41 protein-coding genes and 2 pseudogenes (1 of these 43 running past the window's edge) are annotated in these 57,671 nt (G+C 43.1%); 19 read left to right on the forward strand and 24 right to left on the reverse strand.

Annotation, left to right across the window (positions count from 1 at the left end; all coding sequences use genetic code 11):
• Positions 1–244: 244 nt before the first annotated feature.
• The 3 genes from ABD036_RS15195 to ABD036_RS15205 all read right to left on the reverse strand — a co-directional run bounded on the left by ABD036_RS15195 (position 245) and on the right by ABD036_RS15205 (position 2,469).
• A complete protein-coding gene (locus ABD036_RS15195) occupies positions 245–1,234 on the reverse strand; it encodes a DUF262 domain-containing protein (RefSeq protein ID WP_343861421.1) in 990 nt (329 codons plus the stop codon).
• Positions 1,235–1,837 (reverse strand): hypothetical protein, encoded by a 603-nt coding sequence (locus ABD036_RS15200; RefSeq protein ID WP_343861423.1) that lies wholly within the window; start codon positions 1,835–1,837, stop codon positions 1,235–1,237.
• 293 nt (positions 1,838–2,130) lie between these two features.
• Positions 2,131–2,469: a hypothetical protein gene (locus tag ABD036_RS15205; RefSeq protein WP_343861424.1), complete on the reverse strand. Its 339-nt coding sequence runs from the start codon at positions 2,467–2,469 to the stop codon at positions 2,131–2,133.
• Between the two features lie 667 nt (positions 2,470–3,136).
• Between ABD036_RS15205 and ABD036_RS15210 the strand changes: the two genes are divergently transcribed.
• The 10 genes from ABD036_RS15210 to ABD036_RS15255 all read left to right on the forward strand — a co-directional run bounded on the left by ABD036_RS15210 (position 3,137) and on the right by ABD036_RS15255 (position 11,437).
• Positions 3,137–3,682 carry a hypothetical protein gene (locus ABD036_RS15210; RefSeq protein ID WP_343861426.1) on the forward strand — a complete coding sequence of 182 codons (546 nt, stop codon included), beginning with the start codon at positions 3,137–3,139 and terminating at the stop codon, positions 3,680–3,682.
• Between the two features lie 131 nt (positions 3,683–3,813).
• Positions 3,814–4,446, forward strand: coding sequence for a recombinase family protein (locus ABD036_RS15215; RefSeq protein WP_343861428.1), 633 nt, complete (start codon positions 3,814–3,816; stop codon positions 4,444–4,446).
• 41 nt (positions 4,447–4,487) lie between these two features.
• Positions 4,488–4,652, forward strand: a complete 165-nt coding sequence (locus ABD036_RS15220) for a hypothetical protein (RefSeq protein ID WP_343861430.1) — start codon at positions 4,488–4,490, stop codon at positions 4,650–4,652.
• Positions 4,653–4,664: 12 nt separating this feature from the next.
• A complete protein-coding gene (locus tag ABD036_RS15225) occupies positions 4,665–4,880 on the forward strand; it encodes a hypothetical protein (protein ID WP_343861432.1) in 216 nt (71 codons plus the stop codon).
• Positions 4,881–5,126: 246 nt separating this feature from the next.
• Positions 5,127–6,071: a hypothetical protein gene (locus tag ABD036_RS15230; protein WP_343861434.1), complete on the forward strand. Its 945-nt coding sequence runs from the start codon at positions 5,127–5,129 to the stop codon at positions 6,069–6,071.
• Positions 6,072–6,285: 214 nt separating this feature from the next.
• Complete coding sequence (locus tag ABD036_RS15235) at positions 6,286–7,734, forward strand: VapE domain-containing protein (protein WP_343861436.1); 1,449 nt, start codon at positions 6,286–6,288, stop codon at positions 7,732–7,734.
• A gap of 213 nt (positions 7,735–7,947) precedes the next feature.
• The gene (locus ABD036_RS15240) at positions 7,948–8,259 is read left to right on the forward strand and encodes a hypothetical protein (protein WP_343861438.1); all 312 of its coding nucleotides are present in this window, start codon (positions 7,948–7,950) and stop codon (positions 8,257–8,259) included.
• 2 nt (positions 8,260–8,261) lie between these two features.
• Positions 8,262–9,434: a tyrosine-type recombinase/integrase gene (locus ABD036_RS15245; protein ID WP_343861440.1), complete on the forward strand. Its 1,173-nt coding sequence runs from the start codon at positions 8,262–8,264 to the stop codon at positions 9,432–9,434.
• Positions 9,435–10,368: 934 nt separating this feature from the next.
• Complete coding sequence (locus ABD036_RS15250) at positions 10,369–10,878, forward strand: hypothetical protein (RefSeq protein ID WP_343861442.1); 510 nt, start codon at positions 10,369–10,371, stop codon at positions 10,876–10,878.
• The gene (locus ABD036_RS15255; RefSeq protein WP_343861444.1) at positions 10,871–11,437 is read left to right on the forward strand and encodes a hypothetical protein; all 567 of its coding nucleotides are present in this window, start codon (positions 10,871–10,873) and stop codon (positions 11,435–11,437) included. The genes ABD036_RS15250 and ABD036_RS15255 overlap by 8 nt, the downstream gene beginning before the upstream one ends.
• Positions 11,438–11,995: 558 nt before the next feature.
• Here the strand turns inward: ABD036_RS15255 and ABD036_RS15260 are convergent.
• The 5 genes and pseudogenes from ABD036_RS15260 to ABD036_RS15280 all read right to left on the reverse strand — a co-directional run bounded on the left by ABD036_RS15260 (position 11,996) and on the right by ABD036_RS15280 (position 17,593).
• Positions 11,996–12,721, reverse strand: coding sequence for a hypothetical protein (locus ABD036_RS15260; RefSeq protein ID WP_343861445.1), 726 nt, complete (start codon positions 12,719–12,721; stop codon positions 11,996–11,998).
• A 1,875-nt stretch (positions 12,722–14,596) separates the two neighbouring features.
• Complete coding sequence (locus ABD036_RS15265) at positions 14,597–15,628, reverse strand: FG-GAP repeat domain-containing protein (RefSeq protein WP_343861447.1); 1,032 nt, start codon at positions 15,626–15,628, stop codon at positions 14,597–14,599.
• A gap of 566 nt (positions 15,629–16,194) precedes the next feature.
• Positions 16,195–16,344: pseudogene (locus ABD036_RS15270) on the reverse strand (TIGR03915 family putative DNA repair protein); the annotation flags it as partial.
• Positions 16,313–16,555 (reverse strand): annotated as a pseudogene (locus ABD036_RS15275) (transposase); the annotation flags it as partial. The pseudogenes ABD036_RS15270 and ABD036_RS15275, both read right to left, overlap by 32 nt.
• Before the next feature lie 504 nt (positions 16,556–17,059).
• Positions 17,060–17,593 carry a PEP-CTERM sorting domain-containing protein gene (locus tag ABD036_RS15280; protein WP_343861449.1) on the reverse strand — a complete coding sequence of 178 codons (534 nt, stop codon included), beginning with the start codon at positions 17,591–17,593 and terminating at the stop codon, positions 17,060–17,062.
• Between the two features lie 722 nt (positions 17,594–18,315).
• Between ABD036_RS15280 and ABD036_RS15285 the strand changes: the two genes are divergently transcribed.
• Positions 18,316–19,134, forward strand: a complete 819-nt coding sequence (locus tag ABD036_RS15285) for a class I SAM-dependent methyltransferase (RefSeq protein ID WP_343861451.1) — start codon at positions 18,316–18,318, stop codon at positions 19,132–19,134.
• A gap of 418 nt (positions 19,135–19,552) precedes the next feature.
• On the opposite strand, the gene ABD036_RS15290 is transcribed toward ABD036_RS15285, so the two are convergent.
• The 5 genes from ABD036_RS15290 to ABD036_RS15310 form a co-directional block, all read right to left on the reverse strand.
• Entirely contained in the window at positions 19,553–22,888 is a 3,336-nt protein-coding gene (locus tag ABD036_RS15290) for a S8 family serine peptidase (protein ID WP_343861452.1), read from the reverse strand.
• A 565-nt stretch (positions 22,889–23,453) separates the two neighbouring features.
• Positions 23,454–26,531, reverse strand: coding sequence for an immunoglobulin-like domain-containing protein (locus tag ABD036_RS15295; protein WP_343861454.1), 3,078 nt, complete (start codon positions 26,529–26,531; stop codon positions 23,454–23,456).
• Positions 26,532–27,189: 658 nt separating this feature from the next.
• A complete protein-coding gene (locus ABD036_RS15300; RefSeq protein ID WP_343861456.1) occupies positions 27,190–29,043 on the reverse strand; it encodes a CocE/NonD family hydrolase in 1,854 nt (617 codons plus the stop codon).
• Positions 29,044–29,298: 255 nt separating this feature from the next.
• Positions 29,299–29,805 (reverse strand): type IV pilin protein, encoded by a 507-nt coding sequence (locus ABD036_RS15305; RefSeq protein ID WP_343861458.1) that lies wholly within the window; start codon positions 29,803–29,805, stop codon positions 29,299–29,301.
• A gap of 439 nt (positions 29,806–30,244) precedes the next feature.
• Positions 30,245–30,874, reverse strand: coding sequence for a PEP-CTERM sorting domain-containing protein (locus tag ABD036_RS15310; protein ID WP_343861460.1), 630 nt, complete (start codon positions 30,872–30,874; stop codon positions 30,245–30,247).
• Between the two features lie 891 nt (positions 30,875–31,765).
• On the opposite strand from ABD036_RS15310, the gene ABD036_RS15315 reads away from it, so the two are divergent.
• The gene (locus tag ABD036_RS15315) at positions 31,766–32,353 is read left to right on the forward strand and encodes a PEP-CTERM sorting domain-containing protein (RefSeq protein ID WP_343861462.1); all 588 of its coding nucleotides are present in this window, start codon (positions 31,766–31,768) and stop codon (positions 32,351–32,353) included.
• A 179-nt stretch (positions 32,354–32,532) separates the two neighbouring features.
• Here ABD036_RS15315 and ABD036_RS15320 read toward each other — a convergent pair whose 3' ends face one another.
• The gene (locus ABD036_RS15320) at positions 32,533–33,060 is read right to left on the reverse strand and encodes a PepSY domain-containing protein (protein ID WP_343861464.1); all 528 of its coding nucleotides are present in this window, start codon (positions 33,058–33,060) and stop codon (positions 32,533–32,535) included.
• A gap of 3 nt (positions 33,061–33,063) precedes the next feature.
• Entirely contained in the window at positions 33,064–36,339 is a 3,276-nt protein-coding gene (locus tag ABD036_RS15325) for a VPS10 domain-containing protein (RefSeq protein WP_343861466.1), read from the reverse strand.
• A gap of 432 nt (positions 36,340–36,771) precedes the next feature.
• Between ABD036_RS15325 and ABD036_RS15330 the strand changes: the two genes are divergently transcribed.
• Positions 36,772–38,955 carry a carbohydrate-binding module family 20 domain-containing protein gene (locus ABD036_RS15330; RefSeq protein WP_343861468.1) on the forward strand — a complete coding sequence of 728 codons (2,184 nt, stop codon included), beginning with the start codon at positions 36,772–36,774 and terminating at the stop codon, positions 38,953–38,955.
• Between the two features lie 781 nt (positions 38,956–39,736).
• On the opposite strand, the gene ABD036_RS15335 is transcribed toward ABD036_RS15330, so the two are convergent.
• The 3 genes from ABD036_RS15335 to ABD036_RS15345 form a co-directional block, all read right to left on the reverse strand.
• Positions 39,737–41,143, reverse strand: coding sequence for an endonuclease (locus ABD036_RS15335; protein ID WP_343861469.1), 1,407 nt, complete (start codon positions 41,141–41,143; stop codon positions 39,737–39,739).
• Between the two features lie 868 nt (positions 41,144–42,011).
• A complete protein-coding gene (locus ABD036_RS15340) occupies positions 42,012–42,455 on the reverse strand; it encodes a DUF2721 domain-containing protein (protein ID WP_343861470.1) in 444 nt (147 codons plus the stop codon).
• A 232-nt stretch (positions 42,456–42,687) separates the two neighbouring features.
• Positions 42,688–43,533, reverse strand: a complete 846-nt coding sequence (locus tag ABD036_RS15345) for a substrate-binding periplasmic protein (protein WP_343861473.1) — start codon at positions 43,531–43,533, stop codon at positions 42,688–42,690.
• 177 nt (positions 43,534–43,710) lie between these two features.
• Between ABD036_RS15345 and ABD036_RS15350 the strand changes: the two genes are divergently transcribed.
• Both ABD036_RS15350 and ABD036_RS15355 read left to right on the forward strand, forming a co-directional pair.
• Positions 43,711–45,123: a TonB-dependent receptor gene (locus ABD036_RS15350; RefSeq protein ID WP_343861475.1), complete on the forward strand. Its 1,413-nt coding sequence runs from the start codon at positions 43,711–43,713 to the stop codon at positions 45,121–45,123.
• 459 nt (positions 45,124–45,582) lie between these two features.
• Positions 45,583–45,993, forward strand: coding sequence for a hypothetical protein (locus ABD036_RS15355; RefSeq protein WP_343861477.1), 411 nt, complete (start codon positions 45,583–45,585; stop codon positions 45,991–45,993).
• 35 nt (positions 45,994–46,028) lie between these two features.
• On the opposite strand, the gene ABD036_RS15360 is transcribed toward ABD036_RS15355, so the two are convergent.
• On the reverse strand, positions 46,029–47,156 hold the full coding sequence (locus ABD036_RS15360; RefSeq protein WP_343861479.1) for a M14 family metallopeptidase: 1,128 nt from the start codon (positions 47,154–47,156) through the stop codon (positions 46,029–46,031).
• Between the two features lie 161 nt (positions 47,157–47,317).
• On the opposite strand from ABD036_RS15360, the gene ABD036_RS15365 reads away from it, so the two are divergent.
• Entirely contained in the window at positions 47,318–48,763 is a 1,446-nt protein-coding gene (locus ABD036_RS15365) for a cryptochrome/photolyase family protein (protein WP_343861481.1), read from the forward strand.
• A gap of 24 nt (positions 48,764–48,787) precedes the next feature.
• The gene (locus tag ABD036_RS15370) at positions 48,788–50,329 is read left to right on the forward strand and encodes a cryptochrome/photolyase family protein (RefSeq protein WP_343861483.1); all 1,542 of its coding nucleotides are present in this window, start codon (positions 48,788–48,790) and stop codon (positions 50,327–50,329) included.
• 353 nt (positions 50,330–50,682) lie between these two features.
• On the opposite strand, the gene ABD036_RS15375 is transcribed toward ABD036_RS15370, so the two are convergent.
• The 3 genes from ABD036_RS15375 to ABD036_RS15385 form a co-directional block, all read right to left on the reverse strand.
• Positions 50,683–52,947 carry a YgiQ family radical SAM protein gene (locus tag ABD036_RS15375; protein WP_343861485.1) on the reverse strand — a complete coding sequence of 755 codons (2,265 nt, stop codon included), beginning with the start codon at positions 52,945–52,947 and terminating at the stop codon, positions 50,683–50,685.
• Positions 52,948–53,089: 142 nt separating this feature from the next.
• Positions 53,090–53,722 carry a flavin reductase family protein gene (locus ABD036_RS15380; RefSeq protein ID WP_343861487.1) on the reverse strand — a complete coding sequence of 211 codons (633 nt, stop codon included), beginning with the start codon at positions 53,720–53,722 and terminating at the stop codon, positions 53,090–53,092.
• A gap of 36 nt (positions 53,723–53,758) precedes the next feature.
• The gene (locus ABD036_RS15385) at positions 53,759–53,950 is read right to left on the reverse strand and encodes a zinc ribbon domain-containing protein (protein ID WP_343861489.1); all 192 of its coding nucleotides are present in this window, start codon (positions 53,948–53,950) and stop codon (positions 53,759–53,761) included.
• A gap of 180 nt (positions 53,951–54,130) precedes the next feature.
• Between ABD036_RS15385 and ABD036_RS15390 the strand changes: the two genes are divergently transcribed.
• Both ABD036_RS15390 and ABD036_RS15395 read left to right on the forward strand, forming a co-directional pair.
• Positions 54,131–56,269 carry an exonuclease domain-containing protein gene (locus tag ABD036_RS15390; protein WP_343861491.1) on the forward strand — a complete coding sequence of 713 codons (2,139 nt, stop codon included), beginning with the start codon at positions 54,131–54,133 and terminating at the stop codon, positions 56,267–56,269.
• A gap of 37 nt (positions 56,270–56,306) precedes the next feature.
• On the forward strand, positions 56,307–56,564 hold the full coding sequence (locus ABD036_RS15395) for a TIGR03643 family protein (RefSeq protein ID WP_343861493.1): 258 nt from the start codon (positions 56,307–56,309) through the stop codon (positions 56,562–56,564).
• Positions 56,565–56,657: 93 nt separating this feature from the next.
• On the opposite strand, the gene yjjX is transcribed toward ABD036_RS15395, so the two are convergent.
• Entirely contained in the window at positions 56,658–57,224 is a 567-nt protein-coding gene (yjjX, locus tag ABD036_RS15400) for an inosine/xanthosine triphosphatase (RefSeq protein WP_343861495.1), read from the reverse strand.
• A 111-nt stretch (positions 57,225–57,335) separates the two neighbouring features.
• On the reverse strand, positions 57,336–57,671 hold the end of the coding sequence (locus tag ABD036_RS15405; protein ID WP_343861497.1) for an ABC transporter transmembrane domain-containing protein. It continues 1,422 nt past the right edge of the window; the window shows 336 of its 1,758 coding nt (coding positions 1,423–1,758); its start codon lies beyond the right edge, outside the window; the stop codon is at positions 57,336–57,338.

Genomic DNA, 57,671 nt, shown 5'->3' on the forward strand with positions numbered 1-57,671 from the left:
CAAAAAATGGTCGATGCCGATCCATAACTGGCGTCAGGCCATGGTTCGATTTATCATTGAGTTCGGGGATCGCCTCGAAAAGCACATTAACTAAATGGCAGTTACACAGAATCTGTTACAGGCTCCTAATATTTGATTATTGGTTTTCTGACGCTTTGTTAGTGGCAATAAATTATCTGGCTAAAATTAGCGAGGAACGGGTAAAAGCCAGCTATTTATTCTCCGTTTGAGCAACTTTTTAGAACTACTTTAGGCAGTCTTCAACTAAGTATTCAGACCTAATAACCCTAGCAGATCTAGAGTGAGTTGCTTGATACATACAGGAATAATATTTAGCATAATCCGAGTCTGTATTTTTCTTGGCATCCATAACATTTTCTTCTAAAGCTGCTAGTTTGTCGAAAAAATCATCAGGAATATTATCTACGTATTTTGCAACTTCACATACAAGAGTGAAAAAATTAGACTTTCTAAACCACATAGAGTCATTAGGAATGTTTAAGTCACTTATAATTGCAAATGCTTTAATCAATAATGAGATCATATGGTCTTTGGCTGGGTATTTATCATTATTTTGTGCAACTAGTGTTTCTACCATCTTATCTTGAGCGAAATAGCCTTGGTTCTCTATAGTTGCCATCACAAGTAAAATAAAATGAAGATCTGCCATACGAGTAAATTCAGACTCTCTAAACACACCAAATTTAGACAATTCAATATTATCTAGGACAAATTTTGCCGCTTGGATAAATTCACCATCATATATTGCATTTTGAATTTCAATATTATCTAGTTTAAATTTAGTTAAGTTGATTCTTCTAAATATCTCTCTTGTTGTATCCTCATCTATCTCGCCAAGATCACGCATAACAATTTGATAGCCAAGAAAGGATTTTTTTCGTGCTTCAGGCAATGAATCATAAGAAGGTATTAATTTTAAAGGTTCTTTAAACTCATTATCTATATAGTTTTTTATTGTAGTTAATCTTTGTTGGCCATCGATTACACTTTTAACAGTAAGCATTTTTGCTACATTAATTTCGCCATCACAAGTATAAACTTCAGGAAAAGGAAAGCCTTTTAAAATAGTTTCTATAAACTGTTCTTGATGCTCATGAGTCCAAACAAACTTTCTTTGGAAGTCTGGTTGTAAAGTTAACTCGCCTCGCTCAATTGTTTTATAAACGACCGCAATTGATGGATTTGTTACTGATGGTTTGATTTGTTGTGTCATTTAATCTTCTACCTCTAATGACTTTTTTACAGATTCCAATCCGCTAAAAGTATATTCTTCTAAATACCTATATGACTTAAATACGCCTGCATTCACTTTATAATTTCCAACTTCTGAACGCCCATCTGAAATAGAGGTAAAAAAGTCAAACCACCTCTCTCTTATATCACCAATATCAAATGAATTAGGTAATAAATCGGGTCTAAACCACCCAATTGCAACGTATTCTAAAAATCGATGATATTTGTTTATCTCTCTTTTTGATACTGCAATTCTAGATTCACGCAATTGCATTTGATAGCAGCGTATTCTTTCCATCATTTGATAGAATAAATCACTTGAAACGATTGCTACATCTATGTCGGAATCGTAACTGAACTCAGTTCTTTTATGCGGGCTAAATCCTAACTTTCCTGAACCGGTAATAAATATTTCGTGAAACCCTATTTCAAAGTGTGCTGCAATACGCTTCCTAAATTCATAGAAATCAGTCTCTCTGCCTGAAAATACAAATGGTGTTCCATGTAATATTTCTTTTCGAGCAAAATCTTGTAAGCTTGCGTCATTTTCAACTCGCTTTAAATTTTCTAAAAATACTTCCATTTATATCCTTTGAGCTAAGACGATTCTTGCATGTAGTTCTGACTAGGATGTAGAAAAACTCTCAACTTAAAATTAACTATAAAAATTAGCCTAATCTGACCTTAAAAAAGCTTTGCTACGTGAAATCTTGATAGGTTTCACTATTGAACAGCAATTACATTTAAGGCAGAACACGATAATTTTTTTGGCTCCGACCTTTTACTTCAGCCTCAACGCCTTTATAACGGGCAGTCCTTTGGCGAAGCCACGCTTTGGGCTTTCCGGCCAGGAAGTGGCGTTCGGTGATAAGCTTGTTAGAACTTACTACGAAGTTTAAGCTCTTCAATTAGTTCGACCGAACCAGTGTACGGGTTGCTTAAGGGGTTGCTGCTACAATAATTATCCATCCATGCCGCTACACCTTCTATGTCTGAAGATCCAAACACTCCATTTCCGCCTGTACTTGAATCAATGTAATGATTATAAGCACTGATAAAACCAAGAACCCAGTTTAAATCAACTGCATAGGTACCATTACGTCTTTCCTTTAACCAGTTCCCGCAGCTGCTTGCACCGCTTCCTTTAATCGGGGCCGCCATGGCACCTAATGATAATGTAATCAAAATAATTAAACTGACTATGGTTTTATACACTTTCAACTCCTTATAGTTCTAACGATTCATGTTCACGCCCCAGTGCTTTTTGCTGGAGTCGTGTAACAGGTTGTTAAGTGCTGGCAACACGACTGATAAAGTAGAATTCACAGTGGCACGCATATGCTTTCACTAACGACCCCAACATATCTCTATTGATATCATAAGCTTACATTATTTTTTAGCTGTTTTACTAATGATTTTCTCGCGTATTACTGAGACTTCTAAGCAATAGCGAGCATTTTTTAAGTTTAATTCTGACTTTTCAATTACTTAGTTTATTTCAAACCAAGAAGAGAGTATTTATTTAGAATTCATAGTAATTCCACAGCATCAACATAGTGGATGAAAGTCGGCTTTTTTCGTTCTGCGGATCGTCACTATGCATTAATCAATGTTCCGCTAATTCGCTTAAACCGGAGCATTTCAGAATTTCAGTTTTCCGCGCCCCTCCCATAATGAAACCATCCGATACCACACAATACGTCGAAATGAACGGTGACTAAACAAGGCAGCCTCTATACTCCTGAACTTCACGGAAATCGAAGAGTAATTTCACATCCTACCCTCCTTTAACAGTTTATGCCTTCCCGCCCCTTGCGGCTCTATGGGTATCTTATATGAATAAGCAGATTGGCTGCTGTTCATAACCTAGAAGGTACTACTCATGACAGAATCTAATATATCAATCCCTACTCCGGCAAAAATCAACATCTTGAAAATCGCCACCTGTGGCAAAGTATCTACACCCACTGAACACACCCTAACCTACAACATTGGCTATGACACCGATCCAAAAACCCTTCTTGTTCGAATCACCGACAATGACACCGGAGGCCTGTTTTCAAACGAATGGATTAGCCTCGATGATATTGTCACCGCCATCGAAAAACGCCCTACTCCCGACACAAGCTTCAACGCGAAGATATTTAGCTCACTGTTCAAATCACAAAGTGCCAACAACGCCGGATTTCTAGTCGCTGCACTTAAAGCCGAAAATATACTGGTGCCTTTCAAGGAATCAAAACGCTTGCATGATATAGGCGACATCAAAACCTTTGAAAGCAAGATGCAGAAGCTAATCAAGGAAAAGGTCAGTTTGCATGATGTAGTAGCTGAACGTGATGCCGCCAAAGCAAAAGTACGTGCCGAAAATGAACGCAAACTTGCGGCACTCAAAGCGAAAAAAGCCGCCCAACCTATCTCGAAGTAACCCCCTCATAGCGCCTTAAATCGGCTTTTCACATTACACAAAAGGTCCCTTTAGCGATATGCAACTTTCTCTTGTAGGCATAGTTGCGCCCGCTATTTGCTTTTGCTGATCGGATCATTGGAGAAAAAATTATGCAACATGAACAACCAAGATATGTCGCTTACTATCGAGTGAGCACACAAAAACAAGGCCGTTCAGGTTTGGGTCTTGATGCCCAAAAGCAAGCGGTGACCGATTACCTGCAACAGTTTGGCGGCGTGTTAGTGGCCGAATATATGGAGGTCGAAAGTGGTAAGCGTATTGATCGGCCTGAATTTACCAAGGCCGCTGATTATGCCGAACTGGCCAATGCGACTTTGTTGGTGGCCAAGCTCGATAGGCTGTCTAGGGATCTGCACTTCGTCACCAGTTTGCAAAAGCGTGGTATACGTTTCAAATTGTGTGACTTGCCCGAGATTGACAACCTCACCATACACATACTGGCCGCAATGGCCGAGCATGAAGCAAGGATGATTTCGGTCAGAACCAAACAGGCCATGACGGAGGCAAAACGTAGGGGTGTGGTGATGGGCAATCCACAGCTTTCACTTTTACGTAATCGGGACGTCACAGCCGCCAATCAACGCAGAGTGTCGGAGCAACAACTATGGCAATCTAAAATCGTCAAAGTGATACAACATTTGGTGGAGATGGAGCAACTCGATACGTGTCAGGCCATTGCAGATGCATTGAATGCTAGAGGGCTGACGACGCAACGAGGCTAAGCATTCACAGTACCAACGGTCAGTAAACTCAGGAGGTCGATATGGTAACGACCATTACTGCCATCATCATTGCAAGCTCAATCATAATGGCCTTAAACGGCAAAGAATTGCTGTGTCTAGTCGTTATCGTGGCACTCTTCTCAATCCCGCAACTGCTGATATTGGTTGTCATAACTTCAGCCATCTATACCTTTCTACGCAAATAAGGACCTATCACTATGAATAAAAGCCGAGAATTGTCGGAGGTATCTGTGCGTCTGGAGCAAACCTTTACTAGCTGTAAAGATGAGACCATGACACTACAGGAGCAGTACGATTTGTATGAGTCCATCGCTATTCAGATATTGGACAGTGAGTTTGACGAGTATGAAGAAGACTTATTGGAAGAGTATTTGGTGACGTTTTTAAAGCAAAAGAGAATGGAGTTGTTGTAAACTCTGGCTCAACCTGAGGTGGGGTGGGTGGGGTAGCAAACCGGCAAAATCCAAAAAAGTGACTCAGTCAAAATGACTCAGCAGTCTGTTCGCTGAAAACTTTTTTGAAACTTGCCTCCCCCCCACCCCACTACATTGTTTTGTAGTTTTTGGAAGGTAGAGCTTCTCTACACAGGGTTGACAGGCAATTAAAACCTAAGTAAACATGTTGTAGGGAAGCAGGATTTATCAAGGCATACAAATAACATGAATGGAATTTCTTTAAAGGACTTACGCTGGTTTACCACTTTCACCAACGAGTTTTATGATAGTAAGGCCGTTTCAATCTGGCAGGCTGTCCTCTTCATTTTGCCCTATTTCGATGATGATGCTTCGGTTAACTACTTTGAAGATATACAGCGGATGGAACTTGAGGTTTACGAAGACCTGATTGAAAGGCTAAATAAGAAGGGACAACCTTTGCTAAGGAATGATGCGTCACCAAATTATGAGCACTCTTACACTGAGTGGGATGATATGGGAAATCTATTGCTATCGGAAGAGCAGATAAATGAAGTACTGCCGGAGTTAAATCGAAGCCGTTTATTGGTGATAGAGGATATTGATGAAGCAGATAATATTTATCAGCAACTCAAAATAGAAATCAGAAACTCACGCCAAAATCGCCCCACAAAAATCGAGCTTGTCGAAGATACATTGAGAGACGACCTCGAACGAGTGCTGATAAAAAAGACTTCGCTTGATGCTGTCTTTTCTGTTGGGATGTCGAACGAAATGGAGGAACAAGTTGTTAGTGAAGTGGACAAACCTGCTACCTGGGAAGACGTTGCAGTTTCTATTCATATGCGAGAAGTAAAGAGTGCAGGGACTGACTACACTGACGGCGAAAGCGAATTTTACATTGTATTCAAAGCAAAACAAAAAATACTGTGTCAAGGAACGCTCAAAAGCTTAAAATTTCAAGGTAAAAAAAAACCTAAACCAAATCAATTGTTTCACTTACTAACGTCCTTCGGAGAGTCTGCAAGCCGGCAAAATCCCCCTTACACAGCGAAAAGCTATCCTGTGACAATTTCAAAACTCAGAAATTTACTGAAAGAACACACCGGAATTCCTAACGACCCTTTTAAGGCCAAAGAGGAAAACAGGCCTCACACTGCAAGATTTAAAGTTAAAGTTCTAATGGATTAAACAATGAATATTGTTCGGACTTTCGACGAAACTATTGTTGCATATATGAACCGTATAAAAATGACATTACCGTTAACACGTCGAGCTACGACAATTAAAAATAAATATTACTGATATATTTCAATAACCTACCTCAATCCACGTAACCAGTAATTTCTCCTATATAAGAGCGCAAAAAAATTGCGTCTCTGTATTAAATATAATGGAGAAAACAGTGACTACAAACAAACCACTGCAAGATAATGTTGCTCGCTTAGCGCCATCGTCAAAGTACATCAAACCTCAAGCTCAACCTGATGATAATGGTAAAAAGGAAATAATCGCTAAAAAACCAAGCCTTGCCCCAAAACCTGAAGTCAAAGAAAAGCCAAATGTATCAACTTCTAAGCGCATTGCAGCAGACAAAGCGCCAGAACAAATAAATCTGTTAACGTTTCCCCTGCTAAACGATGCTGGCAAACCGTTTGGCACGATAGAGAACATTGAACATTTGCTCAAGTTCTACGGTGTGACCGTCGCCTACGACGTGATTACAAAAGACATCACTATTTCTATACCGGGCTTAAAATCTAGTCGCGACAATTATAGAAATGTAGCAGAAGCGGAACTGGCAAACTTAGCGGTGCTTAACGGCATTTATTCTGCAAATTTTGAGCGTTTTGTCACGGCGATTGCCAGCAGAAACCAAGTAAACCCAGTCATGCAATGGGTTGAATCCAAACCATGGGATAAGCAAGATAGAATAGGTGAACTTTGCGCGACCATTACGGTAGCCGACGATTTTTCAAATGACTTTAAAGATTTGCTGATAACCAAGTGGTTGCTCAGTGCTATAGCAGCCGCTGTGATGCCAAATGGTTTCAGTAGCCGGGGAGTACTCACCTTACAGGGCAGCCAAGGCATTGGTAAAACGCGCTGGATAGCAAGGCTTATCGACGACGAGAAACTAGCAAGCCATTGTATCTTGCTTGACCATCATATGGACGCCAACAACAAAGATTCGCTTATAAATGCCTGTCGACACTGGATAGTTGAATTCGGGGAACTCGATTCATCTTTTAGAAAAGATGTGTCTCGCCTCAAAGGTTTCATCACCAATAAGGAGGATAAAATTCGCGTACCTTATGCAAGACGCGAGTCATTGTTTCCTAGACGTTCCGTATTTGCCGCAACGGTTAATGAAGACGAGTTCTTGGTAGATCCCACCGGAAATACCCGATGGTTTTGCCTGCCATGCACTGATATTAACCATAATCACGACATCGACATGCAACAGGTATGGGCTCAAGTCTATGAACAGATGTTTAAAGGTAAAGATTCACCGCAATGGTGGCTCACTGATCAAGAGCAAGACATTTTAGAAGCATTAAATTCTCGTCATTCGAAACGCAATGTAGTTGAAGATTTGCTCGAAAGTGAACTGCTTTTTGATGCGCCTAAGAAAGATTGGGTTCGCCTCTCGGCAAGCGACCTTTTGAAGGTCGTCGGTATCCAGAATCCCACTAACCCTCAAGCTAGAGAATGCGGCAATTTTTTACGACAGCGAATAGGGCAACCTTCCCGCTCACAAGGCTACGTGCGCTGGTTAGTGCCACCAATTAGTGAGACTTTGCAGCAGCAAGAAAAACCTATTCACGGCGATGACGACGACTCGAAATATTAGTTGTTAATTGAAGTGGGTGGCGTAGCAGATTCTCAAAATTTATTATTTTTAGGTAGTTGGCAAGCCAGCTAAGTCCGGAATGAAAGATGGCTATTTTGCTACCCCACCCAACCCACTTACACCTTTAATACATCATGCATGGATTTGGCAGAGGAATTTAGTTTTTTACAATCACTTTGCCGTTAACTCTAAATTTAAAATCAGGAAAATATTATGCAAAATCATGAGGATAACATCATTAACTACATCGAAGGTAGTGACCATACAGACGACGATAAGGCCATTTTCTTTGACTATCTTACAAAGCTATATAGCCATTGTCATGAAGACTGTGGCAGCGATTCACCAAAGACCCTCAAACAACTATTTCCAATAGAAACATGGGAAAACATTGACGGGCACAACAGAAACACATTGGGAAAACATGTTCGCCATCTCGTTAAGCTGGATGGTTTACCGCTGACCGAAGTTGGCAAAACCAGTGAGAATCATTGTCTTTATATAATCAACAAACAAGGAGAATAATTATGCCTATTCTTCAGCTCACTCAGGCAAAGGTTAATGACCTTCCTGGGTGCCCTGTCGGCAAAGCACGAATAGAGCTGTGCGACACTGCCGTCAAGGGACTATACGTCGAGGTCAGGGTTACCAGCACCATTGGCACCTATTATCTGCGCTACAAGGATATAGACGGTAAAACTTGTCACCGGAAACTGGGTAGCACAATGGAAGTACAACTGGTCGATGCAAAGGAACGTGCATTGCAATTAAAAGCTGAGATACGCATGGGTAAAGACCCTAAAGAAGAGACATTAAAGCGCAAGGCAATACCTATCTTCTCTGAGTTCTTTGAAGTTACCTATCTGCCTCATGCTAAGCAACATAAGCGAACTTGGAGTAATGATGAACAAATGTATAAGACTCACCTCAAGGGCGAATTCGGCCACTTGAAACTCACTGCAATCAAGCGTGAAGCAGTTCAAAAATTCCATTCAGGATTAAAACAACAGGGTCTGACCGGAAGTACCTGTGACCACTACCTAAAGTTGATGCGTCATTGCCTTAACCTCGCCGTAGATTGGGACATAATCGAAAGTAACCAATTGGCTAGGGTAAAGCTCTTTAGGGAATGCAATCAGATTGAGCGCTACATGAATGATGTTGAGTTAGCCGGACTGCTTAAGGTACTGCACACCGATGAGAACAGGTCAGTAAGCAACCTTGCGTTATTCCTATTAGCTACTGGTGCACGTAACAATGAAGCCAGACAAGCTAAATGGGATGACATTGATGTGGAAAGCCGTTTATGGCAAATCCCTGCGGTTAACTCGAAGTCTAAGAAGGTACGCAATGTACCGTTGAATGATGCCGCACTTGATGTACTGGCCAAGGTGAACACGCAAGATGAGTTTGAATATGTGTTCGTTAATCCTAAAACCGGTAAGCCTTATGCTTGCGTTAAAAAGACTTGGCATCGATTAAGAGCTGCCGCTGGCCTTCCTAAGTTACGACTGCATGATCTGCGTCATCAATATGCGTCTATGTTAGTTAATGTGGGAAGGAGCCTTTACGAAGTACAGCAGATATTGGGCCATTCAGATCCGAAAGTAACAACCCGCTACGCTCACTTGGCACCCAGTACTCTGCAGCACGCGGCCAACTCGGTGTCACTTCGACTGGGCCGCCCCTCGATCACCTGAGGGCACAATCTGGAACCATAACGGATCACCACGGGATTTTTAGGGGCCAAGGATGGCTAACCCACTGACCGGATTTGGCGATCGAGAGCGGAGCACTGTAACGCACTTTAGCAAGGAGGTTTTAGCACCTGTGTAACGTGGATGGGTAAGAGCACTAGATCTGCTAGCGCTCCCCTTTTACGTGCAAAAATTCAACCGTGTAGATTTTACTTTTGGCTGGGATTTGTAGGCATTTTGACTAGACGCTCACTCATCCCGTTAAATTATGATAGGTGGCCCAAAAGCATGCTGGCATCTTCAACTGACGGTCGGCTTCCTCACCTGCTCCCTTATAACGCATGCAAATGTGGCCAAATTTGGCTGCACTCGCTCACTTCAGCATTTTGCTGGGGGGGGTGGGGTCGCAGTTTTTTCCAAATTTTTTTGCCAGCGACCGAGGCAGATAGCTAAAGTTATGGCAAGTTGGAAATCTGAAATTATCCAGTTTGAGCGAGGAACTGCCATACAGTTTTTGCCAAGTAAAGGTAACCTTGTTGTCGCTAGTCGAGTACTTTTCTTCGGAGGAAAATTACGAGTACCGGACAAAAGGAATATCTGATTCGAGAAGCAGTGATTAATGTTCAGTAAACATAGATATTTCGCTACTTCCACAAACAATATAAAGTAATGGTAATAATTATTTATTAATCAAATTTCGATACTAAAGCTACTACAAGACGAGATGTTCGAGGGATTTAGTTGAGACAATTTTTTCATTTTAAAGAAAGTAATAGAATGAAAAAGAATCCTGCGTCAAGCTTTCACCACACTTTATAAATAGTCGGAATGACAGATATAAAAATAAGCAAATCATTGGCGCAATGGTAACTTTTCGTTTCTTGGCTTATATTAAGCTTATCAACCATGAAATAAACACCACATGCGGGGTGAAATAATGGATTGTTATTTTTGCTATAGTGGAGCGCAACCAAGACCACAAAGCGTCATTACGCGACCACTTGGCGTGTGCAGAATATGCCATTGTGCCGCATGTTATGGGCATGGTATAAGAGACAGAAGAAACGCTTGGTGGATATGCATCGCATGTGATATTAACCTACTTAGCCTCCGAGATCCGCTTCATAATTACGAATCCGATGAAGATCTTACCTTCGCGCAACCAGACGACACACCTAGAACAGCATCGCCCTATAAAAATCTGGACAGCTTTTTGTTCCATCGACCTGCGTGGAAGGAATACCAAAGAGAATTCGAAGATTTGCAAAACGAGAATACAACCATATACAAATATATTCCCCAAAAAATTTGGGAAACCCAATCTAACGAAATGCAACTCAAGCTAGCCGCTGCATTGTATATTGCAAAACTCTCAAAACTTTCACCTGAGGACTGGCCAGCAATCTTTCAACGACAAAAAAGTACGGGAACCCCCATAAATGGATAAGCATGATGACGCAAATCAAGCGCCAGAAGAAGCAGCCTCAACAACACCTGAGAACGACTCAATAGATAATAATCATCCTTCTTCCAACAAAAATTGGGAAGTGCGTTACGATGCTGATGTTGCCCACCACAGGGCACGTATACCTTATACCCCAGATGTAATAATTAACAACACCGGTTATATTTCCATTCAAATTGGTGATAAAAAAGATGTCTATAAGACATACAGTAAACAAGGAACCCGTGGGACACAAATTAGTATCAACGACGAGTATTTTAAAGTCAATAGAAGCGGTAAGGTTCTGGTACAGCCTATTAGCGAAAGTCAATTTCGAACGTTTCTAATTTTTCATACTTTCGATGGAAAAATCTGCTTGGCATTGCTCCTAGCTGGAGTGGTAGGATTTGGCATCCAATTTTTCTTCTTCATGGGCACCAAGTTTCCACAACATGCAATTGAAGTATCGACAGAAGTTGCATTTTCCGCACTCACGGCCAGTATATTTCTTAAAGTGATGGGATTTAGTTTGTTATTTCTACAAGCTATCAAGAAGCTCTAAGTAAAATTGTTGCTTAACTACAAATATGACAACAAGCTTAAAAAATGGCAGCGACTGTCGCAGTTTAGTGGCACCACAAATTGGACAATTTTAATATCGTCTATCGGTCTGAAGCTCGCTAAGAAATAATATTCTTAATGTCACTTGCCACCAATTTTTTCCATAAACTGACTGACTCTTTTTGGCACAAACTGCTAATTGACCTTTTTCAAAGCCAAGTCACTACCGTTAATCTCTGGAAAGAGCAATCTCCTGCTGTTGACATGCACCAATAGTCAGTTTAACGATCCTGAACCAAACTAAATTAACACCTGTTTCATAGATCAGATATACGTTTTATTCTTCTTATACTCTCTCGCTCTAAAGCGATTTTTAAAAGCTTATTAGCCATGCTAAAAATTGCTTCATATCTTAGTCATTGAACTGAACGAGTGTCTTGACATAATCATAAGAATCACAGACAACCACACGTTCCTTTCCAAGAAGTTTTTTAATGTGCTTATTCATAGAACCGTGTAGTTTAGTGAAGTTGAGCTTTTGCCCTGATTAAAACATGATTTATTCTTTGTTAACTAGCGTTCGACAATTACTAAACGCACGATATCTAAGCAAAATCAGGAGTGTAAGTACGAAACCAAAAAGGTAATGTGGTTCATCAATAGGGGTTATGGCCACGTCGGTAATAGTGCCAATAATTGTACTTCGAAGATCTAAATCGTAATTTACAATATTTAGATACCAGAATCCAATCCTCCAATCGTTCTGAATATTATTAAGGTTGAAGCCATCGTCTATGGTGGTGCTCTTAGAAAAGAATAAATTCATCGTAAAACGGTAATGAATGTTGTCTGAGAAACCAACCTCTTTAATATGTATATCATCATAGGGGTTTTCATGGAAATTATGGTCGTTGCTGTCATAAGCATGAAGATTTGAGTTACGTTCCGTTAATCCTTGGCTATATGAAACTTGCTTTGTACCTAAGTTCAAATTAACGTTATTAATCACGTTCCGGTAAATCATTAAGTATGCAGCTCCCGATGGTAAGGTGGTATCTTCATACGTCGCATACGGCAACGCCTCATGATCCCAATCTATTTCGAGAGTGCCAACATCAATACCGTTTAAATCGTAGGGTCCACAATCTCTGGTAGGTAGACCGATATCTAAGTGGTGGCAACTATTGTTGTATATATCAGATGTTAGCTTAAGTAATACTGCTTGTGAGTTGGCGGAGGCAATGGCAAACAAAAGTAGAAAAAGTGAGCGTATAAGCGGGTTCATAGAATTCCTTTCATATATTAAATGTGGGCAGTGCGTTTATATACTTAGATTGTTTCTTATCAACAATAACATGAAGTGGGTTATTTCTCGAGATAATCGATTGTTTTGGCTTCTACAAACCTTCGCCATGCATTGAGATTTGGGTAGTTGTTGTTTGGTGAGTCGACTAAAAGGTATTAAACAAACTACTGGGCAAGCTCTTGAGGCTCAGTGAGAGCAACGTTTCAATGGAGTCTTTTTCGACAACGGGATATAAGTTTGATAACTCAGACCCATTTATAGTTTTGCCCGCAAAGACCGCAATTATTGACAGTAGACATGCCGCCAAAAGGCGCCCTTAGAGCCTCTCATTAAAATGGTTGAACAGAGATCGGAGGCGGTCTAACGAAACTGAATAATTCATGACGATATCCTATGCGCTGCCTAACAGTAAAATTGTTGCCTAGCACACATAAATTTTGGCATCGAGTAGCGTTTATCATTACTTTCACTCTATTTTTACGCAAACAGGTGTTCGAATATTTGTAGTTCATTATTGCAATAATTACACGTACATATCATAACATCAATCCAGCGTCCGTTATTGGCACCAAACAGCCGTACAGCTGCCATATTTGAACGAGATTCCATCCTGATCTAACCTTAGATCATCTGCTGCTAACCGCTTAACTTGAAACTTTGCAGCTACCATCTTTTCACTTTTACAGAATTTCAGCTTGTCAGTTTTATGCTACCCCTCCCCCCCACGAAAAAGCAGATCTTTCAAATTTCAGTTCGGAAAAAGTTCGGAGTTCGGTAAGGTTAACTTGTTAACTTTCTTGGACTTACACGGTGACGACAACATCAACAACCTGAAAAGTTCGGTATAGTTTCGGTTATTCACTCACGAGTTTGATGAACAGGAAAAAGCGATACTTTTCTTGAGCTTAAAGCGTAATTTTTAGACTCTCTCCTTGCCTCATAATCGGCAGGTCCCCTGTTCAAGTCAGGGTCGGGCCACCATTTTTTCCATACAAATCATCTAGTTACTCCAGACCCACCGATTTATATATTTTTGGTCTAGGCGTTTTTATAGCAATCTGCGTGTCACCACACTTTTTCTGTATTGCTCTTTGTGGAGTTTTTGTTCCTGACCATGTTCGACGTGTGCCGACTGTGAAAGTTTTGCAGAGAGAGTACCTGTGGGTGCGGTGATTCCAAACACGAGAAACTGGTTGCTTTTAGCTGTAAGCGAAGGGGATTTTGCCCATCCTGTAAAGAAAAAAGTTTAGTTATAGTGGACACTATTTTTGCATGCTATGTCTTTCTCTTGAATAAAACTACCCAAACGATATTTGACTTATAGACAAAAAACATAAAAGGAAGCCAATAAAACAAAAATATGCCTAGATTGGATAAGTAAGTGTTATCTACAAAACAATTAGCTATAAAGCTGGTTCCGAATAAACTACAAAAGTACTGTCCAGCAAACCAGACCAAAAATTTCTTCTGACATTGAAATTATAAAGCTGCCATTAAATAATCCCAATACTGATAAACTTGCTAACGTTGCAAGCGTTAGAAAAAGAACGCTACAATTAAATACCCTACTCTTAATTTCATAGCGCACCTTCCCCTTGAAACGTGTTAATAAGTGCACTCACCGAAGACAGTGAGAATATCATTCGCCTTATAACTAGGGCTACCATTAATAAATACAGAAAAGTTGATTGTAATTTTAATTGGGACCTTCCCAGCCTATCTAAGGAGAATCATTTGCACCGCAGCCTTCCATTTGTGGGAGACCGCTATAATCGAGTTTGTTCATAGGTTGTGCCAATCTAAATTTGTTTTAAATATTTACAATGATTCTCGTTTCAATAAGTCCGTATTAATTTAGTTTGTTGTGTAATACGTGTCTTGCCCGCCGTCAAATCCAGTAGCAATCATTGCCGCTTTGCGATTACAAAAGTACAAATCAGGTTTTCCATCGCCATCGAAGTCTTCCGCTATTATGTCGAAAACGTTGCCAGATCCAGGCATGGATTGACCAGTAAAGGTACCACTCGCATCATTCAAATATAATAGATTACTACCAATATTTTCTGATATGTAGGTAGTTGCCGACACCAAGTCAAGATCACCATCAAGATCTAGATCGACTAAGTCAGAGTCTGCGTGTTGGCCGCCCATGGATGGCAATTCTCCTTGGGTGAAGTGTCCTGTGCCGTCGTTAATTAATACATAGTTTGCATCTGAAAAAGATTCAAAAAAAGCTACATTGGATACAATAATGTCAAGATCACCATCACCATCAATGTCCCCCGTTTCTATATCTCTTGTTTCAGCTGATATATCCGGTAGACGGGTGGCACTTTCATCGCTAAACGTCCCATCTCCATTGTTAATAAACACTTTGTTCTGGTTCTCGTTGCCAATTAATAGGTCCAGATCGCCGTCGTTATCAATATCGGCGGCTTCAACATCTTGGGTGATCTCAGTTGAAAATATTATGTTGTCAGTTTGTTCAATAAAGTTGGCATTTCCATCATTAAGTAGCAATCGATTGGTACCATCATTGCCTATCACGATATCAAGGTGTCCATCGTTATTCGCATCCAGTGTAGTAACCGCATTAGACCTTCCGCCGACAGGGATACGATTACTGACATCGGTAAAACTACCACCATTATTCAAATAGAATTCGTTAGTAATATCATCTTCGGTAACAAACAAAATGTCTTTATCGCCGTCACCGTCGAAATCGGCAGCGACAACATCTTCACTATCGTGATTCCGAGCTGCAAATGGTTTGCTTGACGTAAAAACGCCGTTGTTATTGGTCAATAAAATATTTCTTCCCAATTCAATCGCCAGTACTAAATCCATGTCACCATCGCCATCGATATCTACTGCTTCCCCATCCATACAACTGCCAGCGAGCCCACTGGGCAAACTATCTGTTTGGTCGTTAAAGGTAATCCCTGGAGAGGGGGTCGGTGATGGAGAAGGGGGGGGAGTTACTTCTGAAGAAGATCCTCCGCCACCGCATGATACGGAGCATGCAATGAGCGTAGCGAGTAATGAATATTTGAAAAACTTGCGGGATCTAGTAAATTCGAGTTCAGTTCCAATATAGTTTGAGCGCATAAAGTACACCATCCTTCGTAGTTATGCATTTATCCTATCAACATCAACAATAATTAGCAAAATCATAACTATGCTCGCTCTCTAGATCTTAATAATTTTTTGCATCCACCTAGGAATTAACGTCATCTATGTTTTTTTTTGACTAGTAGGTATTTGCCGTCAGGAGTGGCGCTTACATAGATATCCCATTTATCGGAATTGACATTGTCACCCATGTTAATCGCAGGTTCCTAAAATTCATCAGTTTGGATGAAACTAATCTGAAGGTTGGAGTCCCCGAAGCCGCCTTCCTGTCGGAGCTTTGTAAAATGTAAATTATCTGCAAGTTTTTCTTCCCATCGAGATTAGCGATTATTCCCATCGATTATCGTTTTGCGAGCTCTAGCATCCGATTTTCTTATCATATCTGCAATCAGTGCCGTTTCAGGTATATTCTTCCAGTACCTTTTGGGCACTGAGCTTAACATCGCGTTCTTTTTGATACGGGCGTAATTGAGATTTCAATTTCAGTATTTCACTTTTAGCTGCGAGGAGCTCTGCGTCATGTTTAGTCGAGTTATTTGGTTTAATAGCATTCACCCACTTGTAGATACTGTGCGCAGACACGCCCAATCGTTGTGAGACCTCTTGAACAGAATGTCGACCATCAATGACTTGTCTTACTGCTTCATCTTTAAATTCTGGTGTGTAACGTTGATTACTCATATATTTCCCCTGTGCTCAAATAATAGACGATGTTTGTCTATCAGACTGGGGGAAGTCCACTTTTCTATTTTTAGGTCTCACCCACTTTTGTTTAAAAAACACCCTGTGTGGCTATTTTGCGCTCAGCAACCCACTGCGTAATTTTCAATCCGGCCCATGACTGGCTTGCTCGACCTACGAAATTTTGGCGGAAGGTGCAGTTGAGGAGGACTCACGGTCGATTTTGCGCTGGGTTTGGTGATGAAAAGCCGTCAATGAACGTTGGTGGGCTACATGGCGGTTATCAAACGCTACGCAACCAAACGTATCAACGTAGTCTAAAAACTAACGATTGCATTAAATCACGTTGTAAAAGGCGAAAAGCCCAGATTTGTCAGGTTTTGCACCTAATAAGTTGACCGAGTAAAGCGACCAAAACCCAGGTTCTTAAAGTGGGAATCGCTAGAAACAAAAAAGCACCAAACATTATGAATGGTGCTTTCTAGAATCTTAACTAAAAAGCGACTAAGACTTTTTAAATCTGCGTGATGCTAAGCCCATTAAACCTAAGCCAAGAATAGCAAGTGTTGATGGCTCTGGAACGATAGTTGCCCTTACCAACGCTCCAAATGTGTCACGCGTATAATTATATTGATTATTGAATATGTTTATAGAGTTCTCATGAGTATAAATAAAGCCACCGTCGTCGTTACTATTATTGACACCATCATCCCATTTTATCCACAAATAGCCGTTACCTGGCGAGCCCGCTGTTGCGAAAGCAGCTTCACGCGACAGACCAATTGGATACTCTGCTATAATTGAATCGAAAAGTGCTGTCGCTACACTAAATGTTTCTAATACAAACCCTTGATCGATTATGTCAACTGTGCGCAGATTAAAAAACTTGTCAACATCCCAATATGTCAACCCTGTATCTGTATTTGTGAACCCATCGTTAAGGTCTACTATCGTTGCTTCAATGATTGCGGCATTTGTCAATTGACTTACCGATAAAACCAATCCAGCAACCGCCATTTTTAAAAATTTAAAATTCATTTGATATTCCCCTTAATATCTTCACAACCCATTTGGAAGATAACTACAAATGTGATAGTGCATCACATGCTTAGACGCAGGCAAGATGTAGACCAACACACAAATATTAAGTTAAATCAGATAGATAGCGCAAACTAAAACTAGACTAAGAAAAAGTCTTGTAAGAAAACTTGACAATTCACTTCAATGAAAAAGGTACTTCCTAGCTTATTGTTATGGGGGTTCGTCGCAGCGCAGTTAAAACCTAGCTGGTGAACATTGAAAGGGGGAGCAGGTTCAGGCTGCAATTATTGGGGGGCATAGCAAAAGTCTAGAACTGCGGGGTGAAGAACTGCGGGGTCAGAGCCGATGAAATGTATTGCCAGTCTGGCGTCAGGCAGGAAAGAGCGTTCAGAAGACATAGGCAATGCCGACAGGAAATTTTAGTTTGCTTTGTTATTAATTTACATGGATGTGCTGTTAATTGCTGCCTCCTTTTACTCAGTTTTTAAATGCTAATAAAAGCCTTCTATTAGAAGGCTTTTATGTTTATGAAATTTGCTTTGACTACGACACCTTTAATTCAGCCAATTAGCCGCGCTTGTCGCTAAATAGTTTATCTAGTATCAAATAAACTATTTGCAGTGAACACTCTGATTTAATCGCTTAGTATTAAGGAATAATCCAGCCAAGGTGTTGGTTTTTGGGCTGCTAGCTTGTATTGCTTCTTTAAGCACAATAGCATGTACTTTGAACACAATAATCAACCAGAGCGGATTATAAGCATGGAGATGTTGCAGCAGGCCACTAACGCAGTTGAAGACTTTCTTAATAACGTTGAAATTGACGAGTGGCAACGCGGCTATTACGTTGATCACAAACAACGCTACCTAGCGGACTTAAAGCTAATTTTAGACAATGTGACAGATAACACCTTACTGGAAGTAGGAGCGGCGCCTGGGCATATGACTGCGCTCATGAAAGCTTGTGGTATTAATGTCACTGGTGTTGATTTAAATCCTGAGCGTGTGAGCAATATCATTACTGCCTTTGATATGGATATACGTCAGTGTGATGTTGAGCGTGAGCCCCTCCCCTTTGAAGATGAAACGTTTGATTTTATTGTGTTCAACGAGATATTTGAACATTTGCGCATTGATCCTCCCTTTGTGTTATGTGAGCTAAACCGAATTTTGCAGCCCGGTGGAAAGTTGATGCTGACTACTCCCAATCTTTATTCGCTGCCCTCAATAGCGCGCTTTTTGACTGGGCGAAGTATTGCCGATCCCGTGATTGAATATAGTAAACTCCGAAATATGGGGCATATGGGGCATGTTAGGGAATACTCAGCACATGAAGTTAGTCGCTGCTTGTTTGCTAGTGGCTTTTCACCCTGTTATGTGAACTATCGGTTTCACGCTAATTATAGCGGTAAGAAAAAAGCCTTGTTATCGACCATGTACCGCTTAGTGCCTTCGCGTTTTTACCGTGAAATAGTGGTGATGGCAGAGAAAACATCACATGTCCCGCGCTTAACACCGGTTGTTCCTTTAATAAATTAGTCTTGAATACCACCCAGCGTATTTAGTTTCAATGCAAGAATCGTCCAAATTTGTATTTTATTACAATAGCTTGGTACCGTTTGAGTGGCCGCTATTTGTCAAACCCAACCTGGTTGGAGCCTGTGGGGGCAGAGCCGATGAAACCTCTGCTTTGCATTAATTTCAATCGATCATTACGTTATTGGCGAATGGCAGTAACGGCACAAACTGCTATTTGATGCCCAGCAAAGCCCAAGCTACTGACGTCACCCTCTGGAATGAGCGAAGCTGCCGGTTGAAAACTGTCACGGCAATTGCTGGTTTACTGTGTTGCATCCAACGATTGAACTCACAGCCAACGGAAGACGGTTACTAAGTCAGTCGGAACTGTCGAAAAAAAAGCCGGACTTAAGTCCGGCTTTTTTGAGGCTAGGTCGGGTTATTTGACTAAGTAAGTTCGAGCAATACTGATATCAATGTTATTCATCAGTGCCGCTGGATTAGCAATTACAAACTGATAGTTACCTTGGGTTACCGGTGTATCTAACAGAGTATCACCACTAATCACATCGGTTACCGATTCAGCTACGATAGTGCCCTGACTATCCATCAATTGAATGACCGAAGCAGAAGCTAAGTCTTCAACTTCGATGGATATGTGCGTGACGTTTTCGCCAACTGCAACGGGCAGAATCATCGCTGTCGCTTGACCAGCAGGCGAATAATCACTGGTTTGTGAGCGATATTCAGCACTGCTGCTGTCTGTAGCTGCGGTTTCTTTCTCACTTACCACTTCGAATCCATCGATATATCCAAAGTTTTCAATCATCACTAACTCAAACGTATGCTCTCCTTCTGACAGTTCGCCATAGGTCACCTGATTGTTAAAGTCAGGATGATTTTGCTTCGCATCTCCATCAAAGCTCAAATCTTGCTGTCTTACGCCATCAATGTAGATTTCAGCATCTCCGCCCTTTTCCGCAGTGCCATAAATCATACTGATTTGCGACCCAGTGAACGCTAACTTAAGACGTGTGTCACCGTTTTTCTTACCTTTTCCTCTATGGAACCCATCGTTAGACGCAGATTCAGACCCCTTACGGTGCCATTTTTTATGATACTCAATGGCAGGATCAGAATCATCGATACGAGTAACTTCGATTTCACCATTGTTACCGCCACCGTTGTTACCAGATGGGTCAAATACCGTAAACCCGTTATTAAGCGTGTAGGTTTGTCCGTCAGGGTTAGTCACAGTCACATTATGGCTGCCGACTTCAGCATCCGATGCAATCGCAAATTGGGCAGATAAGCGCGAACCACTCACGTAAGTCACGTTACTTGCAACAACCCCCACACCAGAGACTTCAATGGTTGAACCTGGCAGCATTTCAGCACCATAAATATCGAGTGTGATCACTTCATTTTGTTTACCAACACTTGGCGACAGTTCAATTAAAGTTGGTGCATCACCTGGCGCTACCACACTTGGGTCATCAGGGATCCATAACGTAGAGGTAGAACCTTCCACAGTTTGCTGTGGCGTTGTATCAGCAGTTTGGTAAACCGCAGTTTCATCGCCGTTTTCATCTAACATGATAAGACGTAGATCATTCAGGCGACCATTTCGATTAACATAACCACCTTCCTTAACCGTTAACCACCAAGGATTTGTTTTTGAAGGCGGCAGCATATCATCAACACCGTCAAGACTTGTTAGTGCAATTCTAAAGTCATAACGTTGAGTGCCGGTAGTAGCATTACCTTCTTCAGTTGATGTGGCGATAGCCTCTTGCGGAGATGCACCGTCGACAATGAATTTTGCATGGCCAGGCTCTGCACCACTTCCCAGTAAGATGAGCAAATCATTACTAATTGCATCGTGGGTAATTGAATACTCAAGATAGGCAATTGCGCGCGGCGTGCCTAACGAGACAGGATATGCCGGCTCTTCAACGACGCCACCATCGATTGAGCTATGATCAATTCTATACCAATAGGTTTCGCCGACCGTCAAGTTAGTATCGGTGATCGAATAATGGTTACGATTATTGACTTTAGCTATTTCTGCGGTGCCGGTGCCGGCTATCAGGCTGGTGTTAATCTTGGTAAATACACCTGGTGCACCGCCGACATCCGTAGCACGATATACATCATAGCCAGAGAGATTGGTTTCGCGTTGGCTTTTCCAATTAAGGGTAATGCTGTTATTGGCTTCATCTGGCGTAGCAGAAATGTGTACTACTTGGGTTTGTGAGTCTGTATCACCTGCCAAGTAAAGTGCTTCTTTTACTGCCGCGTAAGCGTCAACCTGGCCCCATCCGCCTGACGGATGATAGTTAGGATCAATCTCTGCAAATGGTCGTTGTGAAGCGTCAACTTTACCCCAATCATAACGATGCTCCGCGGTGTGACGCAATGTGGCATCGATATCTGCGGGGGTCAAATTTGGATTAGCTTCAAGCATCAAAGCAATAACACCGGCGACGTGCGGCGTTGCCATTGAAGTACCACTAAGTGATTTATATTGACGACCATCACTGGTCAATGTGCCATCAGCAGAGATCAAGCCCGAGCCTGGCGCTGCAATTTCTGGCTTCATTTCGTCAATGTTATCAGTATCACCGTCGTCTGTACGCGGACCTTCGTTTGAGAAGTCTGCGATAGTGTCATCGGCACGGTCGATGGTATTATAATCAGCGATTGCGCCAACGGTTATACCTTTGTCAGCCGCCGCTGGCGAAGATATATAATTAGTTTCGCCGTCGTTACCTGCCGCGATGACCGAAATAATACCGGCATCGTAAGCGGCATTAATAGTTTGTGAGCCAGCATCGCTGCCATCTGAGCTGTCTAATCCGCCGAGGCTTAAGTTTAATACTTTAATGCCATACTCATCTTTATTGACAATGGCCCATTCAACACCATCAGCTGAACCAAAACCCAATCCGCCATCGGATAACACTTTAGCATCAACCAACAATGCACCTGGGGCAACACCACCAAACACACCAGAATTACCGCCCGTACCTAATGTGGTGCCGGCTACGTGAGTCCCGTGGTTTGATGAAGCATTTTCGCCGCGGTCAATGGGGTTTATGCTTGAATCGGTGCCAGTATTGAGAAGTGCCTGACCAGAATAAAAGTCGCCCCCTGCAATAAATTTACCGGCAAAAGATTCGTGTCCTGGGAAGCTTGTCACCATATCGGGAGCATCATTTACACCCGTATCTAATATACCAACGACTACGTGACGACCGGTAATACCGAGGTTTTCATGAACCGTTGGAAAACGCTTATAGCCGCTTGCAACAGCACCAGATGCTTTATTGGCATTGTTATTTTTTGCGTACATCATCGGAATTGATTCAACTCGTGTCACGCCGGGTAAGTTAGAAACAGTTTGGATGTCTTGGTAATTCAACGTCATTCTGACATAGGGAATGGTCTGATAGGCTTTCATGCCTTCAACGTTGACACCTGATTGACGCAATTGGTCAAGGTCTGTTTCGGTGGGAATATTCTCAAACCCGACATAGACACCAAACTCAGTGACGTCACCAGAAAATACGGCAAAACGTAAGCGGCCATTAATTAAATCATTGTTTTCGAATGCTTGATTGAGTCCGAAATTATTAACCGCTTCAATGCGATCATCAATGCGGTTAGCATCTTGATCCCACATCCAGCTACTGCTGGCAAAAGCGGATGTTGAAGAGAGCGCGACAGCGATAGCTGTACTTAATACGCAGTTGGTTCTTGCTATTTTTTTCATATTGCACCTATTTGGCTAATTTAATCCAGCAAGTCTGCATCCAGCAAGTCTGCGCTCATGTTGCCAACTAAACTATCAGCCTTGTTACTGAGTGTTGATAGGTGGTTCCCCCTATATAAACAATAATATTGGGATCAGAGTTAAATGAAATATGTCTTAGCGTGTGTTGCTAGCAAGAAATTGACATCAATAAAACCGGACGGAAATCATGGCAGCAGCACGCTGCAAAATAGTTTTTATATCAACCAGCGCGGGCCAAGTTGAACTAATCACTATTTATGAAACACATAAAGCGTTTGTTCAAGTCAAAGGCAGGCCACCATCTCCTCTGACTAATACTTAATGAAAGGTATTTTCCTGTTATACAAACAGCGTTTAGAAATTAAGATGAGTGTCTTGGTAATTCACCTACATTCGTTACTACGCCAAGAAGTAATGATGGGTGTCTTGGTAATTTTTATGATGGGTGTCTTGGTAATTCGTTCTTTTGTCCCCAATAGAAAAAAACGCTCCTTGCCGCAAAGGCAAGGAGCGTTTCTAATATCAAAGCAAAACCGTGTTTACTTTATTGAAGGATATCAAATGAATTCCAAATCTCACCATCATCACCGCTCTCGCGTACCATATCCCCATAGTTAGACTGCTCGGTATAAATGACGAAATGGTATTCTGCACCTGATTGTCCCATTGTTCCGTTGACTGAGATCAATGCTAACGATTCTCTAAAGACAAAATCCTCCGGTAATTGCGAATCAATCGTAGAGTCACTATAGATGACTAGCAGCGTATTAACCCCCACATTCTCTATGTACCATTCAAAGGAAATAGGCTCATCACCTGAATCGTCCTGAAACTGGCCGGTGGCAGGATCATCGAAAGTACCAGCTCCCGTATCAGAAAAAGTCGCTGATTCTCCATCACTTGAAAAGGTCTTACCTGCCACATCTGCAAAGGTAAATTGTTGACTTCCACCACAGCTGGCAACTACTTCCTCGAAATCAGCAAAGCTATTGGGATTGATTGGTGCGCCGAACTCTTCACCGTCTCCTTCGTCCCAACCTGATTCATAGTCACAGGCCAAGGATTGGTTTCCAAAATTCACTCGATAATCGGTGGAATGTGATTGACCGGTAACTTCATCTTCTGCATAGATCCTGATCAACAAAGAAAGCTGCTCAGAATTAGGATCGAAATCAGGATTGTCTTCAATCGCACTTTCAAACATCGCAGCATCAAAGGTCACACTGGTGGTATCTGATGAGAATGATTCATCCCATATTTCTATCCGGTTGTTCTGAGCGTCATTAATCGAAATCAGTACTTCGTCGCTAACGGTTCCTTCAACCAATGTCCACTCAACTAATAGATCATCATTTATGTCAAAATTCTCTATTGCAGATTGAGTCTCAATTGTTGCAATAGGATAACGACCTACAATCTCAGGTTCGAATCCGATCTCTGTGGTGTATGTCGCCACTTCCGTTCCAACAGAAACTTCTGGAGCAACGGGGTTAGTCAAATCTAAATCCTGCGTATACAGGTTATACTCAACTACATCGCCAGGCACGAAAAGCGACGGGTCAATTTCTCCAAGTCCCATTCCAAAGGCTCTCCAATCTCCTTGATAACTCCCATTTCCTTCGTTATAAACCTGTAAATCTCCTGCGGAAGAATTTTCGGGATTACCCAAGAACAGTGTATGTTTTACCGTTGTTCCATCACTGCCGTCTATTAATTTTACTGATGCAGAGGCTATCGGTAATCCACCGGTCCCATTATTATCAAAGTTATTGTCATAAATCGAAGTGTTGATCCCACAACCACCTTCAACTCCGTCAGTCCCATCATAGTCGTTGCAATGGTAACCTAACTCAGAAATATCGACGATGCGTTGATCACCTAAGAGCTGCCAACCTAAGTCGTCATTTCTAGCTGCAAACCAAGTGATTGACTCTTTATCGACTTGCTGTTCAAAAATCACATTGAAACTAACAGTTGCCGTACCAAGACTGGAGTCCAGTTCAGCGATTGACACACTTGCAAATGCTAGTCCAACGGTCTGCGGATCGGTCGTAATATTGGTCAAAAACTCGCTACGCCCCGAGTCGTTTTCCAAGAAGTCTTGATTGAATAGATTCTCAATATCATCTGGATTAGGTAATCCTGTAGCAAATGCTTGTGCAAGGCTTTCGAAAAGATTTGCGATAGCCTGTGTATCAGAAACAGCTACGGTAACCGCATCAGGATCAACAGTTAACACTTCAGAGTTGTCATCCGGATCCGAAATGTCATCTGAGATTGTTGAGTTGTCCAATAAATTAGTAATAGTCACAACATTCTCTTCAGCAGAGCCTATCAAAACCAGATCAAGGGCGGCATCTAATCCTGAATGATCAGCATTAAAAGCGGTGCGAAGTAAATCGATAGCCGTTCCCAATCCCAATGCATCAAAGACTTGCTGTAGTTTATTTTGTAAGGCGGATTCTTGAGCTGCTAACTCATCAGCATCTAAGGATGACATCGAGTCAGAGTCAAAAAAGGATGCTGCGAGCTGTTGTGCAGTATTAGCCACAATTAAATCGGTAAATGGTGTGATGTTGACGGTATTGCCTATATCACTTTGTTCAGCATAGGAATGCAACCGATACGTCTTTCCACCTACCGTTCCTTCAGCTCGAATTCGATAAGGAGGAGTCAGACCGGTCACATCAACATTGTAACTTCCGTCAATTTCAATTAACGCTGACGTGCTAACGCCAAGTGAGCCTTTTACTGTGACAGTACCAACAATAGCGGCGCCTGCAGCGGCAACACCTCGAATGGTAGGTGGTTCAACATTCACCGTTCTTTGCGCCGTTGCTTGGTTGCCAGCCACATCGACAGCAGTATATGTAATGGTATACTCCCCTACCGTAGAGGTGTCCACTTCTCCGCTTGAAGTAACATTTACAGTGCCATCGGTGTCATCGACTGCAGTAGCACCCGCGTCAGTATATTCAGTATTTTGTACGACGGTGGCAGGATTGTTACCCGTCACCGTTATTTCTGGTGCGGTTACATCAATTACATTAACGGTTCTCGTTGCCGTTGCCTGATTACCCGCTTCATCAGACGCAGTATAGGTGATTATATATTCACCTAAGGTGGATGAATCAACGGTGCCACTTGTGGTTACAGCAACGTCTCCATCTACCGCATCTTCGGCGGTTGCACCTTGATCTTGATATTCTTCATTTTGACCAACCGAAGTGGGATTGTCTCCGGTGATAGTTATATCTGGCGCTGTTCCGTCTACAACATTCACCGTTCTTATCGCAGTACTTTGGTTTCCTGACGTATCAGTTGCGCTGTAAGTAATGGTGTAACTGCCCACTGTAGATGTGTCGACACTGCCGCTACTAGTAACTGAAACGTTGCCGTCTATATCATCATTAGCAGTTGCCCCAGCATCGGAATAAGTATCAGCATGATCGACCGTTGCGGGGTTGTCCCCTGTCACCGAGATCACAGGTGCCGTGGTATCGTTCACTGGATTATCATTGTCACTACCACAACCAATCACAATCAACAGCAATAGTACGATGAAAGAGTTCAGTAAATAACGGTCAATTCGAATGGAATTTTGAGAATATTGCGCTTTCATAACACACCTTAGCGACAACACAGTTGTTGCGCGATTTGGTTTCAAATACCAATCAGCTAACGAATCAACTGCATCGTAACTAGCAGCAATCTAATAATGCTTTGGTGTCAAAGATTGTGCATTCTGATTGAAAACAGCCCAAGTAAAATAGAGAGTTGAACAAAAAAGATAGTCGAAAACTGAGTGTTTTGAGAACTCTACTGCTAATAAAATTGATTGAAATGTGTGGCTAAGGCAGCAAAGGAACCGCATATTCTTAGTTAAGTCATTTGTAACTATAAGAATTTCGTTTTTTATTGGTGATGACACCTCATTAATATTTCTTAGCTTTATACTTTGTAAGCTTGGATTTATTACTTCAAGTAACCCTAGATGAGTTCATAAGAGTTGAAACGTGATGAACAATTAGGTCAGAGATTGATTCTTACAATCTCTAGGCTGAATCAATGTGATAACGAGAGAAAATGTCGGTTGAATTACTAAGCACCAACCTAATCATTACATTACATTTTATTAACGCCTTGCACGACAACACCTCTGACTAATATCTGTTTCACTTACATTTCAAACTAAAGCTTGCGTAAAGAAATTAAAGTGAACCTTGTGCTAGGAGCTTTTATTAATCTCACTTGTAACTCATTTAGCAAACGGGTACAGCCTATCTAGACGGTTCATTGTGAACCGGCAATCTGATCATTGATTGATGCCCAGCACCGAAATGGATGGTGTTGGTGGCAACCGCGAATTCCGTCGAGGTATATGGGTTTTCAGCGGTATTAAGATTTCGCGAATATGAGGGGAAATTGCTCGAGGACACTTCTACTTGTATTCGGTGCCCTTTTTTGATGATCCGCGACAGCATGATGGGCGGTAACACGATGTTATATATCTCGCCTTTTTGCATAAAGACTTCACGCTCTACTCCTTCTCGATAGCGCATTCGCATGATAGTGTTGCCGATGTTAAATGCCCGTCCATCGGGGTACAGGTCGTTTATTTTGACAGTGAAATCAGTGTCGGGCTGATTGGAGGAAACGGATAATAACACCTCGGTCATGCCAAATAGCGTTAAGTCGCTATGTACAGCATCAGAGGTAAACACCAACACATCATCGCGCTCTTGAATGGGGGCTTGGTCGAAGCTACCATCGTTGTGATCATCGCCTTCACCATATATTTCGCCGCCGAGGCTAGGCACCGGATCCGCAGGATCATAATCATAGCTCAGGCTATGTGTACCTTTAAGCGACGCTTGGGTTAATTGCCCATTAGCACTTAATTGCCACTGCTGATCCCCCTTCATTGGAAGTGTATTTGTATGTAGCCATTGCCCATCCCCCAAGAAAGCCGTGTAGGCATCACCTAATGGAGTTTGATGAGTGCTGGGTTTCATCCAACGATTAAACCAATCTATTGTTTGCTTAACATAGTCATAACGCATGTCGCCCAGCGCTAAATCGCCGATCTTGGCTTGCTCATTTTCAACCGTTCCTCGACCAAATGAACAATGCCCACCTTGGGTCAAGCGCAGCTGTTGGTTATTTCTTCCCTGCTTTTGGTTAGCTTGTCGATTCCACTCGAAGTAGGCAAGTGACGAGCGCGATGAGATGTCGTAAAGGCTTTCAAAATACAAACCAGGGACAGTGATCATATCACCTTCACTGACACGAAGTTCTGACCAGCTTTCGTGGGCCGGTCCTCGCATTAAATATTGTTCAAGCTCATTTCTAGGCGCGTTTAACTGGTTCATGATGTCTACCATGGGCAAGTGCATTCGGGTCTTATTAAAAGTCGAACTTGGGACTTTCCAACCCGCATTACTCAAATCAAAAAAGCCTATTGTGCGTTGCCGCTCTTCATTACTCAATCCGCGGGGTAATTGCGGCCAATCTTGATGCATTGATGCATAAAAGTAATTCATCCACCCTTGTTGCCAAACACCACCGCGCCAGAAGTTGCCCTGCTCTTGAAATGGACCCGCTTCGGCCACGCCAACTCCTACAGAGCCTGCCACCATTGCTTTGTGGGCGGGATGACTAGCCGTGGCAAGCTTGAGTTGATTTTCACCCGAAGATGAACAGCCAAAGGTGCCAACATCACCATTTGACCAAGGTTGAGACACTATCCAGTCAAGGGTATCCCAACCATCCTCTAAGGCTCCACCAAGCATACGAAACTCGCCTTCACTAAAATAGCGCCCGCGTTCATGCTGCATAATGATAGCGTAGCCTTGATGCAAAAGTTCCTGATACAGGGCACTGCTCCAGCTGAATTCTGTCTTGTAAGGTGTGCGGATAAGAATGCTAGGAACGCCAAGTTTCGACTTTTCAGGCGGGAGTATCACCAGCGTATTTAATCGCACACCATCGCGCATCACGACTTGTATGTTCTCTTTAATCTCAACACCTGCTAGTGGTTCTGGTTTTGATGGCGTCGACGTTGGATTTGAAGCTGGAGTGCAGGAAATTACGACCATTAACACACAACAATAGATTGCAAAACGTTTAATCATTGAAAAATCCCAGCTGTCCTAATGTGTGCTAAATGTTGATCCCCAATTATGAGCGAATCACGAGCATATTTTCACTATCAGATTAGGGTAATTTGTATGGGATATCCAGCCGTTCGGTAAATTGTGCAGCGCATTTTCAGGCTAAAATGTGGTGGTGGCGATATTGTGCTCATCAAGATTTGATGAACGCGTTATTGGATCAGAACAACTTGACTCAAAAGGAACCGCGCAGGAAAAGCGTGTCATTGAGTGATTTTACTCATCTATCACAAAGGTATAGCGACCATTATTCGTTCTACGGAATTTCCCGCTAGATAAATCACCGTCATCCAGAATGACGTCGAGTTGGATGATGTCCTCTTCGGGAGCCGTGGCGCCATCGATGGCGATAGCCGCATAGGGGTAGTTATCGGGGCCTTCCCAATTCCAGTTACCGCCTAACAAGGTTGGCGCCGACCAAAGCGCTTCATTGATTTGTAATCCAGTTGCATCAGGTGGCAATACAAGATGACTATCGTTTGGGTATCTACCGTTTACTTCTTTCCACATCGTAAAGCTACGTGAAAACTGTCCAATTTGAGCGGCAGTCTCAGTTAACTGAGAGCGAATGACAAAAGAACGATAAGATGCCATAGCGAATATTGCTAAAATGCCAATGATGGCAATGACAATCATCAATTCAATAAGCGTAAATCCCTGCGCGCGCTGCCCGACAAACGTCAAGGTTCTTAAATGTCGACTTTGATTTGAATTTACGTTCATACATTCACCGATTCTGCCACGTCTATAGAATAGATAGATTATCGTCTCATTCACTTTTCGCCAGCAATGCCCGATATCCCAGATACAAAGTAAAGTCTCGAGGGCTTGATTCTACTCTACCTAAAATCAGTCTGACTCTATCACAGTGGAAAACGACTAAAACTATCAACGGCCATACTCTGGTATATCTCAAATGACACGTGGCTTGTGTGCTTATGCCGTGGAAGTTCCTGAAAATTCGTGGGGATGTGAAGATACAAATTAAGGTGGGTGTCCACGTAAAATTCCAAATGACACAAAGCTCTGCGCGCTTATGTGATGAAAGTTCTTGGTGATATGAAGGTACAAATAAGGGTGGGTGTCCTTGTTATGTTTTGCTAGATACAAAAAAGCACCAAACATAACGAATGGTGCTTTTATAAAAATAACTAAAAAGTGATTAAGACTTTTTAAATCTGCGTGTTGCTAGCCCCATTAAGCTTAATGCAAAAATAGCTAGTGTTGATGGTTCTGGGACAGCAACGTTCATACGCATATTGGGATGGAGGGAATTACTGAAACTACTTGCTGCGAAGCCTTCAAATCCATCAATAAGGGTAATAGATGGTTGGTTTATGGCAAGCGGCAATCCATTGTCTTGATAATACGGAAGGCTAGCAATACCATTACTTAGGTGAGACAAATCAGCCATTCTAAAGCCTATTGCGTAATAAGTACTTTCCATAAAGTCGAAATCTAAATCCATGTCGTTCCACCCTAATGAAGAGTTCCCAAAGTTTTTAGTCGCTGACGCTAAAACATTTGTAACTTGATGACCGTCAATGCTCCCCCAAATCACAACTTCAAACAAACTGTCTAATACTTCCGCTTGAAACCCAATTGAATCAACTGAAAAATCTTCATTTGCCAAAAAAGATATCCCTCTGCCATCTCCTGCACTGCCGCCAGAGATTGAACAACAAAAATTTCCACTGTTTAATTCTACTACCCCTGCATTTGCAACATTAAACAAACAGCTGGCTGACAAAACAATTCCTGCAATAGTAGTTTTCAAAAATTTATTCTTCATTTGATATTCCTCTTAATCTCTTCTCAACGCATTTGGAAGATAACTACAAAAAGTGATACTGCATCACACAATCAGACGAAAGCAAAATGTAGGCCAACACGAAAATACACATTAAAAACATATGGATAACACTTTATATTGGGGGGCGACATGTGGTTGTGTAAATTAACCTGACATCTAGATTCAACTAAAAGATACTTTCTGGCGTGTTCAATGTAGGTAATTAGCACCGCTTCCCATCGTTTGTACGTGCGATTTTAGTAAGTTTTGATGATGACGACTGGGTGCGGATAAAAAGTCTACAACCTTGGTAATGCGCAACCGTCGACTGGTCTTTTACACACACTCGCAACTTTTGAAACTTTTGCCTCTAATGCTTGGTATCAAATGGGCAGCATAAAAAGTTTAGACTTAACTCGCGTCAACAATGCACAGAAATAGCAATAAGGGTGGGTGTCCTTTTTATTCTTATAAGGGTGGGTGTCCTTTTTATTTCGTCTGACTTTATCCCAGTAGACAACGACTAAAACTATCAACGGCCATACTCTGGTATATCCCAACTGACACGTGGCTTGTGTACTTATGTCGTGAAAGTTCCTGAAAATTCGTGGGGATGTGAAGATACAAATTAAGGTGGGTGTCCACATAAAGTGAGTGCTGGTTTCATTACGGACTAAAGATGGGTGTCTTTGTAATTGTTGGTCATTGTCATGCTTTTTTCTCTAGCGCTTGTGAGTTGGTGGAAATTTGTTCAAAGGCGTGGGTGCAGTGTCATTAAACTTTACAACCTCAAATTCTAATTTTTTAACCATTTGATTTATAAAGATATTATTTCTGGCGTATTTTTTGCTTTTGCAAACGTGTATTTTTAAATTAACCAGGAATATCACGATGTTAAAATCGTTATCAACTATAATTTTAGTAGTCGCTTCATTTACTGCCCAGGCCGCCATTGTCACCTTTGACGATAGAACAGATTTTCACAACGCTGCAGGCACGAATTTGGTCTTTGAAGGGTTTAATAATGCCTATGATACAGACATTACTGTTATCCCCGCAGGTGGATTTAGCGATTTTTGGATGTATAACAACCCTTTAACCGAGGGAAGTCATGCGCTTGGTCTTATTGAAAGATCAGCAAATACTTTCGCATTTTCAGCGCCAGTTTTTGCGTTTGGATTTGATTATATCGAAATCAATAGAGGTGCATTAGATTACAGTGATTCTGACGGTAACTCGATTATTGGTGCGCTACCTGTGACCGATTTTGTAAACGGCTCTTCTGAAGGCGGATTTTTTGGGGTGTTAAGTGATACCGCAATTTCTAGTTTTACCATCGGAACTGGCTCAGATGGCAGTGGTAGTGTATTTTTCATTGACTCTTTGGAATTTACAGCAACGGTTCCAGAGCCTGGTTCACTTGCCTTATTTGCAATTGTTTTGGCCTGTTTTGGACTTAGAAAGCGCAGCACGCTATAACAATAGTGATAAATAAACTAACGCCCAGCAATCGCTGGGCGTTTTGCTGTAAGCTCCCACCTCACCTAACGTCTATTAAATTACCAATTCTCGGATACTTGGTGAATCTGCATATTCACGTTAATTTTCTGCTTACCTAAGTTTTTCAAAGGTGCATAACTTGAATCTGATTTTTTCAATTAAACGGTGTTGCTTCTTTTGCGGTTCTTGATTTTTTTGTACTCGGTTAGTCCAAACAGATAAATACCCGTTACCCACAGAATAAAAAGCCCGATCCCTGCTGGTAAAAATATGCCTAATTTGATCCAGTCCGCAAAATAGCTACCATCGTGGATTGCCTCGATCACATCACTGCGCCTTTGAGCTACCTGCAACACTTCCGCAGTGTGGGTATCCACCTGTACTTCCCAATTAGTGGCTGAGACGAACTTTATTATTCCCTTGCCCGGTTTTAAATCGGCGCGTTCGAGTTCCTCCCAGCTAGTAAAACCTGCTGTTTCAACCGTCAGTGCAGCATCAAACAACGTCTGCATTGAGGCCATAGGCACACTGTTTCGTTCTATTCCTTTTTGACTAGATGGTTGTATCCATTCAACTTCTTTTTTAAGCATTAATAACACACCCGCCCCGATCATGATGATCAGGGGGAGTGCTATTATAAACGACCCCCAATGGTGGATCTTTCTAAACAAAGTGTGTGTCTTCACGGATTAATCTATCTCAACCGGTTCGCCAGAGGTTTCTTTCATCAAACCGATTGGCATCCAAGGCGCGCCTGCTTCTAGTAAAGACTGTTTGAATGCCGGAAATTCAGTTTCAATCAAATGATTCAATTGAGGCTGCAATACGTTAAGCGCATCTTGCACAATTACCATTTGCTGCTTCTGAGTAGAAGTTAGGCCCCATGTATTTGCCCGCGCAAACTCGATCATAAACAAACGACTAGCAATTGAGGCTGGCGGCGTACCCATACCACTTCTTGATTCTTGACCGTAGAGCGTTTCTTGCGCAGCAAAAACGGCTTGGCGAAGGTTCTCATAGCGTGTTTCCATTTCGCTGGTTACCGCGGTTGATCGATCCAATGCTTTTCGGAACGATTTCAACTGAGCGCTTAAGTCTTCTAACTGTATATTGGCCATAGACACTTGGCGTCTGAGATCTTCTACCTGAAGTAATAACGCAGAGCGTTGCTGCGGAGATACACCACCGGGCACGGTTTCTTGATGCAGCGGTTTAACCTTAAAATTAACGGACTCGGTCAGCTCACGCGTTTTACCATTAACAGTAGAGTAAAGGGTTGCGGTATAGCTACCCGGTGCAGCCAAAGGGCCAACATCGCCGAAAAAGCCAGGGGATGAACCCAGTGCATTGGCTGATGGTAAGCGTAAATCCCAGTTGACACGGTGGAGCCCTTTTTCGGTTTTAGCATTCACTTTACGTACGATATCTCCCTGCGTATTTTTAATGATCAGATACACGCTAGGTTCCGCTTCTCTTAGTTCATTCTCGACAGTATCCCATGCGGGATAAAGCGGGTATTTGTCTTTTTCTAAGGCGTTTTTTTCCTTTTCTTCTCGTTGTTCTTTAAGAGATTTAACTCCATCGCGAAGATAATAAGTAAAGGTGGCACCAAAGTCGGGGTTTTGGGCGCGGTATTCAAAATCACCATGTGATTCTGTATGCAAGCTCTCAGGAATGTACCAAAGCGCATCACGAGAGGTGAACAAAAGCGCTTCTTTCTTTAAGCTTTCCTTGCTGATAGTACGTAGCGGTGAGTAGTCATCCAGAATATAAATGCCTCGGCCAAAGCTGCCTGCGACGAGATCATTTTCACGACGCTGAATTTTCACATCACGGAATGAGATCGTCGGTACTCCGCCGGTTAGCTCAGTCCACTGTTTGCCGCCATCTACGGTAAAAAACAAGCCAAATTCAGTACCAATAAAAAGCAGATCTTTATTCACATGATCTTGCACAATTCGCCATACAAGATGTTTATCAGGCAAATTAGAGGCAATCGATTTCCATGATTTACCGCGATTGGTACTCTTGATTAAATAGGGTTTGTAGTCACCATATTTATGATTATCAAGGGCGGCATATACAGTATCTTTATCGAATAAATCCGCACGAATGTCGTTGACATATGCGGTGGCAGGAATGCCCTTAATATCGTCAATTTCATATTTCTGCCAATCTTTACCGCCATTCGAGGTGACTTGGATCAGCCCGTCATCCGTACCTGCATATAAAATATTTTCATCCAACGGCGACTCTGCGATATTAGCAATGGTATTAAAATTCGACATCGCCAAGAGATCATATCCAGAGTTAACTGACCAAGTGCGATCCATTACTGGCATGTGCATTCTATTTTGGTTTTTCGTTAAATCACCGGAAATGGTCTGCCAACTATTACCTCGATCATCCGAGCGCCATACTCGATGAGATGCATGATAAATACGCTTTGGATCGTGACTCGACACTAAAATAGGGGCATCCCAATTATAGCGCTCTCCCGGCTCTCCCGGCTGCGCTTGCGGTTGAATAGAAACATACTCACCGGTTTTACGATGATATCGAGCTAGGTTTCCTTGTTGTCGTTGACCGTAAACAATATCAGGGTTGCCGGGTTCAGTAGCAGGTTGATGGCCATCCCAATCTAGGATCAAAAACCAATCATTGTTTTTAATGCCATGCTTTTTGGTGGTGCGGGAGGGCCCACCTTGCGAAGAGTTATCTTGAGTGCCGCCATACACATAGTAGAAAGGTTTAGTGTCATCCACCGCTATCTTGTAGAACTGAGTGATTGGCATATTGGATATGAAACGCCATTTGTCCATACCATCGCGGGTCTCGTAGATACCACCATCACTGCCCACCAGCAGAAAATCTTGGTCGGTTGGGTGGAAGGCCATGGCGTGATCGTCAACATGTTTGTATTTCACATTCATTGGCGTCCAAGTTTTTCCGCCATCATCACTGTATTTGGTATAGTTGCTAGCGATATAAATACGGTCAAATCGGTGCGGATCGGCAAATATCTCTTGATAATAGTGAGGCCCAGTTCCGCCCCCTACTTCATCGGACATTTTTGTCCAACTGGCGCCTTGATTGGCAGAGCGGAATAATCCACCTTTGCGTTGATTAAGCTCAATGGCGGCGTAAACCACATCGGGATTAATTGCTGAAATTGCCAAGCCAATTTTACCCATATCAGTTTCAGGTAACCCTTGAGTGAGTTTTCGCCACGTTTTACCGCCGTCGTCGGTCGTATGAATAGCTGAACCTGGGCCCGTGCCCACATAAGCAGGCAGTGTGCGTTGTCGTTGCCATGTAGCGGCATAAAGTTTATCGGGATTACGAGAGTCAATGACTAAAGAGGTCACTCCTGTCCATTCATCGGTCTTTAAGACGTTTTCCCACGTCTCGCCACCGTCTGTGGTTTTAAATAACCCGCGCTGACCGCCTTTAGACCACAAAGGCCCTTGGGAAGATACCCACACGGTATTAGAGTCTGTTGGATGAACAATAATGTCGGAAATATGCTCGGACTGCGCCAATCCCATGTTTTTCCATGTTTCACCACCATCAAGAGAACGATACACACCGTCTCCGAAACTCAGGTGACGTCCACCATTATTTTCCCCAGTCCCCACCCAAATAATATTGGAGTTGCTGGGATCAATGGTCACATCCCCGGTCGAATAGACCGCTTGTGAGTCAAAAATAGGCTTCCAAGTAATACCACTGTTGTCTGTTTTCCATACTCCACCAGAGCCTACTGCCACATACCAGGTAGAAGGGTCTTTCGAGTCCACCTCAATATCAGCAATTCGACCGGACATATAAGCTGGACCAATATTTCGCAGCTTCATTCCAGAGAACAACTTATCTGTCATGATATCGGTTTTGTCTTTTTTAGCTGCCTGTGAAGAGGGGGATGCTAAGACAATTAGAAAGAGGATGGCGGGAATCAGCTTCATGCATTTCTCCTGTAACTTCCGTTTAATCACATTAAAGGTCATTACGTTATTATTTTTTAGTTTAAGGTTCTGGGGATTAAGAATAGAGTTTATAGCATTTTTCTCAGGGCACTTCATGTTACATATAATTAATAATACCGAGCCATTACCCTGTCCTCGCTACTCGCTGAATCGACAGCGAGTAAACATTACCGTCAACGACTACTTTAAACTTGCAGCGTGCTTGAGCGCAGACCAATAGATTTAAAGGGGATGGTCAGCGAGAGACCATTTTTAATAATCAAACCCACTTAACATATACGACCAGATGCATACGTATTCAGCAGTTTTGCAGGCAGCGCATTTCATTTTAGCTGTTAATATTTTGTTAAATTTTTAGGGATATTCATTATTAAACGGAAGTGTTAACTGTTCACAAACACAGGAATACTCATGCACTGTCTTACTTCAATATCTTTGCCTAAAACGCCAAGGTTAGCGTTTTTGGATGGCTTACGGTTACTGCTGATAACCCTACTACTCACTTGCTCATTTTCGGCGTTGGCCGATGCCTGGCTTGATGGCGACCCTAATGCCATTTGGCAACGGGCTCCTGGCGTGTATAAAGAAGGCAATACTTGGTATGCCATAGTGCATACTCAAGCCACTGATACTAATGTAAAACTCTATGGCGATTTTACTAATGGACAATCTGGCGCGGTGTCGATGACTCGCACACCCGATGGCAAGTTCTGGTGGTTTAAAGGCACCGACAGCAGTTTTGCTCGTGCACCTGCCCATGGCGACGGTTATCGATTTTTGCTCACCCGCGGTGGCCAACAACAAAGCTTTCAAGATCCTGCCGCTCGCTGGGTAACCCATTCCAATTTAACCTCAGGCATGTCAAAAATCTATCTCAGCGATGCCTATCAATGGAGCTCGTCTAATTGGCAAAGACCGGATCAAAATGAGCTCAATATTTATCAGCTGCATCCCCTGCGCTTTACTGATCGAAATGGCGGCTCACCTTTAGCGGAAGTGCTTGAAGAACTGAATGATAATGGCAGCAATGATTACTTGAGCGATTTAGGTGCAACCGCAATTCAATTGCTACCCGTTAATGAATTTGCCGGTGAATTAAGCTGGGGCTACAACCCGTCATTTTTCTATGCGGTTGAATCCTCGTATGGTGGTCCAGATGCCCTTAAGGCTGTGGTGGATGAAGCGCACAAGCAAGGCATGGCCGTGATCCTAGATTTGGAGTTTAACCATTTGGGAATAGGCGACAATATTCTGTACACCATGAACAACGCAACTTATGCCGATGGCGACACCGTTTGGGGCCCCTTGTATAACTTTAACAATGACGTGGCCAAGCACTTTTTAATTCAAAACGTGCTTTATCTTGCGCGCGAATATCGTATTGACGGATTTCGATTCGACCACACCAACACCATTCATAACAATAATAGCGGCTACATTACCCAAGCAGGCGATGGCGGTGGCTGGGACTTTTTGCGCGAATTGTATGGCAACATTAAAACCGAAGATCCCAATATTTGGTTTACTGCCGAAGAATTACCCGATTGGTGGGGGTTAACCGCGGATAACACTGGCTCAACCGTCGCTGGAAGTTCACACGCTCCGATGGACAGTCAATGGACGGATACGTTTCACGATAACTTTAAGTCGGTACTTACCGGTGGCCACTTAGATAACCTTTGGCCGGTATTTGGGCACTTTGGTGATGGCTGGCAAGACGCCACTGTCTACAGCGAATCACACGATGAAGTAGGTAATACCGATGATCGTATCGCCAAACGCGGTCGCGATGGTAAAGGTTGGGAGATGAATCAGCTGTCGCTTACTGGCACCGTGCTGGCCCGTGGTACCCCCATGATATTCATGGGTCAAGAAGGCGGCGAAAGCACGCAGTTTCATATCGATTGGTGGGATGACCGCCTTCCATTAAATGACTATGAAAACGATGCAGGCCGCCAGAAAGTACTCGCTTGGTATAAGAAAATGAATGAAATTCGAGGCGCTGATCTGCAAAGCTTTGCCAGCGCAGACAGCTTAGTCACTCACATTCATAATAATAATGGGGTTGCCGCGTTCAGCCGTGACGGTGGTAAATACGTGGTGGTAATGAATTTCGGCCCCACTACGTGGTACAACTATGATGTCGGCATTAGCGGCACTTATTTAGAGGTGGCAAATACTAGCTGGAGTCAATACAACCTAGGCGGCGTGCCCGTGGCTAGCCGCGGTGAAGGCGTCGCCAATGCCATCAGCAATGTGCATATTCCGGCCTATGGTGCGGTGGTGTTAGCCCGAGCATCAACCAGTGCGGCGGTGAATTTCACCTGTAATAACGGCACCACCAGCTGGGGACAAAACGTGTATGTGGTTGGCAATATCCCGCAGCTTGGAAGTTGGGATACCAACAGTGCTGTGCAACTTTCTGCCACTTCTTATCCAACGTGGACAGGCACAGTTAATAATCTACCAGCTAACACCAGCATTGAGTGGAAATGTATTAAGCGCGACGTCGGCGCTGTCGTATGGCAAGGTGGCGCAAACAATAGTGTGACTACGCCGTCAAGCGGAGCAGTTAACTCAACAGGCAGCTTTTAAGTTCAATATTCGACTCGTCCATTTTTCGGGCGAGTCGATTTCATTTGGCATCAAATAAATGATGCCTTTTTGAACCTTCCTAAAACCATACTCAGTTTAAAATCAAGATAGAAATCTGAGTTTGCTGCTTCCATTTATTGTGGGTGTCTTGTTAATTCGCTTTTATTTATTGTGGGTGTCTCAATAATTATTCTTTCCCCAACCTAAAACCGCATCCCGTTTAAAATCAAGATAGAAATCTGAATTTGCTGCTTCTATTTATTCTGGCTGTCTTGTTAATTCGCTTTTATTTAATGTGGGTGTCTCAATAATCTGTTTCTATTTATTGTGGGTGTCTCGATAATTATTCTTTCCCCAACCTAAAACCGCATCCCGTTTAAAAAAAGGATAGAAATCTGAGCTTGCTGCTTCTATTTATTCTGGCTGTCTTGTTAATTCGCTTTTATTTAATGTGGGTGTCTCAATAATCTGTTTCTATTTATTGTGGGTGTCTCGATAATTATTCTTTCCCCAACCTAAAACCGCATCCCGTTTAAAATCAGGATAGAAATCTGAGTTTGCTGCTTCTATTTATTCTGGGTGTCTTGTTAATTAATGATGGGTGTCTCAATAATCTAGTGAGCCTGTTTAATATCGATATATTCGAGTTGACGATGTATTAAGTGCGGTAATAAAGCGTTTAGACATAGATTTATTTTTGTTTTCAATGTGCTGCAGGCAATTGAAAATGCCGCCTGTTTTGAAGTGGGCGGCATTTTTGTTTTAAACGGCTCATACGAAATTAAAATGATTGGCCGTTATTCAAACTCCCCGGAGTGTCATTTGCTGCAGATTGCCAAGTAAAGCTCGCATAGCTTTGTCCACTACCTGATAGTTGAAGCGAGTGACCAACCGAGGTAGAGCTGTTTTCTGACACGCCAATATTGGTGGAAGTCATGCCACTAGCTGCACCATCAGAAGCGGTGAACGTACCTTCATAACTTAAAAATTGCACAACATTATTGCTGTCATCAATTAATGCAATCCCATCTGGCGCACCATTTTGCAGGCCACTTATGCTAAACGACTTAGTACCAAATCCGTTTTGTTGGTTACTGATAGTGCCGCTCAAATTAGTGGTTTTATACACTGAGCCACCATTGCCGTTATAGGCAAGAATCTTCCAACCGGAAAGATTGGTATTGGCGGTTCCGGCTACCTCGACAAATTCGCCTTGGTCGGAACCACTGTTATCGTAATGCAGTTCATTGATCCACACCTCTGGAGATGAACCACCACCACCTCCACTACCACCGCCTAATCCAGAGCAGTCTTGTTCGAAAACACAAGCCACGTACTCTGGATGATCAATGAACGGATTACGATTACCTTGATGCGCGTAAACAGCATCATTATGTCGACGTTCAAAATCATCCACTGGATCATCTTTGTGCCATTGAATCAGGGTTGAGCGCAATCCCATATAGGCCACACTTAAATTTGAACCGGTATTGGAGTTGGCAATCAATGAGCGATTATCGGTTAAGATCAGATCTGGCTCAGTTTTATTGGTAATCGAATGGGTTCCGCCTTCATAGCGCACCGCTAAATACATTAATGCTCTGGCCGAGTCTCCTTTTCTATCATCCCACGTTTCCCAACTGCCCGTGGCACCAGAACCTGTAGTGGTATTAGAGTCACCGGCTCCCCCACCTCTACCATGATTGGCTAGAGTTGTTTTTGTGCTACAGCCAGAGTTGCAATCGGCAAAGGGTTTATTGCTTCTACTGGAATTGTAACTGCTATCAGATAAAAACAAATGGTGAGCGTCTGTGTAGGGATAGTTGCTACTACCATCTTTTGGAAAGCCATAAGATTTGGGCCAAGAATGTTCTCTATTATAATAACTGTTGCCGCCGCCAGCTTTGCTATAAGTAGCGTTTTTGTATATATCGATGATTTTCGAAGAGTTATCGGGGTCTTCATCTGCCTGCTCTAGTATATCCCAGGTATCTGTTGCGCTTGAGGTATAAGGGAAGCGTTGATGGTCGTCGATAATTTCGTGTAGGGAGTCGTGTAGTGTCTGATAGTTGGTAGTGTTTACCGAGTCATAGTAGCCAGACGGAATGGCTGCACTAACGGGGTTAATAAATAACAAAGCGGATACAACGACGCCGGCAATGCTGCTGTTACTTTTGAATTGTCTCATTACTGTTACCTTTTATAAAAATGGTACGAACAATGACGGTTTAACTGCTTTTCCGAAATTGAATAGTGTATTGACCGCTTGGTATGAGACGTTGCAATTCCGAGCGTTGCTTTCTCACCCCGTTGATTCCATCAGGTCCTATTGTCATTCCTGTTTTTGGCGTTTTTTAACTGAATAAAAATCAACCAAACAAGTACAGTGGAACAGAGACTTACGAGAATTTTAATAGGGAGATACCCCTAGAAGTACAGGTAAATTTAATGCAGGGGTGATTGAGTTCAGTAATAAAAAGTAGAGAGATTCGACAATGGTTATAGTGATTAAACGAGGGCTAGTATTAAGGTAATGAAATCTGCGAAAGCAAACACGAGGGTAATAGGGTAAATTCAAAACGAATATCTAGTGGAGTAAATTACTCCCTTTGGCGCTACCAGCTAGCTTCAGCCCCTGATTCCACGACCCGACCGGACATTATAACGGTAGTCACGACATGAACATCGTTGAGGGTCAATGAATAATAGTGTGAAAGCGCTTTGGCCAGACCGAATTGAAGCAAGGAAACTTCGCGATCTGACCACACAGATGGGAGTGATAAATTTGCCATTACTTTGTATTTATTGCCATGCTGCTCGGTGCTAGTAACAATATTAATTGTCATATGCTCTGACGGTATTCCCGACTCTTTTGCCCAGAGCTCCACCAAGTTCGCGGACCCCTTTGAACACTCGTTGGTAATCACACAGTTTGCAATTGGCATGATCTATCACTTGGTTTTATGGTTTTTAACACTACCTAGAAATGCAGAGGCAACTATAACTTACTTATCTTTAAGCTATAACGGCAATTAGTCACCTTTATTAGGTTCTATTTATAGTTTATCAGGGCCGATTCTCAGAGTTGCGGTCGCAACACTGACCTCTAAGAAAAACGCGATCAACCCCCCTGTAGTGAGCAGTAATCCCAAGATAAAGGTGGTGATGATCGCGATGTTTAAGTTCGGCATGATCAAACCATTTACCAGCAACAAAATGACATCGATACAGACGGTCACTGCTGCGCCAATCAAAAAAGTCACAGCCCAATTGGCAAAACGCATTCTTCGACGTAACGACTTTATCTCAAGCGTAGCTTTAGCACTTGCCTGATAAACTTCGGAACACTCCCCTTCTTCAAAGGAACGAGCACGGTCGATGACTCTAGCAAGTCGCCCAGTGGCAACATTAACCATTTGCCCTATACCAACAATTAAAAAAACAGGGGCCAAAGCCAATTGAATTAACTCTACCGCGGACTCACCAATCAATACTTCCATTACATTCTCATTTGCAGGTTGGGTTTAAGTGCAGAAAATAAAGCCTACCAGTGAGCATTTCAAGTGCAACCCGCAAACAAAAAGTAATATTTATTCACTATTTCAGAGACACGTTAAGTGTCGCGACGAATGAACACTCAAGCGTCAACCATTTATCCAATCCGAAGCGAAGGCACTATCGGGTGCATATTACACGCAAATTGAACACTGAATGTTCATCACATGCCAAGGGTTATTGGCTATATTTGGCCATAATCTGATCATAGGCACCGCTTGCTTTGAAGTCTTCTAGACGTTCGTTAAAGCGGTCGACAATATAGGGATCGACACTTTCTTTACTAAACATCACATAAATATCACCGGTATTCACGGTAAAACTGTGAGGTACTATGTAATTGTTCAATGCTTTGCGACGCAAGATTGAAGCTCCAACAAAGCTATCCTCCAAGAAACCATCAATATCCAAATCAAGTAAACGAGCGATATTTAGTTCGCCCATAATACCTGTTACAAAATTCCCTTTAGTCGTTTCTCCATCGAGCAGCGCAGATATGCGTGGCCCGTAATAATAGTCGCCAACCACACCGATTTTGCTGCCATTCTCAATAAAATCGCTGATATCTTGGTAATTTACTCGGGGTGTATCATCTTTGCGGATATACAAGGTAAATTCTTCCATACGATAGGGATCACTAAACATCGCATACTCTTCTCTGGCTTCGGTCTTAGACGCTCCCAAGAGCAGATCGACGTTGCCTTGTTTTAGATCTTCCAACAATGACACCCATGTTCCTCGAACATAAGTAACTGAGCAATCCATGTCTAATAGGATGTTACGAATTACTTCAATGTCTAACCCCCTCACTTTGCCGTCAACATCGACATATTGATAGGGGTCCCACACATCAAATCCGAGACTGACAGCGCATTCAGGCTGGTTTTTATCTATCTCCATGGCGCTAGCTAGATCACTATCAGATAGTGCTTTAGAGGTGGAACTAGAAGAACCTTGTTCTGGGCTACAAGCAAACAAGGTAAAAGACGCGACTACGGCTAACATTAACTCAGTTGTTTTCATAATACTGTGTCCTTAATTATGATTTACTAAGTGTAAGACACAATTTCAATTTTGCTATTCCGATACCAACCTTAACTCAAAAAAACGGTATCTTATTATTAATAATGAATTTTATCTGTACCGCTTAGGTGGGATATTCTACTATTTACCCAGATATGCATTCTCCAGGATAAACTCATGGACAAACAGGTAAGCTCACGTACTACCAGTCAAAAAGCTTTGCGGATTAATTTAGATGAAAAGAAATATGGCACCATTGTAGAGATTGGAGCTGGACAAGAAGTCGCTCGCCAGTTTTTCATTGCCGGAGCTGCCGCTGGCACGATAGCGAAAACCATGTCGGCGTATGACATGAAGTTTTCTGATGCCATTTATGGTGTGCAAGAAGATGGCCGTTATGTGAGTAAGGCCAGAGTGCATGCAATGATGGAACAAGAATTCGATTTGGTATTAGATCGCGTTGGCGCATTACGATCAAAAAGTTCGCGGTATTTTGCTTATGCAGCAACGGTGGCAGCAAAAAGCTTTAATCGCCAAAATGAATGTCATGCTTGGGTTGGTTTGCGCATTCAAATGTATCCTGGTGCTGAGCCATCTGACATTACCGTACATGTACGTATGTTTGACGACAATGCCGAAGCGCAACAGCAAGCGTTGGGAGTGTTAGGGGTCAATCTTATCTATGCGGCTTACTATTATTTCGAAGATCCCAAGATGATTATTGATTCTCTCACAGACAATATGAAAGCCAACCGAATTGAGATCGACTCGATTGATTTCCGTGGTCCTTATTTCTTAGATGTTGATAATAGAAATAAAAACTTGCACCTGATCAGAAGCTGGAAAACACGGGCAGTGATGTTCCGCCCAGACGGATCAGTTGCCGTTCCTGCAGAGCTTCTTTATAAAAAGAACGTACTTACTATTCGCGGCTCGTTTAGGCCTGTTACAAAGCTCAATGTTGATATGATTGAACAAGGGCAAAAGTCATTCTTTGAGCTTGACGGAGTCGATAAAGACAACACGGCGGTGATCGCCGAAATATCACTAAATGATATGCAAGGTAACGATGCTCGAGTACCAGAAAAAGACATAGTCGCGCGCGTGCAACTGCTCAATTCTCTTGGTTACAACGTTATGGTATCTGATTATACCCGTTACTTTTCATTAAGAGCATACTTTAGACAGTACACCCAACTGCAAATAGGTATTGTTGTAGGAATGATAAACATAGGTCAGATATTCGACGAAGAAACCTATCGCGGCGTGGAAGGCGGTATTTTAGAGGGATTCGGTAAGTTATTTCCAGATAACACGCGATTATTCATATATCCAGAATTAGATCAATCTGGCGAATTGAATGACTTCACCAAAGTGAAGGTACCTGAGCACCTTCGCTTCTTATATCGTCACTTGTTAGAAAATGGCTTTTTATCCGGTATCGAGTGCAGTGATAGCAGTTTATTCTCCATTTATTCACGTGATCTTCTTAAACAACTGCCTAGGGGAAGAGGAAACTGGGAAAACAGTGTTCCTGAAAAAGTTGCCGAACAAATCATTGATAACAAATTTTTCGGTTATCGCGGATAGTACTGCAGCGGCAGTATTCGCTGCCGCTTTCGCTTCACATTAAATCAAAAATACAGAGGCTTGGCTAAAGCAGCCACTTTTAATCTTGCCTGCCCTTGATAAAAACAACTCCGGCTAAACATGCCTGTCCACGTAAAAACAACGCCGGTTAAACATGCCTGTCCACGTTAAAACAGCACCGGCTAAACATGCCTGTCCACGTAAAAACAACGCCGGCTAAACATGCCTGTCCACGTTAAAACTGCTCCGGCTAAACATGCCTGTCCACGTAAAAACAACTCCGGCTAAACATGCCTGTCCACGTTAAAACTGCTCCGGCTAAACATGCCTGTCCACGTTAAAACTGCTCCGGCTAAGCATGCCTGTCCACGTAAGAAAGTGCGGTGAAAAATTTGCCCTGTGGTCAATTATTGCTAGACTCAATTGTATGTGTTTGTGATTTTTGCGATGGGTCGATAGGTGGACAGCGAAAAATTGACAGCCCAAGGTGAGCTCGCCATGTCGGTGGATGGCCAAGTGTTGGTAATCGAAGGAGAAGGGCCAGCAACCTTGGATTTAGTAATGACTTATCAAAAGAACGTACAGTCATATCGCGAGCAAATTTTACCGTCTCCCTGGGTGAGTTTAGTGCTGCTAAGAGGCACACCTCTGGTAACATCTGAGTCAATTGACATCTTAACCGAGACCATTAAGCAAGCAAAATCGATGCAACTAAAAGCAACCGCCGTGGTATTAGTTGATATCCAATATGCAGAAATCGTACAGCTTTTTTGGCAGACCATTTTTGATAGTGCGGGTATTAAATACCGTTTTTTTGAATCCGAGAAAGGTGCTCGAGAATGGTTAAACAGTATTATTGCTAGTTGTTAATCCTCTATTATTCACGCCAAGCTTGACTGCTGATATTAGGCCCCTGCAGTTAACGTTACGTAATGTGTAAAACACTTATATAGCTGAGTGCCGCTTAAAACGGACGCCGATGGAAAATGCAAGATCGGAATGAGATCACAGGGTGCCTTTATGGTTTCAGTGGCTCGCTCGTTTTCAAGTTCATCCACGTTTAATATGCGTGCTAACGCCTCTCCTTGCTTAACTCTACTACCAGGAGGCGCCAAATAATCTACGATACCGCCTTGTTGAGTATATAAAATCTTATAATTGTCGAGCGTAACCGCCACCCGCAACATGTTTTTAGGTTGATAATCGGCATCTACCAAACAACCTTTGGCATTGAGGTAAGACAAAATGCTAACCGCATCGTACTTGCCTTCATCAAAACTGATCACTTCTTGGCTTCCCATCTCTAACGTAAAGGCTTCAACGTCGAACGCCACCGGCTTTTGATATTTGCTACTGAGCTTTTCTTGTAAGGTCCACCAATGGCAAAACGTGGCTTCATCCAACGCACCTGCGAATACATTAGGAATTAAAATAACATGCGGAATATTGAACAGACTTGCCGATGCTTTAGCATATTCAGGCACATAGATGTGACGGGTTGAAACTGGCCCGTTGTGTAAATCAATCACGATATCGGCATCAAAAGCCAGCTGTTGCAGTTTCAAATTCAGTTGTTGTGCCAGTCCTAAACCCCAAGTACTGTTGAGTCGGTTATCGATTTGCGCTTTCATGGCATCTCGAAAACGTGACTTGATGCTGGCTTGAGATTCTTGCTCATCGACCGTTTCGGCAAATTGATTAACAAGCTGAGGATCAAAATAATATCCGCGATTCCAATTAGTACCGTTGATTGGATCAAATCGGCCAAGAGTATATTCACCCGCTTTTATATTGGTACCAACCGGATTGCAGTTAGGTACTAAGGTGATCTCGCCCGATATTGGCAGTTCCTTTAACGTTTGGATGAGGTGATAAATCACCACATTACCTTGCACTTCGGCGCCATGAATTGAGCTTTGTATATACACTTTTGGCCCAGGTTTACTACCTTTAAAGCGATATAATGGCACTTTCATATTGCGGCCAGAGGCATTTTGCGCAACAACCAGATATTCTTTAGAAAATTGATTCATATGACGTTACAGTTTCCAAACAGGACTAAGATCAGTTATACCTATTAATCGGTTAACTGTAAAAGTCCAATTTTCAACAACAAAATGCGTGGCGGCCGATCCAGAATCAATTTAATCCAGTATCAATAGCTAATGCATGCCCAATTAATAAGGAAATAACCTTGAGTGACTCCACCACCATAATGTGGTTCCGCCAAGATTTGAGATTGCGCGACAACCCGGCGCTGCGTGAAGCCTGTCGAGGCTCCAATGTCATTGCAGTCTATATTTATGATGATATCAATCCAGGCAGTCATGAAATGGGCGCGGCAAGTAAATGGTGGCTGCATCATTCATTGGCCAGTTTAAACAGCTCACTGGACAACAAGCTGCATATCCTTAAAGGCGATCCGGCGGTTATTATTGATCAGCTGATCAAAAAGTTTGATGCCAATGAAGTGGTATGGAACCGATGCTACGAGCCTTGGCAGGTTAAACGCGACAAACAGATTAAGTCGCTACTGAAGAACAACGACATTGCGGTGCAGAGCTTTAATGGCTCTTTACTGTGGGAGCCATGGGAAATCATGAATAAAGCAGGCTCCCCCTATAAAGTCTTTACCCCTTATTATCGAAAAGGGTGTTTGCAAGCGCACGAGCCAAGGGCTGTGGTCGACGCGCCGCGTCATTATTCCTATCTCTATGACGCAGATTGTGATTCAGGGCTCAACTCATTAGCCTTGCTGCCAGATATTAAATGGTATTCTCAATTCAGCAACCGTTGGCAACCGGGTGAAGAAGGTGCGGCTAAAAACCTCAGTCACTTCCTGAGCGAGCCGATTCAAAGTTATAAAGAAGCCCGCGACGTGCCGGATAAAAAAGGCACGTCGTTTTTATCACCCCATCTGCATTTTGGCGAGATATCCGCTCACCAAGTTTGGTATGCAACCCTCAACAAGTTCAACGGCAGTATTGACAATCCTGACGTCGATTCCTATCTCAGCGAACTTGGCTGGCGTGAGTTCAGCCATTATTTGCTGTATCACTTCCCCTCTTTACCCGAGAAAAATTTCAACTCGAAATTCAATCAGTTTCATTGGCGAAACAAAAGCCAAGACCTAACTGATTGGCAAAACGGAATGACGGGCGTACCTATGGTTGACGCAGGAATGCGTGAATTGTGGCAAACCGGATACATGCATAACAGAGTCAGAATGATTGTCGGCTCTTACCTGGTTAAAAACCTGATGACCCACTGGCATCAAGGAGAGGCGTGGTTCTGGGATTGCTTGTTGGATGCCGATTTAGCCGCCAACAGTGCGAGTTGGCAATGGGTAGCAGGCTCAGGCGCAGATGCCTCTCCATTCTTTAGAATATTTAATCCTGTCACGCAAGGTGAGAAGTTTGATCCCAAAGGAGCCTATGTCAGGGAGTATTGCCCTGAGCTAAAAGACCTGCCAGACAAGTACATTCATAAACCGTGGGAGGCTCCAGAGCATATACTGCGTGATGCAGGGATAACCTTAGGCAAAGATTACCCTCATCCACTTGTCGACTTAAAGGAATCCAGACAAGCCGCATTAGATGCCTATTCGGCGGCAAAAGATGCCCACCAAGAAAGTGAATAGCACCAGCAACTAAAGGATCCAATAATGGCGAAAACCTTGAGATTAATACTGGCTGATCAGCTGAGTATGTCGTTGCCAAGTCTACAATCTTGTGACATCGAGTCTGACTGGATCTTAATGGCTGAGGTCAAAACAGAGGCAAGCTATGTTAAGCATCATAAGAAGAAGATTGCTTTTTTATTTTCTGCAATGCGTCATTTTGCCTGCGAATTGACCAACTTAGGTTACCAAGTAAGATACATAAAGTATGATGCGCCGGAAAACCAAGGCAGCTTATTTGCCGAGGTCAAATATGCAATTGAGGTGTTGGATATAGAGAATATCGAGCTGACATTTCCCGGTGAATATCGTGTTTTAGAAGACATGCGCGGATGGCAGGAAAAGCTAGGGGTAGCCGTTAGCATTCTCGAAGATACGCGATTTTTAAGTACACCAGAAGAGTTTGCCCAGTGGGCTAAAGGCAAGAAGCAATTGCGCATGGAATTCTTCTATCGGCAGATGCGCCAAAAGAGCATGAGCTTGATGGAAGGTGATCAACCCACAGGTGGAAAGTGGAATTACGACAGTCAAAATCGCCAACCTTTGGATAACGACATTGAGATCCCAGATCCTGTTACTTTCGCGCCTGATGCTATTACCCAAGACGTACTTTCACTGGTTGAAAAGTCATTTTCCTCGCATTTTGGCGTACTGGATAATTTTGACTTTGCGGTGAATCGCAAGCAGGCACTCAAGGTACTCGACACCTTCGTTGCACAGCGTCTCGTTCATTACGGCCAATTCCAAGATGCCATGGCCCAGGGTGAGCCTTGGTTATTTCATTCGCATATAAGTTTCTATCTTAATTGCGGATTACTGTTGCCCAGTGAGGTAATTGAACTGGCCGAAAGTGCTTACCGCAACGAGATGGTGCCATTGAATTCCGTGGAAGGCTTTATACGTCAGGTGTTGGGTTGGCGGGAGTACGTTCGCGGACTTTATTGGTACAAAATGCCTGAGTACAAGGATGAAAACTTTCTTGAGGCCAAGCGCGCCCTACCCGGTTTTTTCTGGGACGGGGAAACCCGTATGAATTGCCTTAGCCAATGTATTGTAGAAACCCGGGGCAACGCTTATGCACATCATATTCAGCGCTTGATGGTATTGGGTAATTTCCTGTTGCTGGCTGGCGTGCATCCAGACGAAGTTAACGAGTGGTATTTGATAGTTTATGCCGACGCATACGAATGGGTCGAATTGCCGAATGTCAGTGGCATGATATTGTTCGCTGATGGCGGACTACTCGCCAGTAAGCCCTATGCAGCCAGTGGCTCTTACATCAATAAAATGTCCGATTACTGCCAGCAGTGTCACTACAATGTGAAAGAAAAAAACGGCGCGCAAGCCTGCCCGTTTAACTATTTGTATTGGGATTTTTTAGACCGAAACAGAGAAAAGCTCGGTAACAACCCGCGGCTAGGGATGCCCTACGCTACTTTGCGTAAAATGTCCGATGAAAAAGTAAGGCATATACAGCGCGACAGTGACATTTTCTTCAAGGCGCTCGATGCCAACGAAGAAGTGTGAGCTAGCGAAGTCAGCGGCATCCCGCATGTGACAAAACCACGGCATCACAGCAAGTGCCAACAGGAGTTAAGAAGATCCTCGCACTGCGTGCGCATCAAAGAGACCTCGAGGATGACTGGTGATTTGAGCCCTTCGAGGATGACTATTTTCTTGCGTCATCCCAGCATGTAATCAAATCCCGTCATCCCAGCAGTGCTCTTAAAGCTGGGATCTCCCCGAAAAAGCAGAGCAATTCAAGTGCCAACAGGAGTTAAATAGATCCTCGATCAAGAGACCTCGAGGATGACAGTTTATTGAGCACTTCGAGGATGACTATATTCTTACGTTATTCCAAACATAACCCCGCCCTTCTACTACCTCTTACTGGCAGGCTTAGACTTTCTTTTGTGCGTATTCCCCGCTTTGTTATGCGGCTGGTTGTCACTAAAGCGGGTTAATCCTTGCTGGGCTTTTTCTTTGTTGCCTTTACCCTTTGCCAGCGCTTTATTGCGCGAACGCTTGGCAAATTCTTTATGAGCTTTACCACTCATCTCGTCTCTGCTCTCTGGCGGTACAAGATGCTTGGGACCATTGCCAATTAAATGTGCTTTGCCCATGTCAATAAGAGCTTTGCGGATCATCGGCCAGTTAGCAGGATCGTGATAGCGCAAAAACGCACGATGCAAGCGACGGTGTATCTCGCCTTTAGGCACAGTCACATCTTCACTCTTGTGATTCACCTTGTGGATCGGGTTTTTGCCCGTGTGATACATGGTGGTAGCATTGGCCATCGGCGATGGATAGAAATTTTGCACTTGATCTAATTTGAAGTTCCGCTCTTTAAGCCACAACGCCAAACTCACCATATCCATATCTTCTGTCCCTGGATGGGCAGAAATAAAATAGGGTATCAAAAACTGCTCTTTACCCGCTTCTTTGGTGTACTTATCAAACATTTCTTTGAAGCGATCGTACGTCCCCATGCCCGGCTTCATCATCTTATCAAGCGGCGCTTTTTCAGTATGCTCTGGAGCGATCTTCAGGTAACCACCCACATGGTGGGTCACCAGCTCTCTCACGTAGTTAGGATCTTCTATGGCTAAGTCGTAACGTACGCCTGAGGCAATCAATACTTTCTTCACCCCTTCGACTTTGCGAGCCTTGCGATATAACTCCACCGTAGGAGTTTGATCGGTATCTAGGTGACCACAAATATCGGGCCACACACAGGATAAACGGCGGCAGGTCTGTTCGGCTTTAGGGCTTTTGCAGCGGAGTTTATACATATTCGCTGTAGGGCCACCAAGATCGGAGATAACGCCGGTAAAACCCGGGACTTTATGGCGAATTTCGCCGATTTCACGCAAAATAGATTCTTCGGAACGGCTTTGGATAACCCGCCCTTCATGCTCGGTGATCGAGCAGAAGGTGCATCCACCGAAGCAGCCACGCATGATATTTACCGAAGTTTTGATCATGTCATAGGCGGGGATTTTTGCTTTACCATAGCTTGGGTGTGGCACCCGTGCATAAGGTAAATCAAAGATCGCATCCATCTCTTCGGTTTCCAGTGGAAACGCCGGTGGATTGATCCACACAATGCGATCACCGTGTCGCTGCGCTAACGCTCGGGCGCAACCAGGATTGGTTTCTTGGTGCAAGATCCGTGAAGTATGCGCGTAATGGGTCTTCTCGGCGCGCACCACATCATAAGGTGGCAGCAATACATAGGTTTTTTCCCACGGCTTACGTCGAGTGGTCTTTGACGTAAAAGGCTGTACCACAATCGGCTTGGCCTGCTGTGTATCCTCTTGAACTTTGTCCTGCTCTTCCTTGGCTACCGCACATTTGTCTTCAATATATTCATATGGACTGGCGATAGGGTCAATTTTACCAATCACATCCACATGGGTAGAATCCACTCCCTGCCATTCAGGTAAGGGCTCTTTGCGGATCACCGCGGTACCACGGATATCCTGCATCTCAGCAATGGTTTTACCTTGCGCAAAACCATGCGCCACCTCAAGCAAAGGTCGCTCAGCATTACCAAACATCAACATGTCAGCTTTGGAATCAAACAACACGGAGCGTCTGACTTTATCCGACCAGTAATCATAATGGGCAATGCGTCTTAGGCTAGCCTCAATACCACCAATGATCACGGGCTTTTTATAGGCTTCTTTACAGCGTTGGGTATACACAGTAACGGCACGGTCGGGGCGTTTTCCCCCTTCGTTGTTAGGCGTGTAGGCATCATCATGACGTAACTTACGATCCGCCGTGTAGCGATTGATCATCGAGTCCATGTTGCCCGCGGTCACACCGAAAAATAAATTCGGCTCGCCAAGCTGCATGAAATCTTTCTTACTGGTCCAGTCTGGCTGAGCAATGATACCGACACGAAATCCCTGAGATTCAAGGACTCTGCCAATGACCGCCATGCCGAAACTAGGATGGTCAATATAAGCATCGCCAGTGACAATAATGATATCGCAGCTATCCCAGCCTAATTGATCCATTTCTTTGCGCGACATAGGCAAAAACGGCGCTGGGCCAAAGCACTCAGCCCAATATTTAGGATAGGAAAATAGCCCGCGCTCCGCTTTCATGCGTTGCACTGGCTGACGCATCACAGTCATGTATTACACCAGTAAGTAGATTAAGTATCGAAATTTCGCGCGAGTATAGCAGAAAACGTCGACGATCAAGAGTAAAATTCTGCACACAATCACCGGTGTTATGCTTGTAGTGAACAGCTGTAGATTAGAATAGCGGTGGGGGTTAGCGCTTTTTTTGCGGCACTACGCCAGGCTTTGCGTACTCAAAGCGAGCTAACAATGATGGTTGGTAGTAGCCATCTAAGCTGGCGATACAGACAGAGTCCAATGCCTGTAAATCCACAAACCCGTCTTCTAACACCGCGTTGTCATCTAGTATAACCTCCACAATCCGACCAATAACCATGTTCGTTTGATTGACCGCCAGATGCACAACCTCTTCCAACGCCATACCAATCTTGACTCTGGATTGTGCAACATAGGGCGCGTTGTGGGTGTCGCTAAAATATGGCGTTAGGCCACACTCATTAAATTCGCTTAGTTCTTGGTCGTATCGCGCTGAGGTTTGATGTGCTGCAGCAATAATTTCGCTGTTTATATGATTAAGGGTGTACACACCAGTTTCGACAATATTTTCTAAGGTGTCTCGGCGCACCGTGTGGGGGCGCATGATCATACCAAGTAAGGCCGGATCAGCACCAAGATGAAAAACAGAGTTAACAATAGCGACATTGTGCACTTGCTGATTGCTTTGCGTGCCGACTAGATGGGCGCTTTTAAACCCCGACAGTGAATTGACAAATTGTGCCCGAAAACGCGAGTCCATATTGTGTATGTCTGTAACAGTGTACTTCACGCTCGCAGCTTTCCTATTCTTGCACCAATCACAACGTTATTCGTCATCACGTTTAGCGATAACTTCGATGCCAAAGCCGTTATCAATAATCAACACTTCTATTGGCTGACAGCATATTTGGCAATCAACAATCTGTTGTTGGCCAATATCATTAACTTCGTCTATTTCAAGGTCATTGAACGTCATGCAATAGGGACATTCGAACTTTTCTGCAGCAGTAAGACTCATTTGCTACTCCACTTTGTTTGATGTTGTGTGTACGCGTACTTGGCATTAAAAGTTCGTTTAGTTAAAAACTTTAAGTACTGACTGGATATACAGTGATTTTTAAAATACACTGATTTTTTTAAGGCTCACTGCGACCTATTATTATTGATGAGAGCGACTCTTTTACCCAGTAAATACTACTTGTCACATTTTCAAGAGTTTATTGAATTTGTGACTGGCCCTTGTGCGCATTTGTTAGACAGTGATGACAGTCAGTTTATCAGCTCATTTCAAACTTTACCCGAAGATGCCCAATGTTTATTTGTCAGGGGACTTAATCGAAAATCGCCCATCATCAAAACAGCGTCACTTGACTATGAGGAAATAAATAATACCCAACAACACATGAACACCTTGCTGCAACAGGGGTTTTATCAGCCCGTTACTGAGCAGCATAGCGATCAGTTATTAACTACTTTAACCAAACCCGAGTTAGCATTAGTGTTAAGACAAGCTGGCGTGAATCTTAAGAGTTCGGACAACAAAGCCACCTATTTAGAATACGCGATGGAAGTGTGTGATTTTTGCCATCTCAGTCCTTTGCTTGGCACTGAAAATCTAGTGCGATTAGGATTTGAGACGCAAATCCGTTATTTCCTTTTTTTGTTTTTCGGGGATCTTCGTTCTGGTTTAAATAAGTTCTCAATGCGTGATTTGGGCATCATGCCCACTCGTCGCGGTGTCACTCAGGATGCCGCGCGTTTTGATTTTATAGATGAAGCAAAAAGTGCATTTTTCTATGCCTGTCAGCGCAAAGATATGCATCAGCTAACGATTTCACAACAGCTTGAGCTTGCGATCGATGTCAAGCACTTCCCTAGCCCGCAGGGGACACTAGCCAATATTAATTACGATCGATTTTTATGTAAATTGGGCAAGGCTATTGTGTCTCACCAGCCTGAATTAGGTATCGAGATTCTGGCATTATCGGGGGAACCCCTCGCCCAAGAAAAGGTCATTCGCGAACGCTACAAGCAAGGCGACAAAGAATGGGTAAAACAGCGTTTAGAAGAGATTATTGATAACCCCGACTCCGAGGTATTGCTAACCTTTGCTGAAGACTTTTTAGACCGCAAGTTTAACCAAAAACGCACTAGCGTTTTAACCGATATGTTACGCGAGCAATCCGCCTCTCTCAAAATTGATGAGATGTACATGGACTCGGTCGAGAACGGTGTGAAAGTGCATTACCAAAAACAAGGCAAGCAAGTATTTCGCACTGAAAATAGATTGTGGCGTGCCTTATTTGGATTGGTGTTTTGGGATGAGTTGTTTGAAAACCAACAAAGCTCACTGATCACCGAGTTCGATTTCAAACCTCAGAGTATTTCGCAAAATCAATTTTATATCACCTGCGAACAAGCCATTGAAACGCGGCTTTATCGTATGACCAGCAGTAAGGCCGTGTTCATGCAATTGTCAAAAGTGATGCTGGAAAAATACGGTAGTCCCAATGGCATTTTTCGTTGGCATCGTTCTTTATTGGAAGTACTCGCGGTCTTTTTCGATTATGTCGATATCGACGCATTTAAAGCACAGATGCGCATGATGGCCCAAGATTTCAAAACTTACGGTGATGGATATCCTGATTTAATGGTGGTTGATGAAAACGGCTTGCGATTCGAGGAGATAAAAGGGCCTGGCGATCAGCTGCGAAAAAATCAATTGTTGACCATACGACAACTGCGCCAGCAAGGGTTTGCTGTGCGTATTACGCAAGTAGAGTGGTTTCTCGATCCGTTACAAACCTATGCCGTGGTTGATATTGAGACCACTGGAGGCAGAGCAAACCATCACGGCATTACCGAAATTGGTATCGCCAAAGTGATTGGCAATCAAGTGGTCGATACCTGGCAAACCCTGATCAACCCCCAGCGTCACATCCCCCAAAAAATCACCCAACTCACTGGTATCGACAATGACATGGTCGCAGATGCACCTCTGTTTGTAGAGATAGCAGACAAGCTCAAAGACTATTTAGCCGGCTGCGTGTTTGTGGCACACAACGTTAATTTTGATTATGGTTTTATACGCGAAGAATACCAACGATTAGAACAAAGCTTCAGAATGCCAAAGCTATGCACGGTAAGAGAAATGCGTAAGGCCGTACCTGGTCTGCCTTCTTATTCGCTGGCAAATTTAACCCGCCATTTTGGTATCGATATGAGCCGCCATCACCGAGCATTATCTGACGCTCAGGCCGCTGCCGAGCTGCTGTTTATTATTAACCAAAGCCGCCACCAAAAAATAGCAGATAGCGAAAACCATCTTCCTGAATAAATCGTATAAGTAATCAATTAAAACAAAGAGAGCTACCATGCGACCAGCAGAAGAATTATCCCGGATCATTGAAATGGCTTGGGAAGATAGAACCCCTTTTGAAGCAATCGAAAATTTATACGGCGTATCAGAGCCCGCGGTGATTGACATCATGCGCGCAAATCTAAAACGTAAAACCTTTAATAATTGGCGCAAACGCGTCAATGGTCGAAAAACCAAGCACCTTAAGCTGCGCCCTGATGAAGTGTCGCGAGGCTATTGTCCAACGCAATACAAAGTAGTAAGCAAAAGATAAGCAGTCGTATCCATTACGGGCTCATATCGCTTCGTCATAGTGCTTTTATAACGTCATAGCAGACGTAACCGTGGAGCATCAGGTTCAGCACCACTATTTGAATCGCGAACTATGCAGAAACGGCGCCATCGCCAAAGTTAAGGCTTGCAGGTAAGCACTGGTGCGGGTTTCAACGCCGTTAGTTAACAGGCCAATTGCTCCCCCTTTTTGCTTAACATTATGGGTATTAAATAGTTTATCCATCAAGGGTCCCAACTCTTCGCCGTTTTGCAAGGCATGATAAACGCTTTGAGGAATCGGTAAATTGGCCGAGCGGCCCACTTGTTGATGTTGACTGTTGGCAATGACCACGTAGGCAAAGGTTGCGGGGCCATAATCAAATTTGTCTACCCCGCCTTCCATTGCCACATAAAAGTCGGCCTGATAGTTTGCCTGACAATAAGCAACCCGGTTAATAGCACCTTGCAAGGTTTCTTGCTCACTCATGGGTTGCTCAGAAACCAATGATGGCGCACTAACCCCCTGAACCTGAATTGAAGCATCAGCAAAAAGACGCTGAAGTGTTTGCTCAAAAGCATTGATTTTAACTGGGTTTTGCGACCCGACAATCGCCATAATTGTGGTGCTAGGGGCGTGAATTGAGGTGTTAGCTAGGCTCATCAACGGATCCAAATGTTAGGCAGTAATATGGTAAAAAAACGATAAAAAATCGTCAGAATAATCACGTTGCAAAGCATACTAACAACCTCAGTAAGAGGTGTAAATTAGCGCTTAATTCACCAGTTGCAATTCAGCGAATTGTCGGTACACACTGTTACCTTGCATCAATTCTTGATGACTGCCAATGGCCACGATTTTGCCCTTGTCCATCACCACTATCCTGTCGGCATTCACCACGGTTGAGAGGCGATGAGCAATGATCAGGGTGGTTTTATCATGCATGAGCTCATCTAATGCCTGCTTGACCAATTGTTCATTGTTGGCATCCAGCGCACTGGTTGCCTCGTCAAGTAACAAAATAGGACGGTCAGCTAATATGGCACGGGCAATCGCGATCCGCTGTTTTTGACCGCCCGATAAACGCACGCCACGTTCACCTAAGTTCGT

Origin of the sequence: Aliiglaciecola litoralis, assembly GCF_039523355.1 — a bacterium.
Classification (GTDB): Bacteria; Pseudomonadota; Gammaproteobacteria; order Enterobacterales; family Alteromonadaceae; genus Aliiglaciecola; species Aliiglaciecola litoralis.

Excerpts from the sequence above, each read along its gene's own strand:
- ABD036_RS15360 (WP_343861479.1), bottom strand. The coding sequence starts at position 47,156 with ATGAATCAATTTTCTAAAGAATATCTGGTTGTTGCGCAAAATGCCTCT.
- ABD036_RS15210 (WP_343861426.1), top strand. The coding sequence starts at position 3,137 with ATGACAGAATCTAATATATCAATCCCTACTCCGGCAAAAATCAACATC.
- ABD036_RS15325 (WP_343861466.1), bottom strand. The coding sequence starts at position 36,339 with ATGAAGCTGATTCCCGCCATCCTCTTTCTAATTGTCTTAGCATCCCCC.
- ABD036_RS15310 (WP_343861460.1), bottom strand. The coding sequence starts at position 30,874 with ATGAAGAATAAATTTTTGAAAACTACTATTGCAGGAATTGTTTTGTCA.
- ABD036_RS15195 (WP_343861421.1), bottom strand. The coding sequence starts at position 1,234 with ATGACACAACAAATCAAACCATCAGTAACAAATCCATCAATTGCGGTC.
- ABD036_RS15370 (WP_343861483.1), top strand. The coding sequence starts at position 48,788 with ATGGCGAAAACCTTGAGATTAATACTGGCTGATCAGCTGAGTATGTCG.
- ABD036_RS15260 (WP_343861445.1), bottom strand. The coding sequence starts at position 12,721 with ATGAACCCGCTTATACGCTCACTTTTTCTACTTTTGTTTGCCATTGCC.
- ABD036_RS15335 (WP_343861469.1), bottom strand. The coding sequence starts at position 41,143 with ATGAGACAATTCAAAAGTAACAGCAGCATTGCCGGCGTCGTTGTATCC.
- ABD036_RS15375 (WP_343861485.1), bottom strand. The coding sequence starts at position 52,947 with ATGACTGTGATGCGTCAGCCAGTGCAACGCATGAAAGCGGAGCGCGGG.
- ABD036_RS15225 (WP_343861432.1), top strand. The coding sequence starts at position 4,665 with ATGAATAAAAGCCGAGAATTGTCGGAGGTATCTGTGCGTCTGGAGCAA.
- ABD036_RS15280 (WP_343861449.1), bottom strand. The coding sequence starts at position 17,593 with ATGAATTTTAAATTTTTAAAAATGGCGGTTGCTGGATTGGTTTTATCG.
- ABD036_RS15315 (WP_343861462.1), top strand. The coding sequence starts at position 31,766 with ATGTTAAAATCGTTATCAACTATAATTTTAGTAGTCGCTTCATTTACT.
- ABD036_RS15290 (WP_343861452.1), bottom strand. The coding sequence starts at position 22,888 with ATGAAAAAAATAGCAAGAACCAACTGCGTATTAAGTACAGCTATCGCT.
- ABD036_RS15300 (WP_343861456.1), bottom strand. The coding sequence starts at position 29,043 with ATGATTAAACGTTTTGCAATCTATTGTTGTGTGTTAATGGTCGTAATT.
- ABD036_RS15385 (WP_343861489.1), bottom strand. The coding sequence starts at position 53,950 with ATGAGTCTTACTGCTGCAGAAAAGTTCGAATGTCCCTATTGCATGACG.
- ABD036_RS15285 (WP_343861451.1), top strand. The coding sequence starts at position 18,316 with ATGTACTTTGAACACAATAATCAACCAGAGCGGATTATAAGCATGGAG.
- ABD036_RS15230 (WP_343861434.1), top strand. The coding sequence starts at position 5,127 with ATGAATGGAATTTCTTTAAAGGACTTACGCTGGTTTACCACTTTCACC.
- ABD036_RS15350 (WP_343861475.1), top strand. The coding sequence starts at position 43,711 with ATGGACAAACAGGTAAGCTCACGTACTACCAGTCAAAAAGCTTTGCGG.
- ABD036_RS15345 (WP_343861473.1), bottom strand. The coding sequence starts at position 43,533 with ATGAAAACAACTGAGTTAATGTTAGCCGTAGTCGCGTCTTTTACCTTG.
- ABD036_RS15245 (WP_343861440.1), top strand. The coding sequence starts at position 8,262 with ATGCCTATTCTTCAGCTCACTCAGGCAAAGGTTAATGACCTTCCTGGG.
- ABD036_RS15215 (WP_343861428.1), top strand. The coding sequence starts at position 3,814 with ATGCAACATGAACAACCAAGATATGTCGCTTACTATCGAGTGAGCACA.
- ABD036_RS15240 (WP_343861438.1), top strand. The coding sequence starts at position 7,948 with ATGCAAAATCATGAGGATAACATCATTAACTACATCGAAGGTAGTGAC.
- ABD036_RS15330 (WP_343861468.1), top strand. The coding sequence starts at position 36,772 with ATGCACTGTCTTACTTCAATATCTTTGCCTAAAACGCCAAGGTTAGCG.
- yjjX (WP_343861495.1), bottom strand. The coding sequence starts at position 57,224 with ATGAGCCTAGCTAACACCTCAATTCACGCCCCTAGCACCACAATTATG.
- ABD036_RS15395 (WP_343861493.1), top strand. The coding sequence starts at position 56,307 with ATGCGACCAGCAGAAGAATTATCCCGGATCATTGAAATGGCTTGGGAA.
- ABD036_RS15305 (WP_343861458.1), bottom strand. The coding sequence starts at position 29,805 with ATGAACGTAAATTCAAATCAAAGTCGACATTTAAGAACCTTGACGTTT.
- ABD036_RS15250 (WP_343861442.1), top strand. The coding sequence starts at position 10,369 with ATGGATTGTTATTTTTGCTATAGTGGAGCGCAACCAAGACCACAAAGC.
- ABD036_RS15265 (WP_343861447.1), bottom strand. The coding sequence starts at position 15,628 with ATGGATGGGGAAGCAGTAGATATCGATGGCGATGGTGACATGGATTTA.
- ABD036_RS15220 (WP_343861430.1), top strand. The coding sequence starts at position 4,488 with ATGGTAACGACCATTACTGCCATCATCATTGCAAGCTCAATCATAATG.
- ABD036_RS15255 (WP_343861444.1), top strand. The coding sequence starts at position 10,871 with ATGGATAAGCATGATGACGCAAATCAAGCGCCAGAAGAAGCAGCCTCA.
- ABD036_RS15200 (WP_343861423.1), bottom strand. The coding sequence starts at position 1,837 with ATGGAAGTATTTTTAGAAAATTTAAAGCGAGTTGAAAATGACGCAAGC.
- ABD036_RS15295 (WP_343861454.1), bottom strand. The coding sequence starts at position 26,531 with ATGAAAGCGCAATATTCTCAAAATTCCATTCGAATTGACCGTTATTTA.
- ABD036_RS15340 (WP_343861470.1), bottom strand. The coding sequence starts at position 42,455 with ATGGAAGTATTGATTGGTGAGTCCGCGGTAGAGTTAATTCAATTGGCT.